Annotated in this window: 47 protein-coding genes (2 of these 47 cut by a window edge); 23 read left to right on the top strand and 24 right to left on the bottom strand. The window is 51.6% G+C overall.

Annotated elements, in window-relative coordinates; genetic code table 11:
* Both EKM83_RS05025 and EKM83_RS05020 read right to left on the bottom strand, forming a co-directional pair.
* Positions 1–1,390, bottom strand: partial view of an ABC transporter permease gene (locus EKM83_RS05025; RefSeq protein ID WP_125575536.1) — the 5' portion only. It extends 233 nt beyond the left edge of the window; only the first 1,390 of its 1,623 coding nucleotides appear in the window; its start codon is at positions 1,388–1,390; the stop codon falls past the left edge of the window.
* Between the two features lie 5 nt (positions 1,391–1,395).
* Positions 1,396–2,289 carry an ABC transporter ATP-binding protein gene (locus EKM83_RS05020; protein ID WP_125575535.1) on the bottom strand — a complete coding sequence of 298 codons (894 nt, stop codon included), beginning with the start codon at positions 2,287–2,289 and terminating at the stop codon, positions 1,396–1,398.
* 176 nt (positions 2,290–2,465) lie between these two features.
* Here EKM83_RS05020 and EKM83_RS05015 point away from each other — a divergent pair, with 176 nt between their 5' ends.
* The 3 genes from EKM83_RS05015 (at position 2,466) to EKM83_RS05005 (ending at position 5,276) form a co-directional block, all read left to right on the top strand.
* Complete coding sequence (locus tag EKM83_RS05015) at positions 2,466–3,101, top strand: TetR/AcrR family transcriptional regulator (protein ID WP_125575534.1); 636 nt, start codon at positions 2,466–2,468, stop codon at positions 3,099–3,101.
* Positions 3,098–3,757: an HD domain-containing protein gene (locus EKM83_RS05010; RefSeq protein ID WP_225418622.1), complete on the top strand. Its 660-nt coding sequence runs from the start codon at positions 3,098–3,100 to the stop codon at positions 3,755–3,757. Before EKM83_RS05015 ends, EKM83_RS05010 begins: the two co-directional genes overlap by 4 nt.
* A 115-nt stretch (positions 3,758–3,872) precedes the next feature.
* Positions 3,873–5,276 carry an MFS transporter gene (locus EKM83_RS05005; protein ID WP_125575533.1) on the top strand — a complete coding sequence of 468 codons (1,404 nt, stop codon included), beginning with the start codon at positions 3,873–3,875 and terminating at the stop codon, positions 5,274–5,276.
* Positions 5,277–5,361: 85 nt separating this feature from the next.
* Here the strand turns inward: EKM83_RS05005 and EKM83_RS05000 are convergent, their stop codons facing one another.
* Both EKM83_RS05000 and ybaK read right to left on the bottom strand, forming a co-directional pair.
* Positions 5,362–6,165 (bottom strand): hypothetical protein, encoded by an 804-nt coding sequence (locus EKM83_RS05000; protein ID WP_125575532.1) that lies wholly within the window; start codon positions 6,163–6,165, stop codon positions 5,362–5,364.
* A 3-nt stretch (positions 6,166–6,168) separates the two neighbouring features.
* Entirely contained in the window at positions 6,169–6,672 is a 504-nt protein-coding gene (gene ybaK / locus EKM83_RS04995; protein WP_125575531.1) for a Cys-tRNA(Pro) deacylase, read from the bottom strand.
* A 182-nt stretch (positions 6,673–6,854) separates the two neighbouring features.
* Here ybaK and EKM83_RS04990 point away from each other — a divergent pair, with 182 nt between their 5' ends.
* Positions 6,855–7,580, top strand: a complete 726-nt coding sequence (locus EKM83_RS04990; protein WP_125575530.1) for a GntR family transcriptional regulator — start codon at positions 6,855–6,857, stop codon at positions 7,578–7,580.
* Positions 7,581–8,067: 487 nt separating this feature from the next.
* Complete coding sequence (locus EKM83_RS04985) at positions 8,068–10,446, top strand: phosphoketolase family protein (protein ID WP_125575529.1); 2,379 nt, start codon at positions 8,068–8,070, stop codon at positions 10,444–10,446.
* A gap of 678 nt (positions 10,447–11,124) precedes the next feature.
* Here EKM83_RS04985 and EKM83_RS04980 read toward each other — a convergent pair.
* The gene (locus EKM83_RS04980; protein ID WP_125575528.1) at positions 11,125–12,504 is read right to left on the bottom strand and encodes an MDR family MFS transporter; all 1,380 of its coding nucleotides are present in this window, start codon (positions 12,502–12,504) and stop codon (positions 11,125–11,127) included.
* 95 nt (positions 12,505–12,599) lie between these two features.
* Here EKM83_RS04980 and EKM83_RS04975 point away from each other — a divergent pair, with 95 nt between their 5' ends.
* Complete coding sequence (locus tag EKM83_RS04975) at positions 12,600–13,190, top strand: TetR/AcrR family transcriptional regulator (RefSeq protein ID WP_164505595.1); 591 nt, start codon at positions 12,600–12,602, stop codon at positions 13,188–13,190.
* Positions 13,191–13,334: 144 nt separating this feature from the next.
* Here EKM83_RS04975 and greA read toward each other — a convergent pair whose 3' ends face one another.
* Positions 13,335–13,820 (bottom strand): transcription elongation factor GreA, encoded by a 486-nt coding sequence (gene greA, locus EKM83_RS04970; protein WP_125575526.1) that lies wholly within the window; start codon positions 13,818–13,820, stop codon positions 13,335–13,337.
* Between the two features lie 73 nt (positions 13,821–13,893).
* On the opposite strand from greA, the gene EKM83_RS04965 reads away from it, so the two are divergent.
* From EKM83_RS04965 to EKM83_RS04950, 4 genes are all read left to right on the top strand, one after another.
* Complete coding sequence (locus tag EKM83_RS04965; RefSeq protein WP_125575525.1) at positions 13,894–14,322, top strand: hypothetical protein; 429 nt, start codon at positions 13,894–13,896, stop codon at positions 14,320–14,322.
* 806 nt (positions 14,323–15,128) lie between these two features.
* On the top strand, positions 15,129–15,884 hold the full coding sequence (locus tag EKM83_RS04960) for a response regulator transcription factor (RefSeq protein WP_125575524.1): 756 nt from the start codon (positions 15,129–15,131) through the stop codon (positions 15,882–15,884).
* A 12-nt stretch (positions 15,885–15,896) separates the two neighbouring features.
* Entirely contained in the window at positions 15,897–17,219 is a 1,323-nt protein-coding gene (locus EKM83_RS04955; RefSeq protein WP_125575523.1) for a GHKL domain-containing protein, read from the top strand.
* Between the two features lie 4 nt (positions 17,220–17,223).
* A complete protein-coding gene (locus EKM83_RS04950; protein WP_125575522.1) occupies positions 17,224–18,558 on the top strand; it encodes a signal transduction protein in 1,335 nt (444 codons plus the stop codon).
* Positions 18,559–19,225: 667 nt separating this feature from the next.
* Here the strand turns inward: EKM83_RS04950 and EKM83_RS04945 are convergent.
* The gene (locus EKM83_RS04945) at positions 19,226–20,116 is read right to left on the bottom strand and encodes an RluA family pseudouridine synthase (RefSeq protein WP_125575521.1); all 891 of its coding nucleotides are present in this window, start codon (positions 20,114–20,116) and stop codon (positions 19,226–19,228) included.
* Positions 20,117–20,266: 150 nt separating this feature from the next.
* Complete coding sequence (locus tag EKM83_RS04940; RefSeq protein ID WP_125575520.1) at positions 20,267–20,722, bottom strand: universal stress protein; 456 nt, start codon at positions 20,720–20,722, stop codon at positions 20,267–20,269.
* A 569-nt stretch (positions 20,723–21,291) separates the two neighbouring features.
* Here EKM83_RS04940 and EKM83_RS04935 point away from each other — a divergent pair.
* Positions 21,292–21,957 carry a hypothetical protein gene (locus EKM83_RS04935; RefSeq protein WP_125575519.1) on the top strand — a complete coding sequence of 222 codons (666 nt, stop codon included), beginning with the start codon at positions 21,292–21,294 and terminating at the stop codon, positions 21,955–21,957.
* 15 nt (positions 21,958–21,972) lie between these two features.
* Here EKM83_RS04935 and EKM83_RS04930 read toward each other — a convergent pair whose 3' ends face one another.
* From EKM83_RS04930 to EKM83_RS04910, 5 genes are all read right to left on the bottom strand, one after another.
* Complete coding sequence (locus EKM83_RS04930; protein ID WP_125575518.1) at positions 21,973–23,781, bottom strand: oligopeptide ABC transporter substrate-binding protein; 1,809 nt, start codon at positions 23,779–23,781, stop codon at positions 21,973–21,975.
* A 139-nt stretch (positions 23,782–23,920) separates the two neighbouring features.
* Complete coding sequence (locus tag EKM83_RS04925; protein ID WP_125575517.1) at positions 23,921–24,871, bottom strand: ABC transporter permease; 951 nt, start codon at positions 24,869–24,871, stop codon at positions 23,921–23,923.
* A 14-nt stretch (positions 24,872–24,885) separates the two neighbouring features.
* Positions 24,886–25,845, bottom strand: a complete 960-nt coding sequence (locus tag EKM83_RS04920; protein ID WP_125575516.1) for an ABC transporter permease — start codon at positions 25,843–25,845, stop codon at positions 24,886–24,888.
* On the bottom strand, positions 25,845–26,819 hold the full coding sequence (locus EKM83_RS04915; RefSeq protein WP_125575515.1) for an ABC transporter ATP-binding protein: 975 nt from the start codon (positions 26,817–26,819) through the stop codon (positions 25,845–25,847). Before EKM83_RS04915 ends, EKM83_RS04920 begins: the two co-directional genes overlap by 1 nt.
* The gene (locus EKM83_RS04910) at positions 26,816–27,829 is read right to left on the bottom strand and encodes an ABC transporter ATP-binding protein (protein WP_125575514.1); all 1,014 of its coding nucleotides are present in this window, start codon (positions 27,827–27,829) and stop codon (positions 26,816–26,818) included. The genes EKM83_RS04915 and EKM83_RS04910 overlap by 4 nt, the downstream gene beginning before the upstream one ends.
* 438 nt (positions 27,830–28,267) lie before the next feature.
* Between EKM83_RS04910 and EKM83_RS04905 the strand changes: the two genes are divergently transcribed.
* The 5 genes from EKM83_RS04905 (at position 28,268) to EKM83_RS04885 (ending at position 33,399) form a co-directional block, all read left to right on the top strand.
* Entirely contained in the window at positions 28,268–28,732 is a 465-nt protein-coding gene (locus EKM83_RS04905) for an Rrf2 family transcriptional regulator (RefSeq protein ID WP_125575513.1), read from the top strand.
* A gap of 339 nt (positions 28,733–29,071) precedes the next feature.
* On the top strand, positions 29,072–30,085 hold the full coding sequence (locus EKM83_RS04900) for a lipoate--protein ligase (protein ID WP_125575512.1): 1,014 nt from the start codon (positions 29,072–29,074) through the stop codon (positions 30,083–30,085).
* Between the two features lie 132 nt (positions 30,086–30,217).
* The gene (locus EKM83_RS04895; RefSeq protein ID WP_125575511.1) at positions 30,218–30,640 is read left to right on the top strand and encodes a hypothetical protein; all 423 of its coding nucleotides are present in this window, start codon (positions 30,218–30,220) and stop codon (positions 30,638–30,640) included.
* 10 nt (positions 30,641–30,650) lie between these two features.
* Positions 30,651–31,253, top strand: a complete 603-nt coding sequence (locus tag EKM83_RS04890) for a hypothetical protein (protein WP_225418621.1) — start codon at positions 30,651–30,653, stop codon at positions 31,251–31,253.
* A gap of 1,078 nt (positions 31,254–32,331) precedes the next feature.
* Positions 32,332–33,399, top strand: coding sequence for a YdcF family protein (locus tag EKM83_RS04885; protein ID WP_125575510.1), 1,068 nt, complete (start codon positions 32,332–32,334; stop codon positions 33,397–33,399).
* Positions 33,400–34,034: 635 nt separating this feature from the next.
* On the opposite strand, the gene EKM83_RS04880 is transcribed toward EKM83_RS04885, so the two are convergent.
* The 3 genes from EKM83_RS04880 to EKM83_RS04870 form a co-directional block, all read right to left on the bottom strand.
* Positions 34,035–34,886 carry an SAM-dependent methyltransferase gene (locus tag EKM83_RS04880; RefSeq protein WP_125575509.1) on the bottom strand — a complete coding sequence of 284 codons (852 nt, stop codon included), beginning with the start codon at positions 34,884–34,886 and terminating at the stop codon, positions 34,035–34,037.
* Positions 34,887–35,036: 150 nt separating this feature from the next.
* Complete coding sequence (locus EKM83_RS04875) at positions 35,037–35,456, bottom strand: helix-turn-helix domain-containing protein (RefSeq protein WP_125575576.1); 420 nt, start codon at positions 35,454–35,456, stop codon at positions 35,037–35,039.
* Positions 35,457–35,628: 172 nt separating this feature from the next.
* Positions 35,629–37,437, bottom strand: a complete 1,809-nt coding sequence (locus EKM83_RS04870) for a M3 family oligoendopeptidase (protein WP_125575508.1) — start codon at positions 37,435–37,437, stop codon at positions 35,629–35,631.
* A 125-nt stretch (positions 37,438–37,562) separates the two neighbouring features.
* Here EKM83_RS04870 and EKM83_RS04865 point away from each other — a divergent pair, with 125 nt between their 5' ends.
* From EKM83_RS04865 to rny, 3 genes are all read left to right on the top strand, one after another.
* On the top strand, positions 37,563–38,507 hold the full coding sequence (locus EKM83_RS04865; protein WP_125575507.1) for an alpha/beta hydrolase: 945 nt from the start codon (positions 37,563–37,565) through the stop codon (positions 38,505–38,507).
* A 675-nt stretch (positions 38,508–39,182) separates the two neighbouring features.
* Entirely contained in the window at positions 39,183–39,875 is a 693-nt protein-coding gene (locus EKM83_RS04860; protein WP_125575506.1) for a YoaK family protein, read from the top strand.
* Between the two features lie 100 nt (positions 39,876–39,975).
* Complete coding sequence (gene rny / locus EKM83_RS04855; protein WP_125575505.1) at positions 39,976–41,586, top strand: ribonuclease Y; 1,611 nt, start codon at positions 39,976–39,978, stop codon at positions 41,584–41,586.
* Positions 41,587–41,727: 141 nt separating this feature from the next.
* Here rny and EKM83_RS04850 read toward each other — a convergent pair whose 3' ends face one another.
* Together EKM83_RS04850 and EKM83_RS04845 are read right to left on the bottom strand one after the other, a co-directional pair.
* Entirely contained in the window at positions 41,728–43,305 is a 1,578-nt protein-coding gene (locus tag EKM83_RS04850; RefSeq protein ID WP_125575504.1) for a bifunctional metallophosphatase/5'-nucleotidase, read from the bottom strand.
* 890 nt (positions 43,306–44,195) lie between these two features.
* Positions 44,196–46,271: a cation:proton antiporter gene (locus EKM83_RS04845; RefSeq protein ID WP_125575503.1), complete on the bottom strand. Its 2,076-nt coding sequence runs from the start codon at positions 46,269–46,271 to the stop codon at positions 44,196–44,198.
* 538 nt (positions 46,272–46,809) lie between these two features.
* Here EKM83_RS04845 and spx point away from each other — a divergent pair.
* Positions 46,810–47,208 (top strand): transcriptional regulator Spx, encoded by a 399-nt coding sequence (gene spx, locus EKM83_RS04840; protein WP_125575502.1) that lies wholly within the window; start codon positions 46,810–46,812, stop codon positions 47,206–47,208.
* A 156-nt stretch (positions 47,209–47,364) separates the two neighbouring features.
* Here spx and EKM83_RS04835 read toward each other — a convergent pair whose 3' ends face one another.
* Both EKM83_RS04835 and EKM83_RS04830 read right to left on the bottom strand, forming a co-directional pair.
* Positions 47,365–47,649: an ATP cone domain-containing protein gene (locus EKM83_RS04835; RefSeq protein ID WP_125575501.1), complete on the bottom strand. Its 285-nt coding sequence runs from the start codon at positions 47,647–47,649 to the stop codon at positions 47,365–47,367.
* A gap of 218 nt (positions 47,650–47,867) precedes the next feature.
* Positions 47,868–48,800, bottom strand: coding sequence for a ketopantoate reductase family protein (locus EKM83_RS04830; protein ID WP_125575500.1), 933 nt, complete (start codon positions 48,798–48,800; stop codon positions 47,868–47,870).
* Between the two features lie 167 nt (positions 48,801–48,967).
* Between EKM83_RS04830 and EKM83_RS04825 the strand changes: the two genes are divergently transcribed.
* Positions 48,968–50,941 (top strand): S9 family peptidase, encoded by a 1,974-nt coding sequence (locus EKM83_RS04825; RefSeq protein WP_125575499.1) that lies wholly within the window; start codon positions 48,968–48,970, stop codon positions 50,939–50,941.
* A gap of 485 nt (positions 50,942–51,426) precedes the next feature.
* The gene (locus EKM83_RS04820) at positions 51,427–53,037 is read left to right on the top strand and encodes a putative polysaccharide biosynthesis protein (protein WP_125575498.1); all 1,611 of its coding nucleotides are present in this window, start codon (positions 51,427–51,429) and stop codon (positions 53,035–53,037) included.
* An 843-nt stretch (positions 53,038–53,880) separates the two neighbouring features.
* Here the strand turns inward: EKM83_RS04820 and EKM83_RS04815 are convergent.
* Complete coding sequence (locus EKM83_RS04815) at positions 53,881–54,354, bottom strand: C40 family peptidase (protein ID WP_125575497.1); 474 nt, start codon at positions 54,352–54,354, stop codon at positions 53,881–53,883.
* Positions 54,355–54,508: 154 nt separating this feature from the next.
* Positions 54,509–55,465 carry a linear amide C-N hydrolase gene (locus tag EKM83_RS04810; RefSeq protein ID WP_125575496.1) on the bottom strand — a complete coding sequence of 319 codons (957 nt, stop codon included), beginning with the start codon at positions 55,463–55,465 and terminating at the stop codon, positions 54,509–54,511.
* Between the two features lie 160 nt (positions 55,466–55,625).
* Between EKM83_RS04810 and EKM83_RS04805 the strand changes: the two genes are divergently transcribed.
* The gene (locus EKM83_RS04805) at positions 55,626–56,252 is read left to right on the top strand and encodes an LVIS_2131 family protein (RefSeq protein WP_125575495.1); all 627 of its coding nucleotides are present in this window, start codon (positions 55,626–55,628) and stop codon (positions 56,250–56,252) included.
* A gap of 197 nt (positions 56,253–56,449) precedes the next feature.
* On the opposite strand, the gene EKM83_RS04800 is transcribed toward EKM83_RS04805, so the two are convergent.
* Together EKM83_RS04800 and EKM83_RS04795 are read right to left on the bottom strand one after the other, a co-directional pair.
* Positions 56,450–57,004: a M15 family metallopeptidase gene (locus EKM83_RS04800; RefSeq protein WP_125575494.1), complete on the bottom strand. Its 555-nt coding sequence runs from the start codon at positions 57,002–57,004 to the stop codon at positions 56,450–56,452.
* 258 nt (positions 57,005–57,262) lie between these two features.
* A protein-coding gene (locus EKM83_RS04795; protein ID WP_125575493.1) for an NAD(P)H-hydrate epimerase crosses the window boundary here: on the bottom strand, positions 57,263–57,671 show its 3' portion. Its footprint extends 239 nt past the window's final position; 409 of the gene's 648 nt are visible here — the last part of the coding sequence; its start codon lies beyond the right edge, outside the window; it ends in the stop codon at positions 57,263–57,265.

The following is a 57,671-nucleotide window of genomic DNA, read 5'->3' as shown; positions in this document are numbered from 1 at the left end:
GTGGCCAGCAGCCGACCAGCAAGACGCTTAGAGCGAGAAAGACCCAGATCTCAGGGAGTTGGGCCGCGACGCCGTGCCAAAATTCAGTTGCGCTAATCCCGTCCTTGACGTGAGTCAGGCTAGCATCGCCCATCACGACGATGCCGGCCAGGCCGCCGATAAATGCAAGCGTGCTGGTAACAAAGGCGATGCCCACGTAACTGAAGAGGACGTGGGTCCGACTGAGTGGTCGCGCATAAAGGGCCTCTAACCAGCCCCGCGTCTCGTCGGTGTGAAGTTTTAAAATCAACTGCATGCCGGGGATGATGGCGACGGCGGCCATGACGATGGCGAGCAGGGACGTGAAGCTCAATAGGACCTTGTGATTGGCCTCATGGACCATAGCCGCGCCGAAGACCTGTTGCATCGTCGGGTTCGTCTTGAGAATGTCGCCAATCGTGTTGAAGACCGTGCCGTAAGCCACCCCAAAGATGATGACTGCCACGATCCAAGCGATGATAACGTTGCGTTGTCGCCGCCAAATCAGCGTGGCGGGACCCCGCAACATCGCGGAAGCTTGCGCCCGGCCAGGACGGGTCGTGATGGCCCCGGCCCCGATATCACGGCGGCTATTGGCCAGTAACGCCAGTTGTAAGAGCACGAAGGCCAGTAGTAAGCTCAAGCCGACGGGCAACCAACGGGGATCGTTGTAGGGCGCGAGTTTTTCGACCCAGCCCAATGGCGACCACCAGGTTAACCGGGGATGTTGGACGTCCGTAATCATTCGGGCCAAATAGCTAATACCAAAGACCGCGTAGGCGAGGCCAGTCGCGCTTGGAGCGTGGTCGGCAACCTGGGCGGTGAGTAGCCCGAGTATCCCAAATAGTAGACCGGTCGTGGCCAAGCCTAGGCCGATGAGCCAGTTACCCTCAGTGGTGGCCCCCGGCATGTTAGCGGCCATCAGCCCGACGCTGTAGAGAATGCCCAAGAGACCGTTGACGATAACCAATTCAATCGTGGCGGCTAGCAGTGGCGCAGTGGTCCCCACAGCGTGCGCGCGGACCAGCTCGGTGATGCCGAGATCTTCCTCGGCCCGGGTCGCGTGAACGCTCAATGCCAGGTTCATGACGACTTGGATCAGAGCCATGAAGAGTAACATTTCGTTGGCAAAAATCTCGGCCGTGGTGACCTGTCCCTTAAAGGAAAAGGCACCAAACATGGCGACGATGCCGGGGCTAGCTAGCGTATCTTTAATGGCATTAATTTCCCGTGGTGTGCCGTAAATTCCCTCAAACTTCCAGGCCACACTGGCCATGAGAGCGGCGAGAATCAGAATCCACATGAGAATTCGGAAGCGGTCGCGACGGAAATTTAAGCGCACCAATTGTCCTGTACGTCCATAGCGCGTCATGGCACTCACTCCTTTCCCGTGTAGTAGTGCATGAAGAGGTCTTCCAGTGTCGGCGGGGTGCTTTGCAGCGCAGCGATGTGGTGTTGCCCTAGCGTGGCCATCACCGTACTGAGGTGTTCGGCCTCGACGGAAAATTGCCATTCGTGGGGGGCATGGCCAGCTTCGACACCGTGAACACCAGGAAGCGTCGCGACATCAAAGTCATCGCCTAGCGTGACGGTGACCATGGTTCGCGTCAGGTGGCGCATGTCCGCTAAGCTACCGGTCTCAATGATTTGGCCTTCGCGAATGATACCAATGCGGTCACACATACGCTCGACTTCAGAGAGAATATGGCTGGAAAGTAAGACGGCCTTGCCTTGCTGTTTCAGGGCCATGACGGCATCTTGGAAGATTCGTTCGTTTAACGGGTCCAAGCCAGAGGTCGGTTCGTCGAAGATGTAAAAGTCGGCGTCCTGCGAAAACGCAGCAATCAAAGCGACTTTTTGCCGGTTACCTTTGGAGTAGGTCCGTGCCTTCTTAGTGGGATCTAAGCCAAACTGCTGAATGAGGTCGTCAGTTTTGGCAGAGTGGGCCGTGCCGTTCATCTTGAGGAGGAGATCAATGATTTCTCCGCCAGTGAGGTTCGGCCACAGGTAGACATCGCCCGGAACGTAGGCCAAGCGTTGATGGATGGCGACACTGTCGGTCCAAACATTTTGACCAAAGATACTGGCCGTGCCCCCAGTCGCCCGGATCAGGCCGAGTAACACGCGAATCGTCGTAGATTTGCCCGCGCCATTGGGACCAATAAAGCCAAACACTTCGCCCGAGTGCACGTCAAACGTGATATCCTTGAGCGCTTGAAAATGACCAAACTTCTTTTGTAGATGATTAATTTGCAGTACAGGATCTGTCATAGAAAATCCCCTCCTCACAGTTTTAAAATCGATTACATCGTAAGCCCCCGGTCAGGTAAAGTCAATGAAAAAGTGAACTATTTTTACAAAAAAGTTCACTAAAATACCAACGACCGACGATTGGCGGTATGATAGAATAAAGACTAACAGGGCATTGGTGAGGAAGGTGAAAGTAGATGGCAACCAATCGGGAACGTAAGGCCCAGCAACGGCAGGGTATTTTGGACGCAGCAATCAAGCTGTTTAGCACGCAAGGGTTTAAACCCACGCACGTGAAGACCGTCGCGCAGGCAGCCGGCGTGTCGCAAGTCACGTTATATAAATACTTTGATAGCAAGCTGGAGTTGGGCCACCAGGTGGTCATTGAGATGATCACACAGGGGTATGCCAGCTTTCAAAAGCTGATCGACGATGACCAAGTCCCATTCCCCGATATCGTGAAGGCGATGATGGCCAATAAGGTCAAACTCAGCGATAAGATTCACCCGGACTTCTACCAGTTCGTGATTGATGAGATGAGCGGCAAGAATGGCAGTAATGTGGTCAAGGCAGCCTACGTGGCGGGCGAAAAGAAGTTCTGGGATGCCGTGGTGGCCCGCGGTCGGGCAGCGGGGATGATCAATCCTAATGTTTCTGACGAGGCATTACTGTTATACTTGGAAATGTACGTGTCGTACTTTACGACGGCCAATATTGCACCGGAAAAGTACCAGCGACTCATCGATCAATTAATGCATTTGTTTTTCTACGGGTTTGCGGGCGTGCCGGCGACTAGCGACCATCCGCAGCCGACCAAGGAGGAAAAATCTTGACAGAGACCACAGTTTTAGCAGCAGTCCGCCAATTCTCCCAAGCCAAAATGGGGGATGACGAGACGGGTCACGGCTTCGATCACATTCAACGGGTCGTGAGGTTGGCCGACCGCATCAGTCAGTCTTACCCAGAAGTCGACCATCTGGAGACGCTCACGGCAGCGTATTTGCACGATGTCATTGATGAAAAATTAGTGGCGGATACCGCTGCAGCGAGTGCCGAGGTGCGGCAATTCTTGGTGGCGCAGGGCTTTTCAGTAGCGCAGATTGACACGGTGTTTTTGATCATGGACAACATGTCCTACCACAAGACGCTCGACGGAACCGCCAAGCCACTGCCGTTAGAAGGTCAGATCGTACAAGACGCTGATCGCCTCGATGCCATCGGCGCCATCGGTATCGCCCGGGCAATCTACTTCGGTGGCCATTTTGGTGAAAAGATTTATGACCCGGCCGTTCAACCGCGCACGGCAATGACCCATGCCGAGTATCGCAATCTTGATAACGAGACAATCATCAATCATTTCTACGAAAAATTATTAACGTTAAAGGATCTGATGAATACAACGGCCGCTAAGCAAATCGCGGAGCACCGTCAACAGGTGATGTTGGACTACTTGGCCGAGTATAAGGCCGAATGGCATGCGGAAGCTTAAGGCGACCGCTTTTTTTCTACAATTGAAATCGTTTTAATCAAAATTGGCTGGTGCATTTCTCGCTAAAAATGCGTATCATGGATAGTAATGCTAAATTTAGAGAGAAGCGAATAACATGCAAACGACTGTCCAACCCGAGAAGGTGCCGCGGGGAAATCTGATTGCGATTTTTGCGATTGCCCTAATGGCGTTCTTGGGAATTCTAGTGGAAACATCCATGAACGTGGCGTTTCCCACGCTGATGACGCAAATGCACGTGTCTTTGAACACGGTGCAGTGGATCACGACAGGGTACCTGTTGACGGTGGCCCTGCTGATGATCACATCCGCCTTTTTGAAGCAGCGCTTTACCAACCGCCAGTTGTTTGTGGCGGCGGCCACGGCGTTTATTTTAGGCGACTTAATCTGTGCGCTCGCAACTAACTTTCCCATTTTATTGATTGGGCGACTGATTCAGGCCGGCTGTGCGGGGTTAGCGATTCCATTGATGTTTAACATTGTCGTGGAAAGCGTGCCGCGGTCCCGGTTAGGGTTCTACATGGGGATGGCTGGGCTGATTTTGATGATTGCGCCAGCGAGCGGCCCCACATTTGGGGGCATCATGGTCTACTTGGCGGATTGGCGAATGATTTTCTGGTCCACGCTACCCGTTGAAGCCCTGATTTTATTGCTAGGGTTCGGTGCTATCAAGCAATTTTCACCGGTCCAAAAGGTTAAATTCAACTGGGGACAATTTCTCTTGTTGGCGGTGGCCTTTATTAGTTTTACTTTGGGACTCAACAGCGTATCTACGGCCGGCGCATTGAGCTGGCAATTTCTCGGTGGCTTGGTGCTAGCCGTGGTGGCGCTTTTCGGCTACATTTGGTTAGCCAAACACAGTGAGCAACAATTATTGAAGTTGGAAATTTTTAAAAATCCGGTTTTCACTTACAGTTTCTTTGCCTACTTCGTCCTGCAGTTTTGCAATATTGGAATCAACTTTGCCTTGCCAAACTATGCGCAAATCGTGGTGGGGGCGACGTCGCTGTTCGGTGGCCTGATGCTCCTGCCAGGAAGTCTGATCACGGCGATCTTGCAGCCGTGGTTTGGGCATTTGTTAGACGAACACGGGGCGCGGTTGCCTATCTTACTGGGGAGCAGCCTGTTTTTGTTCTCTGCGCTGATTTTTACCGTGTTTGGCCAGCACCTCAGCATCGTCTTGATTTCAGTGATGTACATTGTTTTCAGTATTGGTCGGTCGATGGCCTTCAGTAATACGCTAACCAATGGGCTCAAGGAAGTCGACATGAGCCAACGGGCAGACGCCAATGCCATTTACAACACCGGTCAACAATTTGCTGGGTCGGTCAGGACGACGATTCTGGCCGCGCTGATGTCATCAGTCAAGGTGAGTGGCCTGTCCTATGCCCACGAAACGGCAATGGGGAGCCAGCTGGCATTTGGCCTGATCTTTGTGTTGAGTATCATTAATTTTGGCTTTTACTTTATTGTGTTCCGTTATCAGAAAAATGATAAGTAGTGATGAGAGGCGGGGGCGTTTGTCCTGGCCTTTTTTCTCGTGCATCAAAAAAGCCCGTGACCAAAACCAATCACGGGCTCAAAACTTAATGTTCTTTAATTTGTAAAGCCAAGCGCACCAACAAATTTGTCAGCAAAGAAATCAGTAGGGCGTACCCCAGCACGACCGCCAATAAAATAATGGCGGCGGTGAGGAACCGCAGGAAACCGCTGGCAATATTGAACAGCGTGAGACCCACCGTCAGGGCAACCACGATCGTGATAAAGCCGATTAGGCCGATCCGTGAATTGGCGAAGTCCGCAGCACTCAGGTCGAAGCCACCAATGCTGAGGTTGAGCGACAATAGAATCATAATGGGCCAGCGCACCCAGGGATGGGAATCACCGCCCAAAGCGGCAAAGAAGCCCGTCCAGTCGAGGGCAAAGGGGTTGGCGATCAAAGCCAGCATCCCGTGAAACCAGCTGGGAATCAACAGCGCCGTCAACCCCAGCAGAACGGCGGCACAGCCGAAAATCGGGGCCACACCAATGAATAAATTACCGGTCGTTTGGTACCAGTTACGCTGATTCCAGGTGTGATTGACGTAGCCTAGTGCCAGGTCTGGTTGACCATCACGCCCCCGCCGCTGGGGATGAGGCCGTTTCAGCAAGCGGACCTGTTCGATGCGGTGGCCAAAGAGCAGCGCCGCCAGCAGGTGACTGAGCTCGTGGCAAAAAATCCCGATGAACCCCAGATACAGCTCGCTGTTTACGCCAAAACCATTGGCCAAAAACCGTTTGGTATCGCGATTCAAGTAGGTCAACAGGGCCACAAACACGAAGGGAATCACGATCAGGTCTAGCCCCACGATGCCCAGGTTTTTAAAGATTATCCCCAGGTCGGTGTTCATCGGTTACTCCAGCAGGTCGGTGAAGGTGCCGTGGACCAGAGTAGCTAGGTCTTTGGCGTTGACTTCTACCGACCGGCCAATTTGGCCCGACGAAACGAGGATGTCGCCCTGTTCTTGTGCAGTGTTGTCAAAGTAAATTGGAAAATGGTTCTTTTCCCAAATACCAACGGGGGTGTTGGCGCCGTGCTCGTAGCCAGTCGTCTTCACCAGGTCCTTGAGGGGAACCATGTCGACCTTCTTGTTGCCGGAGACCTTAGCCAGCTTTTTTTCGTCGAGGTGCTCGTCGATGGGCAACACGCCGACGACTGGGCCGGTCGTGGGACCACTGAGGACCAGCGTTTTATAAATGTGGTGTTCATCCACGCTTTGGTGGTCAACCTCCAGCTGAGCGACGTCGCCCTTGGTGTGGGTGGCAAATTCAAATTGTTTATACGCGATTTTATTTTTATCCAAAATCTGTTCCACTAGGGTCTTGTGGAGTCGTTTCCCTTTTTTCTTTTTAGACATGAGAGTCACCTTTCAAATTAATAAATTGGACCGCACTTTAAAACCAACTGGTCCGGTTGTTTTTCGATAAAAGAAGACACCGCCGGTAAAACCTGTTATACTCTAACACAGAGAAGTATTGTTGGGTAGTAGTTAGTCCCAACACGTGGCGCAGTTTATTTGCAGAGTTATGAGGAGATATCATGGCAGATTTAGTCTATCGACAAGTGATGCGGGACTTAAAAAAACGAATCCATCAAAATGAATTTCCCAACAAACGGCTACCTGACGAGCGGAGCCTCAGCGAAGCTTACGGTGTCAGCCGTAGCTCGGTGAAACGAGCCCTCAGCATTTTAGCCAATCAGGGATTGATTTTTAAGAAGCGCGGTTCCGGTACGTTCATTAACCCATTATATATGAAAAACCAGACAATTTTTCAATATGAGGGCTCTAATTTAGGAATTACTGACAGTATGAAGTCGGCGGGCAACACTCCCGGCATTCGGTTGTTAAACTTTAACGTGGTCCCCGCCAGCAAGGAAATCCAGCAGGATCTCTTTTTGGACGACGGTGATTTTGTCTATGAAATCAAGCGGTTGCGGCTGTTTGACGACAAACCATTTATGATTGAGACTGGCTACATTCCCATCAAGATTGCCCCGAATCTGACGCAGGCGACCGTGTCCGATTCCATTTTCAACTATCTGGAAAGCCAAGACAAAGTCGTCACTAAATCCTTCATGTCGATTCAGGCACAGCCGTCGACGGCAGAGGATCAAGAGCTGTTGCACCTGAAGCCAGTCGAGCCAGTTGGCATCATGGAAGGCATCTTCTTCCTAGATGATGGCACGCCATTTGAGGTGTCTAACATGCGGCTCCACTATCAATATTTGAACTATAACACCTTTGTCTCATTAGATGAAGAGTAACGGCGAAGCACATGTGGGTCTGGGATAATTTATCTCAGGCTTTTTGTTTTGCAACTGAAAATTGAAAGATAGGAAATGGCTAGGTTAGGGCATGTTTTCCAGTCAACTGATTTATAGCCACCCCATTTTACTCGGTAGGTTCAGTGGCCGTCGTGGCCGACTGTCATCGCTGGTCAATCGGCAGGGCCACTGATACAGTAGAGATAGCCCGCCATGGGCACTGATTACCGGCGTCAGGCTGCGAGGATACCTGTTGACGCCAGGCCTAGAGTAGTGTGGTTAAGGGAATCGTTTCGCTGATTTACAAGCTGGTTCGCTAACTTGTAGAATTGATACGGTCCAATTGTCAAAAAGGTTGACTTTTATTTTAAACAGACTATCATAGGACTTGTAAAAAGCATCCCGGTAAAAATCAGGGATAAATTTTACTAAGTTATCTAGCAGTTAGGTAATGTCGTTACGAATTCAAAGAAGGAGTGTTATTTACATGGCAAATGCAGACTTCGACTCCAAGGCATACTTGGAAGGCGTTGACAAGTATTGGCGTGCAGCAAACTACTTGTCAGTTGGTCAATTATTTTTGCGTGACAACCCATTATTGAAGCGTGACTTAACCTCTGACGATGTAAAGATTAAGCCAATTGGTCACTGGGGAACGATTGTTTCTCAAAACTTTATTTACGCTCACTTAAACCGGGCAATTTTAAAGTATAATCTGAACATGTTTTATATTGAAGGCTCCGGTCACGGTGGCCAAGTCATGGTTTCTAACTCGTACCTGGATGGTAGCTACAGTGAAATTTATCCAAACATTTCCCAAGACGAAGCTGGTTTGAAGCGCTTATTCAAGCAATTCTCCTTCCCAGGTGGTGTGGCTTCTCACGCTGCCCCCGAAACGCCAGGTTCTATCCACGAAGGTGGGGAATTAGGCTACAGTCTGTCTCACGGTACTGGTGCTATCTTGGATAACCCAGACGTCATCGCCGCTGTTGAAATCGGTGATGGGGAATCTGAAACTGGCCCATTGGCTGCTTCATGGTTCTCAGACAAGTTCATCAACCCAATCAAAGATGGTGCGGTTCTGCCAATCATCAACATGAATGGGTTCAAGATTTCCAACCCAACCATCCTGTCACGGATGTCTGACGAAGACTTAACTAAGTACTTCCAAGGCATGGGCTGGGATCCACACTTCGTTGAAACCGATGGCTCTGACCATATGAAGGCTCACGAAGACATGGCCAAGACCATGGACGAAGTTATCCCTGAAATCAAGGCTATTCAAAAGAAAGCCCGCGACAACAATGATGACTCCTTGCCAGTATGGCCAATGATCATCGTGCGTTCGCCTAAGGGCTGGACTGGTCCTAAGGAAGACTTAGATGGCAATCCTATCGAAGGTTCCTTCCGTGCCCACCAAGTCCCAATTCCTGTTGCCGCTGGTGACATGGAACACGCCGACATGCTGGTCAACTGGTTGAAGTCTTACAAGCCAGAAGAACTCTTTAACGAAGACGGCTCAATCAAGCAAGAAGTCCGCGACATGGCCCCTAAGGGTGATCAACGGATGGCAATGAACCCAATCACCAATGGTGGGATCAAGCCAGAACCATTGAAGCTGCCTGACTACAAGAAGTATGCGGTCGACACGACTGAACATGGCAAGACGGTTGCGCAAGACATGATTGTTTGGGGCAAGTACTTAGCCGATGTTATGAAATTAAATCCAAACACGTTCCGGGGCTTCGGTCCTGATGAAACCAAGTCTAACCGGCTGTACGCAGCGTTGGACTACGGTAAGCGTCAATGGATGGAAGACATTCATGAACCAAATGATGAAAACATGGCGCACGAAGGCCGGATCATTGATTCACAATTGTCCGAACACCAAGCTGAAGGCTGGTTGGAAGGTTACGTTTTGACTGGTCGTCACGGCTACTTCGCCACTTACGAATCATTTGGCCGGGTCGTTGACTCCATGTTGACGCAACACATGAAGTGGTTGCGTAAAGCTTCCGAACAAGAATGGCGTCATGATTACCCATCCTTGAACTTCGTGGACACTTCGACTGTCTTCCAGCAAGACCACAACGGGTACACCCACCAAGATCCAGGTATGCTGACGCACTTGGCTGAAAAGAAGCCTGAATTTATCCGTGAATACCTGCCAGCCGATGCCAACACCTTGTTAGCTGTCGGTGACGTGGCCTTCCGGAGTCGGGAAAAGATCAACTTGATCGTAACGTCCAAGCACCCACGTCCACAATGGTTCTCCATTGATGAAGCCACTAACCTGGTTCACAATGGGTTGGGCTACATTGACTGGGCTTCAACGGACCAAGGTCAAGACCCAGATATCGTCTTCGCAGCTGCTGGGACTGAACCAACTTGGGAATCCTTAGCCGCAATTTCCTTATTGCATGACGAATTCCCAGAAATGAAGATTCGCTTCATTAACGTGGTTGACCTCTTGAAGTTGCGTTCACCTAAGCTGGATCCACGCGGGATTTCCGACGAAGAATTCGATCGGTTATTCACGACGGACAAGCCAGTGATCTTTGCCTTCCACGGTTTCGAAGGCCTGATCAAGGATCTCTTCTTCGATCGTCATAACCACAACGTTCACGTTCATGGTTACCGTGAAAACGGGGACATCACGACGCCATTTGACATGCGGGTTCTTAACCAATTGGATCGTTTCGATCTGGCTAAGGAAGCTGTTAGTGACATTCCAGCTTACGCAGTCAAGGGTGCTTACTTCATTCAACGGATGGACGACATGGTGGCAAAGCACACTGCCTACATTCGTGAAGTCGGGACTGACTTGCCAGAAGTTAACAACTGGCAATGGAAGCCACTGAAGTAACTTTAATTTAACAATTAACGCCTAAAAGGTGTTCAGCCGGTCTTAATTGACTGGTTGAACACCTTTTTTGCTGGAATCTGAAGGTTGAAAGATGGAAATTAGCTAGAAACATTGGCACCACGCGACTTATGTTGTAAAAATAGTCGTTTACAGTTTCGTAGTGAGGACTGGCCGCCTACCGTCCGCCAACTATGGGTTGGAACGCGGTGGGCGGACGGGTCGAGCCAAAGGGCGGTCTCGACGCCTCGCTTTGAGCCGCAGTTCACGTCTCAAAGACGCCAGTTGTCTAAGCGGCATGAAGTGCACCGCTAAGGCAACTCCCACGGCTGAACCCATATTTGGCAGACTCTCGGCTACAAGTGTGCGTGCTAGTAACGGTTGGTTTAGCCCCAGGTAGCAGTTGTTTTCGCCACTAGTCTTTGACTAACACAGTATTGCTGATAATCGCCACTCTTCGCCGGAGGCAGCCAAGGTGGAACCAGCTGTGTCGACGGTGTTGGCTGAGGTGCTTTCTCAGCCTACAGCGTGGGACGACTTTGGAGACTGGCGGTTTTGGCAAGGCTTCAAAGCGAACCGGAATCCCGTTCCTCAGGCTGGTCCCCATAGCAGGCGGAATCCTGGCTGACGTAGGCCCTGGTTTTACTAGTTCTGGTGGACAAAACGCTGTTGCACCAGGAGTCAGGGTGTAGACTGGTGGCTCAAAAACCAGGCGGGAATGGTGGTGATGGCAATGAAACCGACCGACCACAAAAATGCAGTTTGATAAGCGGCGGTCTGACCGACTTGGGGAAGTTCGTGTTGGATGATAGTGGCTAGAATTGCGGTTCCCATGGCACCGCCAATGTTTTGGAGCATGCGCGTCGCAGTAGTGGCTTCCGCAATCAGCAGTTGAGGGACCCCAGTGTAGCTATCAGCCATGACAGGAATCGTTAAGCCGCCTTGACCAATACCCCGGATAAAGAGGGCCAGGAGAATCCACCAGGTGCTGGTGTGGGCGGTAAAGAAGACGAATGGCAGCGTTCCAGCGATTGCAATGATAATAGCACCTAAAACGACCCAGCGAGCACCAATCTGGTCGGTAAGCTTGCCAATTTGACTACGTGAGACTAACAACCCCACGCCTTGGGCAATCAAATAGGTGCCAGACCAGATGACGCTTAGACCGCGGCTATTTTGCAAGTACAGGGGCAGGAGGAACATCGCGCCGTTGACCGCAATTCCGGATAGCATCAAGATCACCACGGCGGCGTCAAACGTAGGCGCTTGAAATAATTTGAGGCTGACCAGGGCGTGTTGTGGGCGCCAGTAGGCATAGGCGATATACCCGATCAATAGGACTAAGGCGATTAGCAAGGGGCCAGCCACCCGAGTTGAGGTGAAGCCAGCGCCGGTGCTAAAACGCGTGATACCGATAATGGCCGCCGTGAAGAGGCCGGTTAACAGGCCGAGACTGGGAAAGTCTAAGTGTTTTCCACGTTTCGGTGCAGGAAAGTGCGGCATCCGCCAGCTTAGCAAAATGAGGGAGACTAAGACCAAAGGGATGTTGATTAAAAAAATCCAGTGCCAATTGCCGGCCTCAATCAAATAGCCGCCAACTGTTGGTCCCAAGATGGGAATCAAGACAGCGGGCATCCCAACGACAGCCATCAGCTTACCGAGTCCCTGGCTACCGGCAACCTGGACAATCAGAGTCGTAATCAGAGGGACAACGATGCCGGCTGCGGCCCCCTGGATGATGCGGCCAACGATCAAGAGTGGCAAGGTCGTTGCCCAGCTAGAAATGAGTGATCCCAGTAGGAAAATGCCCAAGGCTCCCAGATACAAATGCTTCCCATCAAACCAGTTGGTCGCCCAACCGGCCACGGGGACAGCAATGCCTAAGGCTAGGACATAGCTGGTGGTGACCCATTGGACAGCGTTGACGGATACGTGGAGAGACTGCATAATGGTGTCTAAGGCCACGTTAGTCATGGTCGTGTCTAGCAATGGTGCGATAGCTCCGATAACCAGAAGTAGAGCAATCTGAATGAGTTTTTTCGTGGATGTTTGTGGAGACATGAGAATCACCTGATTTCTAAATTGGATACGGCCGTATCTTATATTCGAAGATGGTACACCTCAGTCCAGCAAAAAACAAGGGAGGTGATGGCTTTATGGCAAAAAAAAAGCGCCGGCGTGGCACAGAATTGGTAGATGCTATCTTGACGGCGGCTTGGGAACAGCTCCAAGCTAAAGGCTATCAAAACGTGACGATTGAAGGGATTGCGGCCGCCGCAGCGACGACCAAGACCGTGCTGTATCGGCGGTGGCCAGATAAGGCGCACCTGATTATTGCGGCGTTAAGTAAGTTTGGCAATTTACCGGATTATCAGGCGCCAGACACCGGTAGTCTTCGCGACGATCTGTTGAATTTATTTGGGCAAATGGCCGCTTTGCTGGACCGGTTACAAGAAGAAACCTTGCGAGGCTTGTTAGCAGACCGCATCCAACACTTGGAGTTCGGTGAGATCTTTAGTCACCTGAACACTGGCGAACAGCTCAAAGGACTTATTCAACCGTTGCTGGATCACGCCGCCGCTCGCGGTGAAATCAGCCACGCTGACTGGCCTGACCGAGTTGTGACTTTGCCAGGAGTTCTCTTATTGAACGAAATCTTAGGTCAACAGACCCTGACACCGGCAGCACAGACGGAAATGGTAGATGATATTTTACTCCCCATCTTTTTGGCTAGACCTGCTCAATGATAGTGTGGCGGTTCTTTAATTAGCCAGCGTCAGCAAGCTTCTAAGTCGATCAAAAAAGAGCTTGGACGCCGACAGTCCAAACTCTTGGTGTACATCAAATTAAGTTAACCGTTAAAGATTGAAAGATGCTGACCAGGATACCGACTAACTGGGCCGCGCCAGGCTAACCGCCACCACCTGTACATCGTAGCTGGCGTTGGGCGCTTGAATCGTCACGGTGTCGCCTGGATGGTGGCCCAACAAGGCCTTACCCAGAGGCGACACGCGCGTAATCTTGCCGGCATCGAGGTCGGCTTCTTGAGTTCCGACCAGCTGGTAGCAATCTTGGTCGGCGTCGTCCATGAATTGGACCGTGACCCATTTGCCCAGCTCAACCGTGTCGTTGGCGGCGGGGTTCACGACCTTGGCGTATTGCAGCTGCTTGTTGTAAAACCGCAATTGGCTTTCCAGGTGGCGCAGGTCCCGCTTGGCCGCCGAATATTCAGCGTTTTCCGAGAGGTCACCGTGTGCACGGGCCTCCGCTAGAATTGCAATTTTTTCTGGTCGGTCGGCTTCTAGCGCCGCAATTTTATCCTGTAGCTCTTGGTAGCCGGCCGCCGTAATGGGGTTAAAATCCCGTGAATTTGCCATTGAATCACCTCAACCTGTTCTCTCATACGTCCCATTCTAACTAAGGTTGCGGGAAAAGAAAAGGAGTTTTCCTATGAAATTATCAGTTACATATTGGCTTAAACAAACCGGCATTGGGTTGGTTTTCACCGTCATCTTTATGCTCCTCGGCCATCTGAACTATGCACAGTGGCGCTTGATGCCCGGTATCACCATCGCTGACTGGTATTTCTTGCTATGTCTGCTGTGTTTTGCACTGGCCAAATGGGTCATCTTAGAAGACAATCGTGATGTGAAAGCACCCACGATTCGCCGCCGGAAAAAGCGCGGTCACCGCCGCGCTGCGGACCAAACGGCTTCCGTTTACGAGAAAATGGACCGGCCAGCCCGGGTACCGCGCCTACAAGCAGCCCCCAAGACGGCGCTCAAATGGTACTGGCGGGTGCTCTTGGATGTTGTTTTAGCCTTCACAAGCCCCTTGATTTTAGGCGGGTTTTTAACTTATTCGCTACGACACAATTAAATTGTGCTGTTTAACTCCGCTTTATCGTGCATTTAATGACGTTTGCGCGGGTTCCCTATAACTAGGGGGATTTCATGGTAAAGTGGTAACAGTTGGAAGGGGTCAGTTTTACGGCAACTGATTTTGCCAGTCAATCGGTTAAAGTGTGCGTGAATCGTCACACGAATCGTGGCTGGGTAAACCCAATGATTATCTAATCAAATAGTCGGCTTGACAGTGTTTTAGTGAAAGTTATGGCTTAGGTTTGTTAGGAAATGGGTGTCACCAATGTGCTAAAGAGTAAGTTGTGGTTATTGGAGGCCTAGGGTTGTGACTGGTTAGAACTTGGGGGAGTGCTAATTGCCGACGCAGGAATTAAATAATCCACTTAGAAAGGAGCTACCAATGGGGGTAGTTCTTTTTTAGTCCTGACCTAAAGAGGGTGAAAGTAGCATTGACGCGATAATTCCCGGAACGATAGGGTTCTGTCCGCTAAAATTAGTAAAACCAGGAGCCTGCGTCAGCCAGGGTTTCGCCTGCTGTGAACGACTAATTTTTTCGTCATGAGTCGTGTGATGCCACGATGCCCAAACAAAAAATATTTTTGACCGGTCCCGCCAACTGGCCGTCTGACGGTGTCGATGGTGATTGCTGATTTATCAGGGGCGGTCAGGCGATAATTAGGGTGACTAACGTTTTGGTTTGAAACGAGTAATTCCACACCAAGTAAACGGCGTGCAACCGAAACGATTGCAAATCCGACAAAATCAGGGTACATTAGTGGGTAATAGGTACGGTGACAGTTTAGTTAAAAGGGTGTGGTATTAATGCTAGCTGTTTATCTTTGTGAAGATAATCCAGAACAGTTAAAACATTATACGGATGTGGTGCAACGCTACATCATGATTAATGATTATGATATGCAGATTCGGCTAGCGACGCCCAGCCCAGCAGCTTTGCTGGAAAGCTTGCAGACGGATCCGCCGGAGTATGCGTTATTTTTCTTGGACATTGAGTTCCCAGCCGAGAAAACGACGGGACTGGAGACGGCCATTACGATTCGCCAGAACTTGGCGTTTGCGGAAATCGTGTTCGTCACCACGCATTCCGAAATGGCGCTGCTCACATTTGAACGGAAGGTCGAGCCCATGGACTTCGTGGTCAAGGACCTTGGTCGCGAGCAGATCGACCAGAAGCTGCGGGAGAACATTGACTACGGGTACCAACGCTACACGAGCTACTTAGGTAATACTGAAAATTTATTTACTTATACGATTGGCGGGCGAACTTTCAATCTCCCCATGGGCGATGTCTACTTCGTGGCGACCGCCGACACGCCGCATAAGGTCACGGTTCATGCGGCCACCCAGTTGATGGAATTTCCGGGGTTCTTGAAGGATATTGCTGACCAGTATCCGGAGCTGTACCGCACGGATAAGAGTTTTCTGGTCAACCTCGATAACGTGAGTGGCATTGATGAGGCCAATCGGCGACTGATTTTTCCGAATGGGGACCAGACCGACGTGGCCACGCGCCGCTTTCATGAGGTCAAAACGCTGGTCCAGAAGCATTTGAAGTCATAAGAAGGTGAGTTGATGGCGTTACATCTGTTTGATACCCATTTCTGGATAAACTTTGTGTTGGCCATCACGATGCAGTGGTTCATTACGTTGTGGATCGGGGTCATTCGGCCACAGAACTGGAAGTTACCCTTGAAATGGATGGGCTGGGCCTTGATTCCAGCTTTTTTGGGTCGCTCCTGGGCGCTCATGTTGCCGCCAATCAGTGCCTTAATCTACCTGATTCATCACCGTCCCAAGATGGCACTGATCTTTGTCAACGCGACGATTGTGATCTACTTAGTCGTGGTGTTGGTCAACGATGTGGTCCGGGCCGTGACGATTGAAGTTTTTGGGATGGTCGCCACTCAGAATGCCTGGTTGATTACGGGACGGCTGATTTTTCAGATTTTCATCTACACGCTGTGTTCACTGGCCGTATCCGGCATGCGCGTTCAGCCTGGGAATTTGGAGCGGCTGGCGTTCAGTCACAAGGAGCAGTGGACCGTGATGTCGATGCTGGCCAGCCTGGCCGTGTTGGCACAGTTGTCTTCATTGATCATTCACCGCATGGCCATCAGTCACGCGATGATGACGTTTGCGTTGAGCATTGAACTATTGATGATTTTAGTGATTAGTACCAGCTTATTTTTCTTCCTGCAGAGCTTCTTTCACCGTCAACGCGTGCAGGCCGAATACCAGGCCACGCTGATTCGATCGCGCTATGACCGCCGCATCTCCAATCAGGTTCAGGCCATCCGCCAGTTCAAGCAGACCTACCAAAAGCAGATGCTACGCTTGGGGGACTACCTGGATGCCAATGATTATGCCGGGTTGACCCGTTATTACCAAACGCTGAATTCTCGCTGGCAAGCGACTAGTCGGTTGGTCGGCCTGGAAGAAGTTGGCCTGCAAAAGCTGCAAGACCCGCCATTGAAGAGCCTACTATTTCAGAAAATATTGGCGGCACAAAATCAGGGCTTGGTCCTGCGGCTAGAGATTCCGACAGCGATTCAGACGATTCCATTGGCCAACGTGAAGCTGCAACGCATCGTGGGTATCCTGCTCGACAATGCGATTGAGGCTGGGGCTGTGGGAAAGCGGAACACCATTCACTGCGCGATTTTGGACTACCCCGATGCCATTGAAATTGCGGTGGCCAATCCCGTTTCAACGACTCATCCGCCGAAGATCAATCAATTCATGAATGCCGGGTACACCACCAAGGGCAATGGCCACGGTCAAGGGCTGAGCACGGTCCAAGAGATCGTCACGGCGACGGCGAATGCGGCCTTGCAGATTGAAATCAAACAGGCACGACTGTACTTTACACTGATTTTGACGAAATCGAGGGGGTGAGTCAATGATTACGGTCGATGCGCTGAGTTTTTCACTCGCAGATTATTCCATCGTCTATTGGTTTGTTTTCTTTCAATACTATTGGTTCTCGCAATTGGTCATGATGAAACACATTTCCTTATTTTGCGCCATTGTGGCAGGTGTCTACGTGGCCGTTGACTTGCTTAATCCCTTCACAGCCGACAGCCGGCTGCTGGGGGCATTGCCCGTCATTTTACTGCTGGGCTTTGAGTGGGGCGTATTGGCCCTGCGCCACCAGCTACAATTTTTGCCAGCCTTTATTGACGTCACGATTCTAGCGTACCTCATGATTGAATTCATTGATATGATCGTGATTGCCGCGACGATTCAACTGACCAGCCTGGCATTTGCGACCAGCTTGTGGGGGACCCTCAGCGAACTGGTCATCGACAACATGCTCTTTGCGCTGGTCGCGTCGGGGTTGTGGTTCACCCGTGCGCCGATGGAAAATATGATTCATGACATGCTGGGACGGTCGATGGAGTATTTGTTCTTAACCTTCATGGCGGTCCTGGCCGTCGTCTACATTTTGTTTGAATACTCCTTACAATCGCTGCAAGACTCCGCGCAGTACCTGTTTTTCTTAGGCGGGATTGCCGGTACGTTGGTGGTGGGCCTGTCGTTGAGCACGTACATGCTGATACAAACGCATTTGCAGGCCACTCACAGCCGCATCCAAGCGCAGAGTCAAGAGTTTCGGGAGCAATATACCACTGAATTGAACCGGCAAATGGCTGCCGTGAAGAAGTTCAATCATGACTATCAAAATATGCTGCTGGGATTGGGCGGCTACCTGGCGGATCACGATTACGCCGGTTTTCGCCAATTCTATATCGACATTCGTTCCGGTTGGGAAACCAGCAACGCCGCAGAATTAACGATTGAGGACTTGGCTAACGTGCCGAGCACCGAATTGCGGTTTCGGCTATACCATAATTATTTGCTCGCCCGGCAACAGGAGGTCCAACTCTTCGTTCAGGTCCCAGAACCCCTGACGGCGACGGTAGCGGTGCTCAAACAGATGAGTCAGATCATTGATGAGACGCTACCTCGTAATCTGGCCGTACTAGGGAAAGCCCAACCAGCGGCAGTGACCTTTGAGCTCCAAGAAACGCCTCAGGAGCTACACTGGCTGCTGACTTTTCCGGTACCCAACAACGCTCAGTTAGACGGCCACAGTCGGGTGCTCTCAGATGCTGGTGTATTAGATTTTTCTAATATACACGAAATGTTACCCCCGAAAGCAACTAGTACGTTGCAGGTCAAATTCCATTGGGGACAATTAATTGTGGCGTTGCCGAAGTTATCGACGGGATAGCCCGCCCCTTGGAGCTTTCACAAAGTCAGCAGGCAAAACCGTTTACTGAATGCAGACGTTCGAATAAACTAATTCGCTGAAAACGCTTGCATTTCTACAGCCATCTGATATACTAGGTTCTGTAATACCAATCAATCTTTCAGGGAGCCTGGAAAATAAAGTGATTTTGCAGGTTCTTGACATTGTGAAGTTTCTCTCAATCGGTGTGATTAGGAAAAACTTCACGGCACAATTAGTTTTAACTAACTAAAAGTGATTTGAATTGCTCAATACTACATATTGAGATTATGGCTGATTTGAGTGACAGCGTTTTCCTGACTACAAACTGTGATTATGTTGAATGCTCTAATGATGCTAGTGGGAGTCGGAGAGTGGTTACTCCGGCTTTTTTTGTGTCTCCAGCTAAGTCGACTTCAACGGGTAAAAATAAGTCACGGGCGCTACCAGTTTCCGCATGCTGGTCGCGCCCGTGACTTATTGGTTCTATGATAAATTTAGAATTCCCCAGATTAATAAAATGGCTAATAGCAAAAGTAAAAGAATTAGAGAAACCCGCGATTGCCAGCGCATCAAATCCCCCCTAAGCCTACTTACTGAATTTAGTGTATCAGGTGAAAATGGTTAACGGTTGTAATCGTCTAAATCGACATTTTTTTGACGATAATGCTCAATCTAAACGAAATTGGTCGAAATCAGGGGGTAGCGGTGCCGTCACGGTCGTTTCTACCGAATCCAAGGTAAATGGTTGTGGAAACCGTAATTGCCAGCAGTGGAGCCGTAAACGGCTGTGACTGGAGGCGGCGTACAGTGGGTCACCGACAAGCGGGTGCCCCGCATGGGCGAGGTGGACCCGCAGTTGATGGGTGCGGCCAGTCTCTAGCCACAACTTGACCAGTGTGGCCTGCGGTTGGTGGTCGAGGACTTCGTAGTGCGTGATGGCCGACTGGGCGTGGTCACCGTTGACCAGGCGTTTGCGCTTATCGTGCGGGTCACGACCGATGGGGGCGGTAAAGGTCCCCTGACCGGTGAGCGTCCCCTGGACCCAAGCCAGGTAAGTTCGCTGAACGCGTTTTTGAGCAATGTAGCGGACCATGATGGGCACGACGGCCGGCGTCTTGGTCATCAGGAGCGCGCCTGTCGTTTCCTGGTCCAAGCGGCTTAAAATGTACGGTCCAGGCTGCTCAGACCCCAGGTAAGCGGCCACGTGGTTCAAGGTCGTGCCGCGTTCCCAGGGCAGATTCGGGTGGGTCTTGCTACCGCGCGTCTTGTTGATGACGAGTAGGTCGGCCGTTTCGTAGAGCACGCTGACGGTGGCGGCACTGTCGGGTTCGACGGCGGGAAAGGGTTCCTTGAAGTCGCTGGGCAAGAACTGCAGCTGAACCGTTTCACCACCGCGCACCAGCTGATTCATGGAGCGGTACTGGCCGTTAACTAAGACACGCCGGTGGCTGCGCAGGTCATGAATCAGGTGGCTGGGCAGGACCCACGCGGACAACAAAGCACGCAGCGGCATGGCTGGTTGATTTTGAGGAAGCGAGATGGTGTAAGACCACTGCATAGTAAAGCTCCTTTTTGAGCCGGAAATGGCCGTAGGGGCAGATGCAACGGGATGCCCTGGCGGCGACCCTTTCGGCTAGCTAAATTTTGTGCGCAAAAGAAGAGAGCTTGGGAGATTGTCCCAGGCTCTCGTTAAATTTCTAAACGGGTGTTACTTCGTTGGTTCTGGCTTGACGATCAAGACGTCACAAATGGCAGAACGGCTAACGTAATTGGTAACGGAGCCGACCATTAAACGTTCAACGGCAGTTAAACCAGTTGAGCCGATCACAATCAATTCAGACTTGTGGTCCGCTGGGAATTCCCGGGCAATGACTGGCTTGGGATTCCCGAACCGCACGTGAATGCTGACATCGGGAACACCGGCGTCGATAGCCTGTTGCTTCAAGGCATCGAGTCGATCTTGGACGTCTTGGGAGAGTTTGTAGATGACGTCGCCACTAACGGCACCACCATAGGTATCGCTGAACTGGTTAACTTCAAGCACGTTTAAAATATCCAAGTGGGTCTTGTTGCGCTTAGCGACTTCGATTGCTTTTTCTAAGACTGGCTGGGTTGCCTTGGAACCGTCAACGGGAACCAGAATGTTCTTGTATTGTTGTAACATATGGAATGCCACCCCTTCACGAGTCATGTTAAAACTTTACCTTTACTATATCATTTATTGCCCAGGGTGTAAGCACTTTATTCTCAAAAGTCGCGATGAAAAACACTGAAAAGGCCGTGAAATTGGGAATTTCAAGAAAGAAAAAAATCTCTTTTCATGTGTGCTGGTCGAGTCGGCAAGGCGGGATGATTTTCAGGAACAGTCAGAGCTACGGTTAGTCCTAGTTAGCCGGGTGTGAAGGGCGTTACAAATTTAAAAATTTTTCGGTTGGTTTGAGTTACGAGGAAATAGTGACCTGAGGGTTGATTGGCTGGGAGATAACTCGTTATTAAAATGATTATAAACGCTGATACAACGGCGATTTGGCACTTGGCATCAACGGCTAATTCCGGTATAGTGATGGATACCAAAATAAATCGAAGTGGGGATAGGAAAAATGTCGGATGGTGCGGGTCTCGAATGGGTCAATGTCATTTGGTTGGCGGTCAAGATCGGCTTGGTACTGATTTTTGTGAGTGGATTTTGGTGGCAGTGGCGACATCGCGGGCGAAAGTAAGGGGACAGAGAAGATGAGACAGTTACGAGATTTTTGGGTACAGCATAGTCAACGGTTTGGGTTGTTACTGACACTGTTACTATTGACGCTAGTAATGACGAGCCTGCAGCTGAGAGGTCAGGTGGATACCAAGGGGACTTTGGACTTGATTACGGTAATGCTCCCCAGTCTGGTACTGGGTGGGGCTTTAGGCCAGACGATGCAGACGCCTGGCCAACGCCTGGCAATGTTAAGTGTCATCAATCTGTTGTACTTAGCGGTCTTGAGTAGTGGCCTCTTTTTACTGACACAAGCGACCTTTCAAGGGCCCTTACAGATAGATTCCGTCCTATTGGCGGGATTGGTTTATGGTGGCTGGGCCGGTGTTCAGGTGGGCGTTGAATGGTGGCTACTCTTAATGCTCTTGGGCACGTTGCAATTGATCGGTGAGCTGTATCATCATCGCTGGTCGCTCTTAGCCCCGTGGTTAGTCCCGCTCGGCTGGTTGGGATATCGAGGCCTGTTGCTGTTGACGGCAGTGCCGTGGAGCTATCCGGGGGTCTTTGCGGCGGAGGCGTTGGCCTTTTTGCCAGTCATCGTGCCAGTCGCTACCGGTGTCAGCGTTGCGGAGTACCTGTATTTAACGGCACACAAAAACCGCCGCATCCCGAAAGATACGACGGTTCATCTGAGCGATTAGAACAACTAAACTAGATTATTCCAAGCTTGAAGAAGTCAAACTCAAACTGCTCCAGAATTCGTTGTTGTCAGGACCAACATCGAAGCCCTTGACCCGCTTGTTGACTGGCCCCCAGTTGTAACTGAAGGAACCAGGAGCAACGGCGGCTTGATCGTTCATGTATTCTTGCCATTCCTTGAAAGCCTTAGTCCGGTAAGATTCGTTCCAAGCCTTGTCGTTGTTCATGTTGTTGATCAATTGCGTGTTCTTCTTAGAAACAAAGTGACCCATGTTGTAGGTGGCGTCTTCACCGTAGAGTTGCGTAGGGGTTGGTTCTGAAGATAAGCCCCAAGCAGCGGCGTAAACGTCAATCTTGCTTTGCTTTGGTTGTTGTAACGTGGAGTAGAAGCTGTTCATTTCCATCGTCTTACCACCAGTGAATTGCACATTCAAACCGATCTTGTGCCATTGTTGCAGGTAGTCTTGGTATTCTGCGGCTTGAGCAGAGGTCCCAGTCATGGCACCGAAGTAGATGGTTAACTTCTTGCCATTAGGATCAGAACGCCACTTGCTACCATTACGCTTCTTGTAGCCGGCGTCAGTCAGTAACTTGTTGGCTTTCTTGATGTTCAGTGGGAAGCCTTTGGCGCTGGCATCGTAGTACTTGGTGAAGATTGGTGGAATCAAGGTGTTAGCCCGCCAAGTAATCCCGTTACCAAACTTCTTGGTAACAGCATCCAAGTTCAAAGCGTACATCATGGCTTGACGTAAGCTCTTGTTGGCCATCTTACTGTTCTTGTCCATGACGTTCTTTTGGGTCTTAGTGTCGTAGTGACCAACATTGAAGCCAAAGTAGTCGTAAGAAAGGGCAGGTTGGCCAATCATCTTGTAGTTCTTCAGGTTCTTTAATTGCTTGTAATCAGTGCCGTGCATGACACTGGCTGGAACCGTGAAGTCGTACTTCTTGGATTGGATAGCCTTGTCGATGTTGTTTGAGGAAACAACATTGATGGAGATGTGCTTGATTTGAGCCTTCTTGCCGTAGTAGTACTTGTTAGGTGACCAAGTCGTGGATTCACCTTCAACAACTTTATCCAACTTGTAAGGACCCGTGAAGATTGGGTTCTTCCGCACTTGACTAGAGGAAGCCAGTTTGGCGATTGGGACGTTCTTGATGTACTCGTAAGGTTCAACGGTACTCCAGATAAAGGAGTTGCCAGAGTATTGCATGGCTGGGGTGACCTTATCTAAGTGAAGGACTGCCGTCCGGCCCTTTTCGCCATCGGGGAAGGTAATCCCGGAAATGGTCTTGGCCTTACCAGCGTGGTAAGCGGCCATCCCCTTGATGTGGTTGAAGTCAGCTGAGTATTGTTGGGAAGTAGTCTTCGGGTTAGCGATAACTTCGTAAGGGTATTCGATATCCTTAGCGGTAACCTTAGAACCGTTAGACCACTTGGCGTCACTGCGCAAAGTGATCGTCACAGTCTTAGCTTTCCGGTTGATCTTTTGGTTGGCTAAACCACCATCAATAATCTTGTAGTTCTTGTCGACCTTCCAGAGACTATCTGAACCGCTGGGAGAGAAGACATCGGCGTCTTCAGAGTTAGTCGATAAAACGGGATCAGAAATCCCTTGGAATGGCGAGTCGTTAGGTTCGGCGACCTTCAATGTACTATTGTTCGTAGCAGACTTGTCAGTAGGCTTCGTGTTGTTGTAAGCCGATGCTAACTTGACAGAAGCGTTAGTGCCACTGCTGCTGGATGAACTCTTGTTGCTGGAACATGCCGCGAGACTGACAGTCGCTAAGACTGCCATCGCTGACAATGCGAGTTTTTTCTTATCCATGCTATGTTTCCCCCTTGTTTTTTAAAATCCTCATGATCAACGCAAATCGGTTCCCCTCAGAATCGATTGGTAAAGCAGTAACGCAGCTAACACATACGGACGTTGAGTGGCACCATCTCCTCAAATGGATTCAAGCGTGTTAATCGGCAGCACCTTGCCGTTGTGAAGCATCAGCGGCACGCCGGAGTACTTGTCCGATATAACTAATTGATAAACAAAGAATGATGATTTCCAATGCGGCTGGTAACCAAGTCCACCAGTATTGGGTGATATTGTTAGGGTCGTTGGCGTTGGCAATCATGGTCCCTAGTGAAGGCGTTTGGGCCGGTAACCCAAAGCCCAGGTAGGAAAGTCCGGTTTCAACCCCGATGTTTTCCGCGAAGGATAGGGTACAGTCGACGATAATCAACGAAGAAATATTGGGCATGATTTCACGGAAGATGATTTTCCAGTTGCTGGTTCCGGAAGTCTTGGAAGCCGCGACGTAATCTTTTTCCGATTCGGCTAAGGTCCGCGAACGGATCAGCCGCGACGTACCTTCCCAGTAGAAGATCGAGAAGATTAGGGTCAATGTTACTGAGTTGTAGTGCGGAATGATGGTAACCAAAACGATGATCATCATGGTCATGGGTAGCATCATCATGAAGTCGTAGACCCGTTGCATGCCCCAGTCGATGTAGCCGTTGAAGTAACCGGAAATCAGTCCCCAGCAAATCCCGAAGGTGGAAGAGATAATGGTCAGGCCAATGGCAATCCCGATAGAATTACGGGAGCCCACAATCAGTTGTTTGGCGACGGAACGCCCCCCAGAGTCAGCCCCTAACCAAAAGTCCGCGGTGAACGGTTGGTTAAAGTAAGCCATGATGTTAGTTTCCATCATCTTGGGGGTATTAATGAATAAGGCCCCAATCATGACGAAGAGGATAAAGCCGACGATGATGAATAAAGCGGCCATAGCTGGTTTGTCAGCCTTGAATTCGCTCCAAATAATCTTAGCCGTAGAAGGCGTTGCTTCTGCCTGCGCCTCTTGCGTCAGACGGGCCAAATCAGTTGCGGAAACGTCTGAGTGTTGTTCAAAATTTTCTGCCATTCTGTTTAGCCTCCTTATTCGATTCGAATTCGTGGATCAACGATACTTAAGATAATGTCAGATAATAATGTGCCAAGTAAGTTCAGAATCCCGTAAATCAGGACCAGTGCGGTGATGACCGTGTAATCCCGGTAGCTAATGGAGTTCACGAAGAGGAGTCCCATCCCGGGGTAAGAGAAGACGGTTTCGGTAAAGATGGACCCGTTCAGTAACCCGGTGATGGAGTAGCCGGCAAATGCGGCAATTGGCAGCAGCGAGTTTCTGAAAATGTGGTGCCGGTAAATGTCTTTGCTAGGCACCCCTTTGGACCGGGCTGTCCGCACGTAATCGGAACTTTTGGCATCGATGACTTCGGAACGGAGGTATTGGACGATATTGACGGTCCCAAACAATGCCCCGAGAATCCCCGGCAAGAGGATGTGGTAGAAACGACTACCGATAGTGCTTAGCCAGCCACTTGCCGACGAGGATATTGACCCGGTCGTGGGGAACCACCCGAAGACGTAACCGAAGATCCAGATACCTAAGACTAAGATAACGAAGAAGGGGATGCAGTAGGTCACGTAGGTGTAGAACCGGATGATGGTGTCAGGTAATTTACCTTCGTGCCGCCCGGCGTAAACACCCATGGGGAGGGCAAACGCGTAAGTCAGAATCATGGTGAACAGCGCCAGCCATAAGGTGTTGGCTGCCCGGCCACTAATCAAGCGCGTCACGGGTTCTTGGTACTGATAACTGTTCCCTAAGTTACCGTGGAACAAGTGGACGACCCAGTGCCAGTATTGTTGGTACCACGGGTCATACAACCCGTTGATCTTCATCAAATGATGGATCTGTTGCGGGTCAGCCTTGGGATTGATGGAACCGGTAAATGGGTCACCGGGCATCGCTTTGGCCAAGAGGAAGACCAGAATACTGAGAATAATGACTTCGGGAATCATGATTAAGATACGACGGAGAATCGTTTTCCACATTAGGCCTGCACCTCCCCTTCCTGGCTGGCAAGTTGTTTGGCAATCGTTTCAGGGAGAGCCACCGAGTGGGTGGGGCTGACCTGAATCAACGGAAATGCCTCGCCGTTTTCATCGTAGTATTTACTCTGTTGTTCTTGATAAATCTTTTCAACGGCTAGTCGTGAAGCTCGGTGAGCCATCCGCTGGTTCACGTTGGTTTCCGGAATGGCAGCCAGTAGGCGTTTCGTATAGATGTGGAGCGGGTGATTGTAAATGTCATCACGCGTCCCAATCTCGACTAAACGGCCCCGGTTCATGATGGCAATGTTGTTACACATGTGCCGGACGACCCCTAAGTCATGGGAGATGAAGAGGTACGAAATGCCAAATTCCCGTTGAATCTTTTTCATGAAGTTCAGCACCTGAGCTTGAACGGACAAGTCCAGTGCGGAAACGGGTTCGTCGGCAATGATGAGCTTGGGGTTGGTCGCCACCGCACGGGCAACGCCAATCCGTTGCCGTTGCCCACCAGAGAATTGGTGGGGATATTTGTAAAGGGCATCGGCATCCAGACCAACGATATCTAGTAGTTGTAAGACCCGCAGCTTTTCTTCATCTTTACTGAGGTGTTCAAAGTTACGGAGCGGTTCGGCGATGATGTCTTCGATTCGCTTACGCGGGTTCAAACTCGAGAGGGAATCTTGGAAAATCATCTGAACGTCGCGGTTGTAGTCGAGCCGCGAACGATTGGCCTTCTTGGTAATGTCGACACCTTTGTAGAGAATCGATCCACTGGTGACCTTTTCCAAACCCACCACAGATTTACCAGTGGTTGACTTACCAGAACCAGATTCGCCGACCAGCCCGTAAGTTTCGCCGGCTTCGATATTAAAGGTAATGCCATCTACGGCCCGGACGGAATCAGTGATGCGGTTCCAGAAGCCTGTCCGAATGGGGTAGTGGACTTTTAAATCTTTGATTTCAACTAAGCTCATGCGGTCACGCTCCCCTTCTCATCTGGAAATTTGAAGTGCTTGTAGCAGGTGCAACGGACCTCGTGTCCCGGAGTCACTTCATGCATGGTTGGATTGGCTTCATGGGCATCGGCGGGCACCCACGGAATTCGGGGAGCGAACCGGTCACCGGTGCTTGGCATCTTCTGAAGTGAAGGAACATTGCCCTTGATAACATAGAGGTCATCGTTTTCGTTATCCCGTTGTGGCATGGACCGGAGTAACGAACGGGTGTAAGGATGTTCCGGCGTATTGAAGATCTGCTCTGCCGTTCCTTGTTCGACGATTTGCCCCGCGTACATGACGGCCACCCGGTCAGCTGTTTCGGCGACGACTCCCAAATCATGAGTGATCAGGATGATGCCGGCGTGGTTTTCCTTTTGGATTGCCCGTAAGACATCCAAAATCTGTGCTTGAATCGTGACGTCCAGGGCCGTGGTCGGTTCGTCGGCGATGATGAGGTCCGGCTTGCAGGCAATGGCGATGGCGATGATGACCCGTTGACGCATCCCGCCGGACAGCTCGTGAGGAAATTGATGAGCCGTTCGTTTAGGATTGACGATGCCAACTTCGTCGAGTAATTGTAAGACGCGGTCATGTTTTTCTTCCTTAGTCAGGTCGGTGTGGTAATCCATGACCTCGCTGATCTGGTCTTCAACGCGCTTAAGCGGGTTTAAAGCAGATAGGGGATCTTGGAAGATCATGCCAATCTTGGCACCGCGGAATTGATTGTAGCCAGCGTCATCCAGCTGCAAGAGGTCGGTACCTTCAAAATCAATTTCACCAGAAATCTTGGTTTCGTGGGGGTCATGCAACCCCATGATCGTAGTGGCTAGCGTACTCTTACCACAACCTGATTCACCGACAATGGCGAGAATTTCGTCACGTTGGACTTGGAGATCAATGTGAGAAATGGCGTCGTAGAATTGGCCATCAATCTTGAAAGCCGTACTGACGTCTTTAATACTTAAAAAGTTTGATGTGGTCGTCACGGAAATCCCTCCCCAATGTTAATTCTAATATATCTCTCATTTTTGCATAAAGCCCGGTGAATAAACATCTTTCCGTATTCAGTTCGGTGCTTAACAATAATTGTGTTTGATTATAGTTAATCAAATTCTCATTTACAACCCCAAATTTGAATTATTTTGCCATTAAGTCTTCATAGAATCTTCACGAACTTTGTTATATCAATCATCGCAGACAATTGACAAAATGATAAAAAATTTAACTTGAAAGTAAATAGTTGGACAATCTGGTTATCAAACTAGTGATTTACAGGGTTAAGCTATACATTTCCTTGAAACAATATGCATGTATATTCTGAATGAGAAAATACTTAGGTGATGGCGGGGAACGTCGTCTGATTTCACAAGATGTGGTATGATACCAGTAATAACTACAGAATTTTTGAAAGCGATGGCTGAACGATGAGATTAGACTTTTCTGTTGCGGTCCACAGCTTGCTCTACCTGGACGAGAATCGTCCCCGCAAGATTGCGAGCCGGGAGTTGGCAACATCCTTACAACTGAATGCGGTCATGATTCGCAACATTCTCTCCGTCCTACATAAACAGGGATATATTGAAGGCTCTGTTGGGAAGAACGGGGGGTATCAGTTGGTCCGTGACCTGACAGATATTAATGTGGGCGAACTGTATGACCTGACCATCCCGCCCACAATCAGTTACGCGCGGTTCATTACTGGGGATTCCAAGGGAACCAAAGCGAGTGACAACACGGATATCTCCGCCAACATTTCGCAAACGTTGACGGATCTCTTCACGTTGGCTGATGAAGATTATCGCAAATTCTATCACCAGTTCACGATGACGGACCTCAAAAAGGATCTCCATCAACACGGATTCTTCCGCCGCTTAATTAACCATGATTAAATGCTGCGTTGGTGAGCAATTTGCTGCCCTTCTGAAAATGAAGCGGGTATAATAGAGGTATAGATAAGGGATGGTGGTTACGGCCACCATTAATGTCGTTGGAAATCGCCCGGGGTGAACCTGGACGATTTTTTTCGGTGCTTAACCTGAAAAATGCCACCGGAATTGGCGCAAATGACTGGGGAAATGCCGGTGAGTTACCGGATTTTTTCACGGTATGGCAGCGGTTTGTAAGCTGAATTGTAATCGATTACAACTCGTGCTATGATTTAAAGTAACCGGGAAAGTTACCGTATGGGACGGCCCCGGGTTGGTTAATTTGAAAGGGGTTTTTGGGTTATGTATTGGTATGCCATGAAATCACACGATATTCGCCACAATTTAGCAACGGAACAATACTTAATGAACAACAAGAAATTTGATGAACCATTAGTGTTGTTCTACTATGAAGGACCTTGCATCATCGTTGGTCGCAACCAAAATACGTTGGAAGAGATCAACCAAAAATACGTTGAGGAAAACAATATTACGGTCACTCGTCGGTTATCGGGTGGCGGTGCTGTTTATCAAGACCTCGGGAACCTTTGCTTCAGCTTCGTGGTTGATAGCGATAGCGAAGAGTTCGGGGACTTCAAGTCCTTCGTCCAACCCATCGTCGATGCCTTACACCAAATGGGTGCCACGACTGCTGAAGTCTCTGGCCGAAACGACATCTTAGTTGACGGCAAGAAGTTCTCCGGTAACGCGATGTACTCGCACAGCGGCAAGACCTTCTCTCACGGAACTTTGATGCTCGACGTGGACCAAGACGTGATCGCACATGCCTTGAACGTGCCAGAAGACAAGATGAAGTCTAAGGGAATCAAGTCAGTCCGTTCACGGGTCACGAACTTGAAGCCTTACTTAGCACCGGAATATCAAAACTTAACGGTGCCAGAATTCCGAGACACCTTGCTGAAGGAATTGTTCCACGTGGACAGTCTGGATGCCATCAAGGACAAGGAAGTCGTTATCGAAGACGACGAAAAGGCTGCCATTGACAAGATCTACAATGATTACTACAGCAACTGGGATTGGGTCTACGGCAACTCACCAGAATTCACGGTCAAGAAGCGTCAGCACTTTACGGCTGGGACCATTGATGCCCGTTTGTTAGTTGAAAACGGCAAGATCAAGAACATCAAGTTCTACGGTGACTTCTTCGGACCATCTGACGCAACGGAACTGGCAGACAAGCTGGCTGGTGTGCGTTATGACCGCGAAAATGTCGGCAAGGTCCTGGACAGCGTGAACACCCAGTTGTACTTCAACGGGATCGACAAGCAAGACGTTTTGGACTTGTTAGTTGATTAGATTCCCGTTAGTTTTCGGCGATTAGCTGATTTTCTAGCAGGAATAAGTTAGAATAGAATGGAATTGACTAAGACGTGGTCGGTTTGACTGCGTCTTTTATTTTTTGAATTTATTTGAGGAGTTTATTTTAAAATGAAAGATCGTAACGTAATTGCCTGGGCCATCATTTCCATGGTCGGCTTTGTGATTCTGAATTTCTTAATGTCGCGGCCCTTTGTTGACTCGACTAACGTCCAAATGACCATGAGTGAATTTTTGCGGACCACGCTGATTGCGCTCGTGCTGTACGTGATTCCCATCGTGTTGGCAGCGTTGGATTGGCACCCGTCGTTTTACTTGATGGGGCTGGTCATTGCGCTGTACACGTTGTCGCCCATCAGCGTGCTCTTCAACATGTGGATGGACAGTGGCGCTAGCGTCATGATTAAAATGTTAATGTCAGCGTACAGCCTGGCGCTGATTGTGGGCAATGCCTACTGGTTGGTCCTGGCATTACGGTTACGGCAACGGCAACAAAAGATCGCCGACCGCAAGCGATTTGCTGCTAAAAAATGAGGTGTAGAGAATGAAACGTGAAATTCAAACTTTTATTGACGCGGTCGAAGCTGATGAAATCCAACATTTCACGGTGGACACCACTGAAAAGGACTTTGAGAAAGATCCAGACGGGGCGATGGCACCACTGGCTGCATTTATCCGCGAACAGATTGGCAAGGACCGGCTTGCCCAAGCGGAACTGAAATTGACCGATACGGCGGTGTCAGTGCGGTTGGAAATGAGCGTCATCAACCTGCCGCTACAGGATAGTAAGACGATTGGCAAGATTTTAGAAACGGATGACGAAGCAGATATCAACGTCTACGCCGTCATTGAAACGCCAGACATCAACGTTTCTGGTCTGCGCATCGATGCCTTGGCACCGGCAACGACCTACGTGGACCAAGCCGCAGTGGCGGATGAAAGTCTCCATGACTGGTTGAAGCTCCAGATTGAAAAGCTGCAGACGGCCGCTGCTAATCAGGCAGAAATGGACGTAAAAAAGCCCGCTGAAGACACCACGGCCACCAAGAAACCGGCCGCTAAGAAAACAACGCGCAAGACGACAGCTAAGAAGGCGCCGGCCAAGAAGCCAGCGGCTAAGCGGACCACGACTAAGAAAACCAAATAAGCTTGAACTCACCGCAGTCATGTGGTAGTATTGTTCCTATGCGATGAGTCGAGAAATCACGCGTCCCTTGCTTGCAAGGAGCGTCCGCGCAAGCGGCTAGGTGAATTTGTCAGCAGGGCACAGATGTCACCGGATTTGTGACGTGTCTGATCTTGAGGGAATGTGGATTCCGAGATAGATCCATTCGAGCAATCGAATGCTGTGTAAAAGCGTCCAATCAGTCTTTGACTGGTTGGGCGTTTTTTTTTGTTTGGGGCAAACGCCTTTTGGGGTACCAGCTGAAGGTTGAAAGCCGGAAATCAGCTAGAACCATTGTCACCGTGCGACTGATGATGAAAAAATTAGTCGGTTACAGCTTCGTAGCGAGAACTGACCGCCTACCGTCCGCCAACTATGGGTTGGAACGCGGTGGGCGGACTGGACCGAGCCTGAGGGACGGTCTCGGCCTCGCTTTGAGCCGAAGGTCGCGTCTCAAAGACGCCAGTTGTCTAAGCGGCATGAACCGCGCCGCTAAAACAACTCCCACGGCTGAACCCATATTTGGCGGACTCCCGGCTACTAAGGTATGTGCTAGTAACGTTTGGTTTAGCCACAGGTAGCGGCTGATTTGACAATTAGTCTTTAACTAAGACAAGGTTGCTGGTCATCGCTAACCCGCCGGAGGCAGCCAGAGGTGGAGTCAGCTGTGTCGACGGTGTTGGCTGAGGTCCTTTCTCAGCCTACAGCGTGGGACGACTTGAGAGACTGGCGGTCTTGGCCAGGCTTTCAAGCGAGCCGGAAGCCCGCCCCTCAGGCTGGAGGTGTCCCCCATAGCAGGCGGAATCTCTGGCTGACGCAGGCTCCTGGTTTCACTAATTTTAGTGGATAAAACACTGTCGTTCCGGGAATTGCCGCGTTAGTGATACTTTCAACCTTCAGGCACCAGCTTTAAATGGCCGAAACCCGCTAACCACCTTTTGTCCCACTCTCGTTTTTTAGGCCAAATTTACCGGTGGTTAGTGGCAAACTATGCTATTCTAGGGTTACGTTGTGGCGTGAATCACGCGATGACATCCTGGATTAGAGGGGTTTGGAAACAATGCAAAATGAATTATTTGATATTCCCGGAGTCGTGTACCTGGGGTGGGTGGTGCCGTTGAGCTTTGGCCTGATTTTTGCCATCAGTTATGGCATTGAGAAACGGCGGCTAGGCAATGGCATTTGGTTTTCGCTATTTTTCTATTCGTTTTTGACCATGCTGGCCGTGACCATCCTGGGGACCAATAACCAATGGCTTATCGTCATCAGCCTCGCGTTGTTCGTGCTGTTACTGCTGCTGATTGGGGTGGTCTTTGCCCTGCAGGCCTTCTTGTTGCTGTGGAATGCGTGGATCGTCTGGAAGCGGGAGAGCCATACGCTGGCCAACATGTTGACGCTGATTTTAGGTATCGCCATTTTACTAGCGCCGTTTGTGACGCGGTTGTCCACGCTATATTTGCCCGTGCCGGTGGCGACCGTGTTAAATTTATTCCCGGCGATGGTCATCTTCTACGTGTTATTTTGGTTTTACAATTACCTGACTATGCTATTCATTTATCAATTTAATCATCCCCGCTATAAGCAGGATTATTTAATTGTGCTGGGAGCGGGCTTGCTAAATGGCGACGAGGTCTCACCACTGTTGGGCCAACGGATTGACCGCGGCCTGAAGTTTTACCGTAAGCAACTGGCCAAGACCGGTCGGCCGCCAATGATGATTTTCTCCGGTGGCCAGGGTGGCGACGAGACCGTGGCCGAAGGGGTGGCCATGCGTCGTTATGCCTTGGCTAAGGGCCTGCCCGCTGACCATGCAATTGCTGAGGACCAGTCCAAGACGACCTACGAGAACATGGTCTTTTCACAACGAATCATTGCCCAACACGGACCCGCCAAGCCACGGGTGACCTTTGTGACCAACGGCTACCACACGTTTCGGGCGGGGATGATTGCGCGTAAGGCCGGGTTAAAGGCCAACGGTATCGGCGCGCACACGGCCAAATTCTTCTTGCCTAACGCTATCTTGCGCGAATACATTGCCATCTTTGTGGGCAACAAGCGCTGGCATGCCGTGGCCGTCGGGCTGATGCTGTTGTTAACGCTGGTACTGACTTGGGCGGAATATCAGTAGCTGAAACGTAGTCTATGCTGGCCACCTCCCGTCCACCAACTATGGGTTGGAACGCGGTGGGCGGACCGGACCGAGCCTGAGAAGCGGTCTCGGCCTCGCTTTGAGCCGAAGGTCACGTCTCAAAGACGCCAGTTGTCTAAGCAGCATGAACCGCGCCGCTAAGGCAACTCCCACGGCTGAACCCATATTTGGCGGACTCCTGGCTACAAGAATGTGCGGCAATAACAACCGATTTAGACCTTGACGAAAATTAAATTGTCGGCTAACTTCTGCCCAACGCAAGCTCCCGTTTTCACTAATTTTAAGTGGATAGAACGCTGTTGCTCCAAGAACTGGCACATCAATGCCACTTTCAATCTTTAGCTACGCAACGAAAAATGAGGTTAGAATCACTGCCAGCCGGCAGGTTCTAACCTCATTTTTAATTTTCTTCATCATTGCGATGAGCTTGGTAGCTGGCGACCGCTGCGTAACCTAACGCGAGCAGGAGCAAGGTGCCCAAGCCGTAAAATAAAATATTCCCCAGTGCGACCATCAATGGTTCCTCCCTGTATGCCTATTACTTGTCATATCATAGCAAAACACCCAACAGGGGTAAATAGATGAATGGTGAATGTAATATTACATTTCTGGGGTTATTTGACCAAGAAGACGTGGTCTTGGATCAGGTCGATCGGCGTATAATGCCGGTTCAAATCGCGAGTGGCCTTATTTTCTAGCAAGTCGGCGTGGTCCCAGAAGTCAGCTGAGCCGGTGGCACCATGGGGTTCACCCAGTACCACGAAGTCGACGGCCTTTCCTGATTGGCGAATCGCCTGCAGTAGTTCCCAGTCCAGCGGCAAGCCATCCGGCGACCACGACATGACGACCACGCCCACCTGGTCTTGGTACTTGGCCCAAGCGTCCAATGCGGAGAGGGGTTCGATAGTGGTCAGGGGATGACGGCCAGTCTCATTTTCCGCCGTCCACGCCTGACTATCCGTGGCGAAGACCGTCTTGTGCTTGTCACGCAGGCCTTTGGAAATGTAGCCGTTGCCCGCCATGACTTCCAGCACGGATCGGTCGCCAACGAACTTGGCCAAGTCACTGATAAAGGGTGCCGACGTGTAGGCCCACATCCCATAATGATTTTCTAAATAATCACGGAAAGAGCGCAGGTCATGGTCTAAGCGCGGCAGTGCGTCGGTCAGTTCATTCCAGAGCCGGTCGCCGGTCGCGTCGCCCGCGGGGTAGCTTTCGTTGAGCTTGCGGTAGACCTGGTCTTGGCTGTCGTCGGGCAATTGTAAGAGCGGCAACTGTTGGGGCAAGTCACCCGCCGCCAGCATCCGATCAGCTAACAGAACGTTGCTAATTAAAATTTTGATGGCCGGGTAATCATTAAATTGGTGGTAGTAGGCCGTCATGCGCTCGATGTAGGTCGTTTTGCGCTGACTCAACGGGGCGTGGCGGACTTTTTTCTTGAGTTTTTGCAGCTTCTTCGGATTCACAGTAAAGGTCCTTTCTGATAGAAATACTAAGAAAAGTTTAAATCGACCGCAAACGGGTCACAAATCGCGCGGGGATTTCGTTAGTAAGAGTAGGGCGACCCACAAGAAAAGCCGGCTGGTTAGCAGGTTCGCTGACCAGCCGACCCCTGATTAATGGTCGTCTAAATGTAGATCCAGTTCCTCTTGTTGGTTCGGTGACGACGTGGTGGTCCGGTTTTCCCGGCCATGCAGGTAGCCATCGATCAATTGGTAAATTTCATAACGGTCTTGGCCGCTCAACAGTTCCCGGTTAAAGCTCAGTTGCTTGCCGGACAAGAAGAGGCGTCCCAAATCGTATTCGTCACGTTCGGCCTTCCCCGTGAGGTAGTCCATCGTGACGTCAAAGTATTCGGCAAGCTTGCGCACTTCCATGAAGGACGGGGTCCGAATGCCGCGTTCCCAGTTACCCAGTTGTGAGGCGGTATTCTTGCGTGTATGCGCCTCGGTTGGGAGGGCGTTTAGCGCCGCGGCCAGCTCACCCAAAGTAATATGTTGGCCTCGCCGTAAGGCCCGAAGTCGTTCTGGAAACATTTCACTCACCCGTTTCTTTCCTAGTCTTGATTAAGACTATTATACCACTCTCTGTGGTTTTTAAGGGAAAGTTTACTGGTCGTCTGACCGTGGCGCCAAATACGGGCCGGAACGCGGTGGGCGGACGGGTCGAGCCAAAGGTCGGTCTGTTGGAAACGTGGTGCCAGGAGCGTTACTTCACCAGCGGGTCAGTAAGGCGCATGAAGTCGGCGACGTCGCGCTTGATCAGTTTGACACCGGCTAGCCAGAAGTCGGGCTGGGTCAAATCAACGCCCAGGTGTTTTTGCGCCAATTCTTCCGTCGTCATGTTGGCCGTATCGCGTAAGAGGGCGATGTAGCTGTCCTCGAAATCGCCGGATTGTTGCGCCTTGGCGTAGATGCCCAGACTAAACAGGTAGCCGAAGACGTACGGGAAGTTGTAAAAGGCGGGTTCGTCGATGTAGAAATGCAGCTTGCTAGCCCACAGATGGGGTGAGTACGTCGACAGGTCATGGCCAAAGGCTTCTTTTTGCGCATTGAGCATGAGTTCGTTTAATTCGGCTGGCGTGACCAGCTTCTTTTGGCGCAGTTGGTAAAAGCGCGTTTCAAAGAGGTAGCGGGCCCGAATATTGAGGAACATGGCCAGTGGATTGTCCATCTTAGCGTTCAGCAGGGAAATTTTTTCCGCGTCGGTCTGGGCTGCCTTGACGTTGGCGTCGGCGACAATCAGTTCGCCAAAGGTCGAGGCCGTTTCCGCGACGTTCATGGCGTAATCTTGCCGCAATTGGGGCAGGTCGCTGATGACGCTGGAGTGAAAGGCGTGCCCCAGTTCGTGAGCCAACGTGGCGACGTCATTGGGCGAGCCAGTGAAGGTCATGAAAATCCGTGACTCATTGGTTTCCGGCGCGCTTTCCATCCAGCCACCAGGTGCTTTCCCCGCGCGGTCCTCGGCTTCGATCCAGCGGTGTTCAAAGGCGTGTTTGGCCAGGGCCGCCATTTTTGGTGAGAATTCGCCGTAGTGTTTGATGATGAAGTCTGCGGCCTCGTCATAGGTGAACTGATGGGGCGTGCTACCTGGCAGATTCAAAGGCGCCTCCACGTCCTGCCAACCGGCGTGCTTCTTCCCCAGCAACGCCGCCTTGCGGTCGAGGTAGTCGAGCAAGAATTGCTTGTTATCGTCGACGACTTGCCAAATGGTGTTGAGCGTGGCGGCGCTCATCCGGTTATCCCGCAGCGGTTCCCGGAGAAAATCGGTGGTGCCGTGGGCGGCGTATTCCGTTAACCGGAAGCCGGCCAAATGGTTCAACGTGTCGGCGAAGAGCTGTTCCTTATCCGTCCACGCCTGTTCCCAGGCTGGCAGTAAGGCGGCGCGGTAGTCGGGGTCGGCGTTGCCCAACAGATTGTTGTCGGCTTGCCCAGCGGACAACGTTACCGCGTTACCGGCCGCGTCGTGGAAGGGCACGGTCACGGTGGCGACTAGCGAATCGTAGTGACTACTCCAGGCAGCCTTGCCGTCGAGATTGAGGCGACTGATCAAAGCTTCCGTCTTGTCGTCCAGCAGTTCCTTGCCGTCGTCGCGCATTTCTTTTAAGTTAAACGCAATCGGTTGGAGGGCTGGCGTGGCCAACATGGCGGTGAAATTAGCGTCGGGCACTTGGACCAACACCTTTTTCAGTTTGCCACTGACGTTATCGGCCTGAGTGCCTAAGTTGCGCAGTTCGGCTTCCATCGGGGCAACGTCGGGATTGTTCACGTCCGCTGAACCGACGGCGGTAATGAAGATGCCCATTTGCCCGAGGGCAGCGGCGATCTTTTGCAGTTGCGTCATTAATTTAACAAATTGGTGATATGCCGGTGCGTCACTCGCAGCGTCCCAGCGGTCTAACAGGTCTCCCAATGACGCAATGGCACTTTGCGTCTGGGTAAGCTTGGTTTTCAATTGCGCGGAGTTGATCCCGCCCGGAAATAGTGAATCGAGATCCCAAGTTAAAGCGTAAGTCATCAGCGACCCCTCCTACAAATTAAGTTGAAACCATTATAGCAAACTTCATAGGCGTTGCGCTGGCTTAAAGAACTTCGTATACTTACCAGTGAGAGAGAATTGAGAAATTTAGGAGGACAGGGACTGTGAGTAAACGACGAAAACGGTGGCTGATTGCCGGCGGAATTTTGGTAATTCTAATTCTGGGCGGCCTGATCGGTGCCAGCTTTTATTTTTATAACATGACAGTAGCGAGTGGCAAGAAGGACTTCATCGCGGCGGCCAAACCGTTGAAGAAATCCAATCCGTTGTACGCCCAAAAGAAGTGGTACCAAGACGTTCACAAGTATCGTTGGACGGAAAAGGCGGCGGGTACGAATTTGAAATTGGTGGCCGACTACATTCCAGCCGCTAAGGCGACCAAGAAGACCGTGGTGCTGGTCCACGGCTTCGCTTCTAATAAGGAAGCCATGGGCGGTTACGCCGGCATGTTCCATGACCTGGGCTACAACACGTTGATTCCGGACACCCGCGGTCAGGGGCAAAGTCAGGGGAAGGTCATCAGTTACGGCCACTATGAGAGCCGAGATTATTTGAAATGGGTCAACCAGGTCATCGCCAAACAGGGGCCGCAGTCGCAAGTGGTCTTGTTCGGCGTGTCGATGGGGGGCGCCACGACCATGATGACCAGTGGCTTAAAGACGCCGCGACAACTCAAGGCCTACATTGAAGACTGCGGTTACACCAATGCCGACGCAGAAATCACGTATCAAGCCAAGCAAATGTACAATTTGCCCCACTGGCCACTGGTACCCTTGACCAGTCTGGTCACGAAGTTGCGGGCAGGATTTTACTTCAAGGACGCCAACAGTGTCGCCGCGGTCAAACGCAATCACAAGCCGATGCTGTTCATTCACGGGGGCGCAGATACCTTCGTGCCCACGAAGATGGTGTACCAGGTTTATCGCGCCGACGCCGGGCCTAAGCAATTGCTGGTGGTCCCCGGCGCTGCGCACGCCGCATCCCTGTCGCATTCACCTAAGCGCTACACGCAAAAGGTCCGCGAATTCTTGGCGAAGTATATTCAATAAATGGTCATTCGTGCTGGCCGCCTTACCGCTCCACGACTAGGCGCTGGAACGCTAGTCGAAACCAGTTGCCTGCGGCTGCCAGGGGTTCCGCCTGCTATGGGGACCACCTCCAGCCTGAGAAGCGGGCTTCCGGCTCGCTTCAAAGCCTCGCAAAAGCCGCGAGTCTTCGAAGTCGCCCCACGCTGTAGGCTGAGAAGGGACCTCAGCCAACACCGTCGACACAGCTGGCTCCACCCCTGGCCTCCTCCGGCAAGATTGATTTCGCCCGAGCTTTGGCGTAGGCCAGGCAGACTAACCAATTTTGGGCTGATAAGATGCCACAACTAAGCGGCCACGTTTCAACGATGCGACGGCCGGGTATCACTGTCAACTACAGTGGTGTCTGCGTTAACACCTGCCCACTGACGACCGCTATCGTAGCCGAGAGTGGAGCGAATAGGTGCTCAGCCGTGGGAGTTCCCTTAGCGACGGGCTTTGTCGGTTAGGGAACTGGCGTCTTTGAGACGCGGTCTTCGGCTCAAAGCGAGGCGGCGAGACCGACCTTTGGCTCGCCCCGTCCGCCCACCGCGTTCCAGCACCTATTCGCGGAGCGGCAGGCGGCAGGCGACCAGTTTCGTCGTTATCACCAAGGGGCAACCGAATTGCAATAACGTTGAAGACAAAGGAGATGATTGGATGGGACCGACAGTTTCGCGGCAATTTCGGCCCGTGACCGAGACCATCCTGACGCTAGGCGCCACGCTGGTCATGGGGATGGTCGATGCTGATACGTTTCTGAATCACGGGGCAGTCTTCGTGAGTGCCCAAACGGGGAACCTGGTGGTCTTCGTGGTGAAACTGGTCGAACACGGCTGGCGAGCCGCGTGGGTCAACGTGCCCGTTTGGATCGGTTATTTTCTGGGCTGCTTTTTGGCGCAAGGCTTGAGTGAACATCTGGGTCAGGGCAATAAGCGCCGGCAAATGCGGTGGCTGATGCTACTGGACGTGGTCGCTTACACGGTGTTGGCGAGCCTGCAGACGGCGATACCGACCCTGTGGTTGATTTTTTGCTTGGGTATCGTGGCTGGCTATGAGCTGACGGTCTTTCGTCAGGTCGGCGGCATCGGTATCAACAACGGCATCATGACCGGCAATACCAAGAATTTGGCGACGGCTACCTATCGCGCTTGGTTCGACGGCGACCGCGCGGCCCGCGACAAGCAACGGCGCATCGCCATCGTCTTAGTCACGTTTATTCTCGGTTGTGCCATTGGCGCGCGGCTGGCGGTGTTAACGGCACTGGGTGTGTTGTGGATTGCGACCGCATTAAAATTAATTTTGCTGGCCTGGCTATTCGTCCCAGCAGCCATGGAAAATCCAGATAGATGATTGGTTGGGTTGTGGCCGTAAATAGCGTATAATTAACGAGATAAGTGACCAATCCACCCGGCGAATCGTCGGGATTGACAAACTAAGGAGCACGACCAATTTGCTAAATACAGGACTCATCATCGGTCTCCTATTGATCGGATTGCTGGTCGGCTATCTGGTGCGCCGTCACAAGCATCGTCAGGAGCTCCTGGCGGTTCAGGAACAGGCTCGTGGCATCATTGCCCAGGCCAAGACGAAAACGCAGCAGCGTGTGGCAAAATTAAACGCTGAAGCCAAGCGTGACACGTTAGCCTATCAACAGTCAGTTAAAGATGAATTGACCGAACAAAAAAATGATATTGCTGTCAGAGAACAACGGCGACAACAACGCGAACAGTTACTGGGCCAAATGAGTGTCCGGTTAGACGACCAAACGGCGATGTTAGACGAGCGGAGTCAAAGTAACCGCGACCAACGGCAGGCCATTCACGGCTTGCGAGATGACGCGGCAGTCTTACGGACGACGCGCGACGAGACGCTGGCTGACCGGGCCGGGATGGACGACGCGGCGGCTAAGGACCACGTGTTACAAGACACTGAGTTGGCCTTGAAACGGGACCGCGACATTGAGATCAAAGCCCTCAATGATAACGCCGTAGCCAACGCTGAAAAATGGGCCAAAGACGTGGTATTATCTGCCACGGAAAGCGGTCCGCAAGACTTACCCAAGGAACACATGGAGCACACCGTGACCGTGCCCAACGGTGAGATTCGCAGTAAGATCATCGGCCGCGATGGCCAGCACATTCGTTTGTTAGAAACGCTGACCGGGACTGACCTGATCTTCGTGCCGGATGACAACACCACGTTATTTATTAGCACGCACGATCCGATTCGCCGCGAAGTTGCCCGACTGGCGTTGACCAATTTGGTCGCCAGTCGCCGCATTTCGGCTAACCAGATTGAAACGCAGGTGGAAAACGCCCAACGCGACGTCAACCACAGCCTCTGGGAAACCGGGGAACAAACCGTCAGTCTCTTACACGTGGGGTGGATGCATCCCGATTTGATGAAGCTGATCGGTCGTCTCAAGTACCGGACCAGTTACGGGCAAAACGTTCTCCTGCACTCGATTGAAGTGGCCCAACTGACCGGGGCCATGGCGGCTCGTTTGGGGTACAACACCCGTTTGGCCCGCCGTGCCGGTCTCTTACACGACATTGGGAAAGCCATCGACCACGAAGTCGAGGGAACCCACGTGGAAATCGGGACGGAATTTGCTCAGAAGTATGGCGAGGACGACGTGGTCATCAATGCCATTGCGGCCCACCATGGGGATGTCGAAAAGACGTCACCGCTGGCTGATTTGGTGGCGGCTGCTGATGCCGTTTCCGGTGCGCGGCCAGGGGCTCGAAGCGAATCCGTTGAAGATTACATCAATCGGTTGCGCGCTTTGGAAAAAATCGCTAACGACCAAGAGGGTGTCGCGGAAAGCTACGCCATTCAAGCCGGCCGGGAACTGCGGATTATCGTCAAGCCCAAGGAATTGGATGACCATGCCGCGGCCAGCCTGACCCAAGAAGTGGCCAAGCAGATTGAAAACACGCTGACCTATCCCGGGAAAATCAAGGTCACTACGATTCGCCAGTCGACGGCGGTCGAGTATGTCGGCGATGAAAAGAAAAAGACCAAAAAGAAGAAAAAGAAAAAGGCGGCTAGTGCGAGCTAGTCGGCCTGTGAAGGAATCCGCTTCAACACGCTGTCTGATAGACACCGTGTTGAAGCGGATTTTTTGTCTAATTCGACGAAAAAAGGCTATTCTCAGTCAGCCACACAAAGTGGTGAAACCAGGATAACCTTTTTTAAAGTCTCAGTGACGCGGTTCATTGATAATCGTGAAGTTGGCGTTGGCCGTGGCGTCAATCACCGGATGTTCCTGGAGATAGTCGGCGATGATTTCACTCATGGCCCCTTGGCTTTCAGCGATGATCTTGTCAGCACTGTACATGCTGTAGTGACCGCCACCGACCGCGCGATACTGGTTTAACACGATGCGTAAGGGCTGGTCAGGCGTGACGGGCTGGCCGTGGTAGGTCAGGTGCTCCACACGTTGACCGACGGGATTGGCGATGTTTAAGGTATAATCGATACCCTCATACATGTCGTAATTGTACTGGCGATGTTTGGGATGAATGAAGGCGGGGTTCACGATGATCTTGCCGTCTTCATTACTGAAGTAGCGGGCACTGACCTCCAGCGCCGCGCGCAAGTCTGCCCCAGTGATGTTGAGCAGGGACAGCCCGTTGGGATAGACGTAGTTGGTCATGATATTGCGCATGGTGATTGGATTCTCAAAGCCGCGCGCTTCATTGTTGAAGAGGGCCGTGGCGGAAATGTCCGCGCCCATCGTGGCCATTTGGACCTTTTGAATGAATTCGATGTACGGCGTCTCGTGGATGCGGGCATCAAAGGGATCATCAAAGGTCATGTCGCCCTTGATGTGGCCGAGTGGTTGGTCGAGCCAGTGGCCCACCGCCGCATTCAAGTCGCTAGCCGCATTGAGAACTTTCTGATCTAGCGGTGCCTCTTGCGCGGAGACCAGTTCGGAATGATGCTGCGTCACGGTCACCTGACCGTGGGCATCGCGGTCGAGGTCCAGCGTGATTTTACCCACGGCTTGGCCCCGGAACCCAGGTTGGGTCGTGGGGATGTCAAAGACGTCCGTGGCCAGTTGGCGATGCTGATGGCCGGTCACCAAAGCATCGATGCCCGGAATGGCCTCTAAAATGTGGTAGGCTTCGTTTTCGCCAACGTGAATGTCATTAGGCTGCCCCGTGGTCAAATCGCGCTCAAAGCCGCCGTGGTAGCACACAATGACCACGTCTGCCTGTTCACGGATGATCGGGACGTATTTTTTGGCCGCAATGAAGGCCGATTCAAATTGCAGGCCGCTGATATTCGTCGCCTTTTCCCATTTATAGACGGCTTGAGTCGTTAACCCCAGCACGCCAATCTTGAGCCCATCTTTTTCAATAATTTTGTACGGCTGCCCATATTCAGGGTCACCGTTTTTGTCTAAAATATTGGCACATAAAATCGTGCGCTTAGCATCACGAATCGCGGCCTGAAGGTATTCCTGGCCGTAGTTAAACTCATGATTGCCCAAAATGCCACAATCATAATCGATTTGATTGTAAATGTTGATCAGTGGCTGTGGGTCGCGTTTAGGCTGGACTCGCGCCACGTAGTAAGCCAGCGGTGAGCCTTCCAGAAAATCCCCGTTCTCAATGGTCACGACGGGGCCTTGTTCCTTGGCAGCGGCTTGCTCGCGGGCGATGACCGTGGCCGCACGGGCCAGGCCAAACCCTTGGTGGCTTCCCTTCTTCACGTAGTTCGTGGGGAAGACGTACCCGTGGGTATCACTTGTCGATAAAATTGTCAGCTTCATTGTAATGTCACCCTCCAATAGGAAGTCTGGCTGGCCACGGGTCACGTAGACCAGTTGCTGGCAGACCGTTCGCGAAAAGACGCCGAATCTTTAACGTGTTAAAGAAATTATAAGCTAGTTTGGGTTGCGTGTAAATTTTAGCTGGCTAAAATCGTAAAAAATTGTGAATTTTCTTCCTGAAAACGATTCCGGGTGGTAAAAAATCGCTGCTGGCATCATGACTGCTGGCCGCCTTACCGGTCGCTAACGAATTCTCGGTTTGCCGGTACAATTGACCAAACTAGGGGCCTGCGTCGGCTGATTGCAACGGCAGACGGGCAGCAATCTCAGTTCCAGGGTAACAAAAAACGGCGGCCAGGCCTTGATTACCTGCGTCGTCGCTTAGAGGATAATGTATCTTACGTTTGGAGTGGGCTGGTTGCAGTAGCAGTGCCGCCCTTTTTTTACTTGGAGGAGTAAAATTGGTAACTTATTCGTTTGTTTTAGTCGTAAGTTATGAATTTACTATACCAACAAATTGTGAAGAAAATGTGACGCGAATATTACAATCACACCGACTTTGCACGAACTCGTTTAGGGGGAGAACTATCGAAACCAATCGGCTCGACACGTTTGATAGTACGCTGAAGCCGCCTAAACGTGGTCGGCGTGAGATGGACTTAAAGTTGAAAGCTGAATTGATACGTTGACTCCTGGAGCAGCATTTTATCCACCAAGATTAGTGAAACCAGGGCCTGCTCTGAGGAACACCTCCAGTTTATAGCGTCGCCACAGCTAGCGCCATTCTGGCTACCTCTGGCAGGGTGGGACTTATCAGCAATATCAAAGACTAGTTGTTAAATCAACTGCTGACTGGGGCTAACCCAACCGCTACTAGCACCCCTTAGGTCTTAATCCGTACCTGCATTTTCCTGCATGTACAGCATTTGGTCGGTCGAAATCTGTTGGTACAACTCATCGGCCAGTGCGGGGGACAGGAGATCAGCGCTGCGTTGCTGGCGAATATAAGTGTATTCATACTGGAAGGCCTGAATGAACAATTCGCTCTCTAAATCGGTGGTCTCCTTGGAGACGAAGCGGCGGTGCCGGGCGTTGTAGTAGTTCCGCACCGCATTGACTTCCGTTTGATTGTCCACGCTGGAAACATTATTTAGGAAGCTAGCCACATTGTTGTAAATGTCCGCTTCGATGGTCAAAAAGTTTTCCCGGCGTTTGGCATCAGCTTGCGGGTTACGCGCCGGTCGTTGGCGCGGTGTTTGCTGTTCTTGGTGGATGCGTTGTTCTTGCAACCGTTCTTGTTCAGCCGTGTGTGGCGTTTGCGCTAACCGTTGACGTTGCTGGGCAATGCGTTGGTCGCGGTGTTGTCGGCGACTGACCATGTGTGTCAGGCGGTGGCCCACAAACCGGAACCACAGCGTGAGGTTGACGAAAGGATTGTTACTGCTCATCTGGGTCTTGAGGACCAGCATCCGCACGTAGCGGTTCGCATAGCCAGCGGGAATGACGCCTTGGTCAGCCAGCTCCTGGACCGTTTGTACTTCGATCTCAGTCGCTTGATTCAACAGGTCTCGGACCTTGCGTTTGTCCGGTCGGTCGGCGGTCGCTTGGCTATTCAAAATTTCAATGACGGCTTGCGTTGCACTGGGATTGTCCGGGTTTTCTTGGACCAACCGTTCACTGGCATAGGCCACCAGGGCTTTACGCTGCTGTAGCGCTTCAGCGGGATCCACGGGCTGTTCCTTGCTAGGCAAGATGTGGGGCATGATAATGGTGGGCACCAACAAACTTAAAATGATGACCACGGCGGCCACGAAAATCAGTGAATTCCGGAACGGAAAGGCGTGGCCGTTTAGCGTCAGTGGCAGTGAAAAGGCCATGGCCAGCGTGATGGTTCCGTGAACGCCGGAAAGGGCCCCGACTAGCGCATTGGTCCGCCGTTCATGGGCTTGCGAACGAATCAAGGCCCAGTCGAAGCGAATCCATAAATACCGGAGACCTAACATGACCAGGTACAAGACGACGGCCAGGAAAATCAGGATTGGTAGCGTCTTGGAGGTGTCTTGTTGAATATTTACCCAGACTGTCGGGAGTGAAACGCCCAGTAAAACGAAGACGAACCCGTTTAAAATGCTGGTCAGGAAATGCCAAGTCGAGCGGGTGACCAGTTGTAATTGCGTACTGGACAGTCGCAATTGCGTCGTGGAAAGGCTGTACATCAACCCCGCCGCCACGACCGCTAAGATACCAGAGAGGCCAACATGTTCAGCGGCCAAATAAATTAGGAAGGGGACCAAAACGTCGTAGGGAATAATCACACTGGCGGAATCTTTGCCGCTGCGGACCAGGAAGACCCGAGCCCAAACGGCTAGTACCCCCAGGATGAGGCCAATCAGCAGGCCACCGAAGAAGACGACCAGGAAGTGTTTGATCCCGCCGCCCACGGAAAATTTACCCGTGGTGAAGGCGGTCAGAGCCAGACTGAAGGCAACCAAACCGGAAGCGTCGTTGAAGAGTGATTCACGCTCCAGCATCCCCATGACGCGCTCGGGAACTGCCATATTGGTGGTAATGGAACTGACGGCCACGGCATCAGTCGGCGTAACGATGGCGGCCAGCGCGAAGGCCAGCGCCAATGGCAGGGTGGTCAGGATGGCGTGACTGAGATACCCCATCAAGATGACGGTGAGGATGGCCAAAATCACGGCCATTGACATGACGGACCCCACGTTACGCCGGAGTTCCTGGGCGTTGGCGTTGCGGCCGTCGTAAAACATTAACGGTGCAATGATCAGGAGCATGAATACCTCAGGTTCCAGGACAAAGTGGTGATATAGGGGAACCAGCGACAGCATCGCTCCGGCAAAAATCTGATAGAAAGCTTGGGGAATCACCGGGAAATACGGATAGACCGTATTGGCCACGATGGTTGCCAGCACAAGCAAGAGGACGGCATAGAAGACTTCCAAATTAATCCCTCCAGATGAGTTTATTCGTTACGTTTTATTCTACGCCAGTCGCTTTAAAAATGGCGGAAAAGTTCTCGAGAAATTCTGGGTAACTGGGGTTTGACCAATTTAAGGAAAGTGGCTAGAGGATAATGGGGAGTTGGGGAAAGAACAATGAATATTAATACTGCTTAAATGAATATCCATACATTTGGATGAAAAAGAGACGCCCGGCGAGATAGTTTGTAAAAGTTCAAAACTTATCAGCAGATAATTGGTCAATGGGTGAAACCTTGTAGCGGCGTGGCAAGCCGATGTTATGGCTATTTTATAGTTTCCTCACAAAGTTATTTTATGGTCAGACAATGGTTGGGAACCACAACCAACCCACTAAGAAATGTGGCGAATTATTTAGAAAGTTTCCAAAAAAGGTTGATTATTCATTCAATTGTGGTAACATATAAGTTGGTTCTACTAGATGGTTCAATGAATTGTTTAGGCGAGCTTAGTTACGTTGTCTGTTATCGTTACTCAATCCAACGATAAGGAAGTGCTGAATATGATCAATTTGTACATTGCACCAAGTAGCGCATCCAGCCGGAAAGCACGCGCTTGGCTGAAGGAACATGACATTGCGTTTAGAGAACGGAATATCAAGTCCAAGCCATTGAATGCAGCTGAGGTTAAACAGATCTTACGCTTAACCGAAAACGGTAGTGAAGACATTATTTCTACCCGTTCCAATGTATTCAAGGAACTGCACGTAGATCTCGATAGTCTGTCTGTCAGTCAACTCGTTGATTTGGTTGTGAAGTACCCTGACCTCATCAAGCGGCCGATCATCTTTGATGACAAGCGCCTGGAAGTTGGCTACAACGAAGAAGAAATTCGCCGGTTCTTACCACGTGAAGTGCGGACGGCAGAATTGCACCATTTGGAATCACAATTAAGCTCATAGATCGGATCGATCAGTTCTCGGGGGAGTGCTGGTCGGTTTTTTATTGAAAAATTTATAAAATGGCGGAAAAATAGTGCTCATGACTTGTGGCGAACCACAGGTGATGAGCACTATTTGTTTACAGTCAGCTTGAGTGTTGCAACCACAGAGTGTGGCTTAGTGACTGGCCTTTAAATAACTTTTGGCCATGTGTGCGTAGCCTAATTGCTCCAGCGTGTCGACAATCGTGGCCTGAATCGTACCGGTCGCGACGACGTCAAATCCCGCTAATTGCGCCACAATGAGGCTTTCTACCCGGTGCACGACAGTTGGGTCGTTAGTGAGGGCCGCCAGCGCCGCGTGGATTTTACGCGAATTAAACGGTATGTGTTTTCCGTTAGGGGTTTCCACGGTCAGACCGGTAGGGTCCACCGTCGCCTGAGATCTTCTAATAACGTCCATCGTCTTTAACCCTCCTAGGTTTTACGACTTCTTGGGGGAGCTAAATTTGCTGACCGAAAAAAGCCTGTACAACTATAGTACGATGAATTCAGAAAAAATACAACTAGATATAGGGGTGATTTTTGAAGAAATCCTACATATAGTAGCAAAACCACAGAGCGTGGTTCACTAAATTTTCTGTTAGTTATCACAGGTGGCTATTGACCCGCTACAATCAGTTAAGAAATTCCCTTGAGGGCCTCTTGCGCATGAATTTCTTGGGCCAAAATCGCGTTCGTGGGGGCTGGGACCCCGAGTTGATCCCCGAGCTTGGCGACGTAGCCGTTGAGAAAGTCAATTTCGGTTGGCCGGAGGTGCGCCATGTCCTGGTGCATCGACGGGTAATGGCCGCCGTTGGTTTCCGGTGAGAACTGAGCAGCAATCAGGTCGGTGACAGCCTTGGCGCTAAAGGAGATGTCCGCAGCGGTCGCCACAACTTCAAATTCGTTTAAGACCGCGTCATTGAGTGCCCGCCAGTTTGGCAGTGCGCCGAACTCGCCGATATTGCAGTCGAAGAGCGTGCAGTAGGTATTGAGCACACTGTTGAGCCCGGCTTTTTTCCAAATGGCGGCCATAACGTTGTCCGCCTCGCTGGCGTTGAGGCCAGCATCATTCAGCGTGGTCAATAGGCCAGGCAAGTCCGCGAACTCGTCTGGAACCACGGCCTGTAGTGAAATGCTCCCGGTCCCCGTCACCTTGATATGGCCGGGTCCTGGCATACCGGAGGACCAAACCGTCGTCCCGACGACGATTTGGCGCTTAGGCACGTGGCGTTCAATGGTCTCGACGTTACCAATCCCGTTGGCCAGCGTTAAGACCATGGGGTGGTTGCCTAAGATACCACTGATGTCTTGCAACATCTGGTCCATCTGCATGGCTTTGGTAAAGAGGATGACCAGGTCAAATTCCCCGGTCACGGCTTGTGGCGCCACCGCCGTTAGATGATAGACGTGGTCGGTCCCATCGTCAGTCGTTACCGTCAGACCATGCTGATTGATTGCCGCGACGTGAGCCGCCCAGTTGTCGATCAACGTGACTTGGTTACCAGCTGCTTGGAGTTTAACGCCAAATCGGCTACCCATGGCGCCAGCTCCTGCAATCGCAATTTTCATGTTCAATTCACTCCTTTAATCGTGTTAAGTTCAGTGTAGCAGGTTTTGTTGCGGTCGTGGGCGAAAAGCGTGTAATCATGATTGACATTGGCAAACCACTGGGCTAAGATGAAAAACAATTATTTGATGAGAAAATAATGAGAAAATACATAATAGGAGTGATGCGTATGGCAAAGGGTGTTAGTGCTCAGGATCTGTTTAAGTTAAAATCGGTGACCCAACCGCTAGCGACAGGAAATCAGGTTGTCTTCGTGGAAAACGGTATTGACGAAGCCGCCAATGACTATCGCGCGCAACTCAAGCGCCTCGATGCGGCCGGCTATCCGCAAACAGTGGCGGTCAACGGTCGGCTGAACGTTCAACCAGCCGTGGCGGGCGACCAGCTCTTTTACGCGGCCAACGTGGGTGACGCCAAGGCGCAACTCTTTCAGGTCAACGTCACGGGTGGTGAGCCCAAGTTAGTGACCACGACCGGTCAAAACGAAGCCGTGAACACGGTGATTGCCGCCGCGGACGGTCGGAGCGTGTTTTTCAAGACGACCGAAACGGCTGAGCAACCCAAGCTGCCGAGTCCGCAAAAATTTCCGCAGACCCGTCACGTGGAACGGCTGATCAATAAGGCCGATGGCTACGGCTGGTTGCCTCTGAACGTGACCTATCGCTTACGCCGGTATCAGCCGGCGACGGGTGTGGTAGAGGAGCTCTTCCAGCAGGGTGCTGACTTTAGTTTGACCTCAGTCAGCGACGATGGCCAGGCAGTCACCATTTTACAAGATGACCAGCCGGACAACGACCGCGACTTTGCCCACGGCGCTTACCGCTTTGACGTGGTGACCCGTGAGTTGACCGACTTGACGGCTAGTTTTGCGCAGGGGCATTTTGACGACGCCACGCTTTCACCGGATGGCCAACAGGTCGCGCTGATTGGTGACGATGGCGCGTTTGGCCGCCATACCGTAGCCAACCTGTATCTGGTCGACCAGGCGGGCCAACACGTGACCAACTTGACGGCTGAGCTGCAGGCCGACCTGGCCCCAGAATTTGCGGGCGATTTCGTTCAGCAGGCGGGGGGAAAATTGGTGCGGTGGCTGAGCGCCGACCAAGTCGTCTTTGCGGCGTGCTTCCATGCCCACAGCCAACTCTACGTGGGTGATGCGCAGGGCGTAAAATTGGTGGACGACACGGCGCGGCAAATCGTGGACTTCACCGTTGTCGATGCCCAGACGGTGGTCTTGGCAGTTTCCTATCAGGACCAGCCGAGCGCCTTGGTCAAATTGGATTTGACGACGGGTCAAGAGACCGCGTTGTATGACCCCAACGCCGCCTACGAAGACACGCATGAATTTGCCCATCCGCAGCGCTTTGACTTTCAAGCCGAAGACGGTCAAGCGCTAGAAGGCTGGTATTTACCGGCCCAAACGACGGCTGCTAAACAACCCGTTTTGCTCTACGTGCATGGCGGTCCGCACGCTAACTATGGGGAAACGTTCTTCTATGAATTCCAGGTCCACGCGAGCCGCGGCTTTGGGGTGGTCTTCTTCAATCCCCGCGGGTCGACCAGTTACGGCCAGGCCTTCGAAGACCACGTCAACGGCCACTATGGTGAGGACGATTATACGGACGTGATGACGGGCTTAGATGAAGCCTTGACGCGCTTCCCGCAACTGGATGCTGACCGACAATACATCGCTGGGGGGTCCTACGGTGGGTTCATGACGACTTGGGCCGTGGGGCATACGCAGCGGTTTGCGGCGGCTGTGGCCCAACGTGCGGTGACCAACTGGATCAGCCTGTTTGGGACCAGCGACATTGGCTTTTACTTCAATCCAGAAGAATTGGCGACGGACTTGTTTGCGGAAGGGGGTGCCGCGGCGTATTGGCGGCAATCTCCGCTGGCGTATGCTCCGGACGTGACCACGCCGATTCGCCTGCTACACGGCGAGTGGGACATGCGTTGTCCCATCAGTCAATCGGAAGAGTACTTCACTGCGGTCAAACGGGCCGGTGTCGATGCGGATCTCGTCCGCTACCCGCAAAGCTTCCACGGCATCTCACGGGGCGGCTTGCCGAGCCTGCGTATCCAGCGACTGGACGACATGACGGACTGGTTCACGGCGCATCCATCTGTTGTTAACGATTAGGTACCAGTGACAGGCTAGTCAATCAGTAGTGTGTAAAAATTTCATTTAAAATTCTGGAGTTCGGGACGCGACTGTCCGGACTCCTTTTTCTTGTGTAAAGGTTGAAAGCTGAATTAGTATATTGACTCCCAGAGCGACAGCAGTTTGTCCACCAAAACTAGTGAAACCAGGGCCTGCGTCAGCCAAGGTGCCGCTTGCTCTGGGGAATACCGCCAGCCTGAGACGTGGGCCATCGGCTCAAAGCGAGGCCGAGACCGCACTTCAGGCTCGGCCCGGTCCGCCCACCGCGTTCCAGCGTCTACTCGCGCAACGGCAGGCGGCCAGTTAACACGCCTTAAGGTTGCCCGCAGCAACCGCCAATCGTTTGCCAAGTATCCTAAAATTTCACCGCTGCTTTGGCATTGGTTATGTACAGTGGTGGGTGAGAAGTGTATCCTGACTAGTGGTGCTTGACGCATTAGACTAGAAGAGTGAGAGCAAGTTTTATGGATAAAAAAATTATTTCTGGATCGTTTTGGCTCTCATTTGGGAGCATTTTTTCGCGGGTCTTAGGGGTGGTTTACCTGATTCCGTGGTTGGCGATGATTGGATCGCCGCAGCATCAAACCGTGGCGCAGGCGCTGTTCAACACGGCGTACACGCCCTATGCCTTATTCATCGCGCTGGGGACGGCGGGCTTTCCGTCCGCGATTGCTCGGCGGGTGGCGTTTTTTAATGGGGAAGATAGTTTTCAAAATTCTAAACACATTGCCGTAGCGGGTTTTGGCTTCATGGTGGCGTCCGGCGTCATCTGTGGCGCGCTACTGTACGGCTTGGCCCCGCTTTTGGCGGCCAACAGTCCTGTCAGTTCGGTGGCCAACGCGACGACGGCGATTCGCTGCTTGGTACCGGCCATTATCATCTTACCGTCTATGAGCATTTTGCGGGGATGGTTCCAGGGAAATGGGGACTTAAAGCCCTTTGGTATCTCACAACTGTGGGAACAGTTCATTCGCATCTTAGTGATTCTGGGCGGCACTTATTTGCTGATCGAGGTCTGGCATCAAAGTTATGTGCAGGCGGTCTTTATCAGTGTGGCGGCAGCCTTCGTCGGGGCAATCGGTAGTTATCTGTACCTGTTGGGCCATCTGTGGCGACAACGCGGGACGTACCGTCAGCTGGCGGCTAAGAGCCAGGATAAGAAGCAGCACGCGGCCGGCCAACTGCTGAAGATGATTGGCTATGAATCGATTCCCTTCGTGATTGTGGGGTCGGGAATTACCCTGAGTCAATTAGTGGATCAGTTGTTTTTCAAGCAAATCATGCAGGGGATGTTACATCAAACGGCGGCTATGACACAGTACGTCTTCACGATTTTTTCCGCTAATCCTAACAAGATTACCACGGTCATCGTGTCACTGGCCATGGCGGTGGCGGAAACGTCGCTACCGTTGCTGGCTAGTAAGTTAGGGGATATTAAACGGAATCGGCCGCAGATCAGTGCGTTATTAACGAATAATTTTCAGCTGTTAACGTTTGTCCTTTTGCCACTGGTCATCTTGGTCAGCGTATTTGCCTACCCAACGTACGGCATCTTCTTTAACTTTGACGGGGCGGGAGCGACCTACCTGGTGGCTAACGTCTGGCAAAGCCTGGTGCTGGGATTAGCGCTGGACCTATTGACGGTGTTACAAGCGCTGCGGATGAGTAAGAAGGCCACGACCTATCTCTTAACGGGGTTGGGCATTAAAATCGTGCTACAGTTGCCGTTCGTGTACGCATTTCAAGGTTACGGGGCCCTGCTGACGACGGGCATCGCCTTTGGCTGGATCACGTTGGTGAGTTGGCGGTTGATTCGCCGAAGCTATGCGGTTCAGGTGCGTGCCATCGGACCGATTGCCCGGCTAAACCTGATTTTTGCCGTGGTAGCCACGGTCTTGGTCGACGGTTGTCAATGGGCATTCGGCCACCTGTTTTTCACCAGCAAGCTCCTCGCCATGGGTTACGTTGGCGTGCTGGGCTTGGTGACGCTGGGCATTTACATCGTCTTGGCCAATCGGTTGGGCGTGGCCCAGTTGATTTTCAAACGGCCGATTAAATTGGCTTTGCGCCGGTAGATCAGTCGTCGTACCTATCAGAAAAAATCTGGACTTACCTGGTGGCTTAGACCAGCGCCAGTCCAACAAAAGGGACCACTAGCGAAAAGTGCTGGTGGTCCTTTTGTGTTAGGTAATTAAAGGTTGAAAGATGGAAATCAGCTAGAACCATTGTCACCGTGCGACTGATGGCGTAAAAATTAGTCGTTTACAGCTTCGTAGTGTGTACTGGTCGCCTACCGTCCGCCAACTATGGGTTGGAACGCAGTGGGCGGACCGGACCGAGCCTGAGAGACGGTCTCGGCCTCGCTTTGAGCCGGAAATCGCGTCTCAAAGACGCCAGTTGCCTAAGCGGCATGAAACCGCGCCGCTAAGGCAACTCCCACGGCTGAACCCATATTTGGCGGACTCTCGGCTACAGGAGTGCTTGCCAGTAAAAGTCGGCTTAGCCCCAGGTGGCGGCTGATCTAGCGACTAGTCTCTAACACAGTGTTGCTGATAATCACCGATCTGCCGGAGACAGACAGAGATGGAGCCAGCTGTGTCGACGGTGTTGGCTGAGGTCTTTTCTCAGCCTACAGCGTGGGGCGACTTTGGAGACTGACTGGTTTTGTCAGGCTTCAAAGCGAACTGGAAGCCCGCTCTTTGGCTGGAGGTGTCCCCCATAGCAGGCGGAATCTCTGGCTGACGCAGGCTCCTGGTTTCACTAATTTTAACGGACAGAACACTGTCGTTCCAGGGACTATCGCGTTAATGCTAATTTCAACCTTCAGTTAGGTAACCAAAAATCCCCCGTCGCGACCAACGACGGGGGATACAGTTTATTTCATTTATGAAGTTTGGAACTGTTAGTGGTGCTTAACTTTATTCGACATTACCAACGCGGGCGTAACCAACAGCGTGCCACCATGGGGCATGAACGGCTTCAGTCACAACGCCACGGTTTTGGGAATCGATCATCCGACCGTTACCGACGTATAACCCAACGTGAGAAATAGAACGCTTGGAACCACCGAAGAAGACCAAATCACCCTTCTTGATGTTCTTGTAGCTCACGTGCTTGTACTTGTTGTATTGTGCTTGAGCGGTCCGCGGAATCTTCTTGGAAGCGCCCTTCTTATAAACGTAGCTAGTAAAACCAGAGCAGTCAAAGCGGGAAGGACCAGTAGCGCCCCAGCCGTAAGGTTTCCCTAATTGGGCTTTGGCAACCTTGTGGATCTTGTCGTATGACATCGTAGCGGCACTAGCGTCAGTGGGTTGGGTAATTGCAAACCCGGCAATCGCAAAGGCTACAGTAGCCATCAAAGTTAAAATAATATCAGTCAACGTCTTCTTCATAAATGTAAACAAACTCCCTTTTCAATTAATTTTCGTATTTTGAATGTCGTGCTTCGTTTCAACAAGACTAATACTATCAGGGAGTTGTTACAGAATTGTCTCAAAGAAATATCAATCGGATTAAAGCTAACGTTAAGGTTTGCAACATTTAACGTTAATTAGCAGGGTAAGCGTGCGGAAAATGCTGATGTACCACCATTTCGGGGGTTAATTTGATTTGTTGCAAACGATGGGTCGTGCGGGGAATAAAGTTGTAAGTTAACCGGTCCAAGTCAATGACGCCCCGGTAATGGGTATAGTTATGGTTACCCTCGTGACGACGTAATGGGTCGTAAGGCAACTGGACCTCGGCTAACCAGCGAAAAAGTTGGGTGGTCGCGGCTGTAGTGGTCGTGGCTGGCGGGGTGCCCCATCGGCGCAACGCCATGTGGATGAAGCGCCGCGTTGGCACCGGGCCAGCAGGGAGGGGCTGGCCGCTGGCAAGGTAGGTCTGTGCGGCTTGCCGGGTCGCTGCGGTAAAGGTGGCGCCGGGAACCTGCAGGAAGTCGTTGAGATTTTGCAAGTGGGTGGCTAAGACCGGCGTGTTGGTCAAGACGCCCGCCGCATTGGATTGTGCCGTCAAGGGTCCGCCGGTGGGTTCGATCACCAGCGTTTGTCCCTGGCGGTCGCTCAAGATCCAGTGGAAGGGGTAGACGTAGCGGTCAGCGCCCCATTTGCGGCCGACTAAGGTGACTTGTGGCAGGTCGGCTACGACTTCGGCGAGGGTGGCATGTTCGCCCAACACCCAGTTGATAAAGTCCTGGGGCGTCAAATTGATTTGGCCAGCGACGGGGTCGTCCGCATAGTCGACGGCACCGGGCAGGTAAAGTTCGGCACACGTGATACCGGTTTCATTTACGCCGTCAGCCATGAGGTAGGCGCTGAAATCACTGGCGATGCGACCGCCACCCAGTAGCGCATAGCGGGTCGTTCGTGAGTCCCCCAACGCCGTGTGCCAGTGGTAGTTGCGCGGCAAAAAGACCGGCCGCCAGGGGGTCGTCGTTGGAAAATCCATCGTTCGGGCAAAAAAGTGGTGGCCTGTTGCGGCCGTATAGGTTAGACTAGTACACACGAGGGTTTCCTCCTTAATTGAAAATTAAAACTTGGGTGGTTAACGTTGCAGAATATCCATTTAAGTATACCATTATGGAGGAGACTGATTCGGTGAGCAAAACCATTAGCGAGAAAAGTACCATCAGTAAGAGACTTATTTTTGGAAGGGAACTGGGAAAATGAAATCGACATGGAACTTGGTCGGGATGGCACTGTGGTTGCTGGTCCTGGTAACGCTGGTCTGGATGGTCCACGACATGCGCGTGCGGCGTATCCGGCTGATTGTGAAGGAACACCACAGTTTTTCGTGGCGGAACTTTACCATTTCAACGATTGAGCTAGTGGTCTGGCTACTATTCTTCGGGGGAATGAGCTACACGACTTTCTTCCAAAACGTCAATCAGCTGGGCGACCGGGTCAGCCAAACCACCCGTTACGAGCCACTGGTCATCAACACGGGCAATGGCAACGGGTCGGCGTACTACGTGACGGTCAACAACAGTACCGGTAAAAAGCCAGTGCAGACCTATACATACCTGACCGAAGGGGAAAAATACCAGGTCAGCAGTACGGACGCCACGGTGTCGGCTGGCAAAAAAGCGATCAATTTACCAGCGTCGGCCTACACCTGGGATACCAAGAAGGTCGCCAAATACGACCAACGCCACCAACGCGCTTGGGTCGGGGTCATTGAGACGACTTACAAGAAGTCCTTTGTCAACGGCATCGGCTTGCACGCCGGCCGCTTGGCCAACCGCTTCACGCTGATTCGGATTCCGGATCATTCATTTATGCAAAGTGAATAGAAAAAATCGCCTGGCATTCTCAATCAATTTGAGAATGTCAGGCGATTTTGTTGTCCTAACTAAAGGTTGAAAGTTGAATTAATGTCTTGACTCCCGGAGCGACAGCGTTTTGTCCACCAGAACTAGTGAAACCAGAAGCCTGCGTCAGCCAGTTCTGCCTGCTCTGGGGAACGGTAAGGCGTCAGGTAAAAGAATTGTCAGAAGTCGTTGGGGTCCGCGGCGGCTGGTTCGTAGTCGTCCATTTCCGTGTCGCGGTAGTCCCACCATTCGTTTTCGTAGCCGAAGAAGCCGGCTGCTTCCATGGCTTGGTTGAGGATTTGGTAGTGTTTTTCTTGAGTAGCGGTGCGGGGATGGTCTCGGTGCGCCGCTGAAGTGAAGTCGTCAAAGGGCGTTTGCATTTCTAACTCGTTGCCGTCGCTATCACACAGCGTTAGGTCAAAGGTCACGCCCTTTTGGTGAGAAAAATTCGGGTTCGGCTTGGCCACGAAGGACGGGTCAGGATAAACCTCATACAATTTTTCTTGAGCAGGAACGGGACGATAGGCGTCCCACACCTTGAGTCGGTAGCCTTGTTCCCGTAATAACGCGCTGGCACGGGCGAGCTTCTTAGCCGTCCCGGTCCGCGCGATGGCGGTCGTGAAATCATAAATCACGTGATGAGTAAAATTGTCAGTGGTGGCATAGCGCAGGTCGACCAGGATGCTGGGGTCCAGCGCTTGAACGTTGGTAAAGCCAGTTTCGAGTTGTGACATGGGGCACCTCCGAAATGTATTCTGCGGCTAGCTAAATTAAGCTGAACGCCGCTACTTATCCCTAGTATACTGGGTTTTCGTGGGGAAAGCTTGTGAAGTGCCTCGGAGGAATTTTGCCACGAAAAAACGACTGACCTGATTAGCAAGTCAGTCGTTAGTCGGGAAACACGAAAGTCACTCAGCTCTCGCACATCCCATTTTACTCGTATTCAAGGGCTTTCTGAATAAATATCGGTGGTTGGTTAGGCGAGCGTCCAATCAGCGGGCGTGTTCCAGCCGGTCTTGGGCATAAATGCCGATGTCAGCGACGTGGATGGTACCGGCGTGGTGCTTGCCAATCGTGGTCAGGAGGCCAATCTTGTTGTAGGCCATGGTCGTGGTGGTGTCGGCCACCACGGCGACGCCCAGGACATCCCCGGTATCGGCATTGATACCCGAAGGCACGTCGATTGAAACGGTCTTGGCGTCCGCCGCGTTAATCGCGTTGATGGCGTCCGCAAATTTGCCAGTGACTTCGCGCGACAGACCGACGCCGAAGATGGCATCGACGATCACGGTCGCGTTGACCACGTGGTTGAGGTCTTCGGTGATGGGAATGTTGTAGTAGTTGGCAATCTTAAGCTGTTGCGTCGTTTGTGGGGTGGCCTTGGCCGGATCGCCCAGCAGG

The organism is Levilactobacillus angrenensis (genome assembly GCF_003946085.1).
In the GTDB taxonomy this organism is placed as follows: Bacteria; Bacillota; Bacilli; order Lactobacillales; family Lactobacillaceae; genus Levilactobacillus; species Levilactobacillus angrenensis.
Note: the sequence above shows the minus strand (reverse complement) of the source record. Positions and strands in the feature narration are given on the sequence as shown.

Excerpts from the sequence above, each read along its gene's own strand:
- EKM83_RS04965 (WP_125575525.1), top strand. The coding sequence starts at position 13,894 with ATGAAATTATCAGTTACATATTGGCTTAAACAAACCGGCATTGGGTTG.
- EKM83_RS04945 (WP_125575521.1), bottom strand. The coding sequence starts at position 20,116 with ATGCAGTGGTCTTACACCATCTCGCTTCCTCAAAATCAACCAGCCATG.
- EKM83_RS04800 (WP_125575494.1), bottom strand. The coding sequence starts at position 57,004 with ATGTCACAACTCGAAACTGGCTTTACCAACGTTCAAGCGCTGGACCCC.
- EKM83_RS04940 (WP_125575520.1), bottom strand. The coding sequence starts at position 20,722 with ATGTTACAACAATACAAGAACATTCTGGTTCCCGTTGACGGTTCCAAG.
- EKM83_RS05005 (WP_125575533.1), top strand. The coding sequence starts at position 3,873 with ATGCAAACGACTGTCCAACCCGAGAAGGTGCCGCGGGGAAATCTGATT.
- spx (WP_125575502.1), top strand. The coding sequence starts at position 46,810 with ATGATCAATTTGTACATTGCACCAAGTAGCGCATCCAGCCGGAAAGCA.
- EKM83_RS04900 (WP_125575512.1), top strand. The coding sequence starts at position 29,072 with ATGTATTGGTATGCCATGAAATCACACGATATTCGCCACAATTTAGCA.
- EKM83_RS04835 (WP_125575501.1), bottom strand. The coding sequence starts at position 47,649 with ATGGACGTTATTAGAAGATCTCAGGCGACGGTGGACCCTACCGGTCTG.
- EKM83_RS04915 (WP_125575515.1), bottom strand. The coding sequence starts at position 26,819 with ATGAGCTTAGTTGAAATCAAAGATTTAAAAGTCCACTACCCCATTCGG.
- EKM83_RS04905 (WP_125575513.1), top strand. The coding sequence starts at position 28,268 with ATGAGATTAGACTTTTCTGTTGCGGTCCACAGCTTGCTCTACCTGGAC.
- EKM83_RS04830 (WP_125575500.1), bottom strand. The coding sequence starts at position 48,800 with ATGAAAATTGCGATTGCAGGAGCTGGCGCCATGGGTAGCCGATTTGGC.
- EKM83_RS05020 (WP_125575535.1), bottom strand. The coding sequence starts at position 2,289 with ATGACAGATCCTGTACTGCAAATTAATCATCTACAAAAGAAGTTTGGT.
- ybaK (WP_125575531.1), bottom strand. The coding sequence starts at position 6,672 with ATGTCTAAAAAGAAAAAAGGGAAACGACTCCACAAGACCCTAGTGGAA.
- EKM83_RS04975 (WP_164505595.1), top strand. The coding sequence starts at position 12,600 with ATGGCAAAAAAAAAGCGCCGGCGTGGCACAGAATTGGTAGATGCTATC.
- EKM83_RS04825 (WP_125575499.1), top strand. The coding sequence starts at position 48,968 with ATGGCAAAGGGTGTTAGTGCTCAGGATCTGTTTAAGTTAAAATCGGTG.
- EKM83_RS04925 (WP_125575517.1), bottom strand. The coding sequence starts at position 24,871 with ATGGCAGAAAATTTTGAACAACACTCAGACGTTTCCGCAACTGATTTG.
- EKM83_RS04990 (WP_125575530.1), top strand. The coding sequence starts at position 6,855 with ATGGCAGATTTAGTCTATCGACAAGTGATGCGGGACTTAAAAAAACGA.
- EKM83_RS04885 (WP_125575510.1), top strand. The coding sequence starts at position 32,332 with ATGCAAAATGAATTATTTGATATTCCCGGAGTCGTGTACCTGGGGTGG.
- EKM83_RS04870 (WP_125575508.1), bottom strand. The coding sequence starts at position 37,437 with ATGACTTACGCTTTAACTTGGGATCTCGATTCACTATTTCCGGGCGGG.
- EKM83_RS04950 (WP_125575522.1), top strand. The coding sequence starts at position 17,224 with ATGATTACGGTCGATGCGCTGAGTTTTTCACTCGCAGATTATTCCATC.
- EKM83_RS04815 (WP_125575497.1), bottom strand. The coding sequence starts at position 54,354 with ATGAAGAAGACGTTGACTGATATTATTTTAACTTTGATGGCTACTGTA.
- EKM83_RS04895 (WP_125575511.1), top strand. The coding sequence starts at position 30,218 with ATGAAAGATCGTAACGTAATTGCCTGGGCCATCATTTCCATGGTCGGC.
- EKM83_RS04920 (WP_125575516.1), bottom strand. The coding sequence starts at position 25,845 with ATGTGGAAAACGATTCTCCGTCGTATCTTAATCATGATTCCCGAAGTC.
- EKM83_RS04930 (WP_125575518.1), bottom strand. The coding sequence starts at position 23,781 with ATGGATAAGAAAAAACTCGCATTGTCAGCGATGGCAGTCTTAGCGACT.
- EKM83_RS05015 (WP_125575534.1), top strand. The coding sequence starts at position 2,466 with ATGGCAACCAATCGGGAACGTAAGGCCCAGCAACGGCAGGGTATTTTG.
- EKM83_RS04850 (WP_125575504.1), bottom strand. The coding sequence starts at position 43,305 with ATGAAGCTGACAATTTTATCGACAAGTGATACCCACGGGTACGTCTTC.
- EKM83_RS04820 (WP_125575498.1), top strand. The coding sequence starts at position 51,427 with ATGGATAAAAAAATTATTTCTGGATCGTTTTGGCTCTCATTTGGGAGC.
- EKM83_RS04890 (WP_225418621.1), top strand. The coding sequence starts at position 30,651 with ATGAAACGTGAAATTCAAACTTTTATTGACGCGGTCGAAGCTGATGAA.
- greA (WP_125575526.1), bottom strand. The coding sequence starts at position 13,820 with ATGGCAAATTCACGGGATTTTAACCCCATTACGGCGGCCGGCTACCAA.
- EKM83_RS04960 (WP_125575524.1), top strand. The coding sequence starts at position 15,129 with ATGCTAGCTGTTTATCTTTGTGAAGATAATCCAGAACAGTTAAAACAT.
- EKM83_RS05000 (WP_125575532.1), bottom strand. The coding sequence starts at position 6,165 with ATGAACACCGACCTGGGGATAATCTTTAAAAACCTGGGCATCGTGGGG.
- EKM83_RS04875 (WP_125575576.1), bottom strand. The coding sequence starts at position 35,456 with ATGTTTCCAGAACGACTTCGGGCCTTACGGCGAGGCCAACATATTACT.
- EKM83_RS04860 (WP_125575506.1), top strand. The coding sequence starts at position 39,183 with ATGGGACCGACAGTTTCGCGGCAATTTCGGCCCGTGACCGAGACCATC.
- EKM83_RS04805 (WP_125575495.1), top strand. The coding sequence starts at position 55,626 with ATGAAATCGACATGGAACTTGGTCGGGATGGCACTGTGGTTGCTGGTC.
- EKM83_RS04955 (WP_125575523.1), top strand. The coding sequence starts at position 15,897 with ATGGCGTTACATCTGTTTGATACCCATTTCTGGATAAACTTTGTGTTG.
- EKM83_RS04980 (WP_125575528.1), bottom strand. The coding sequence starts at position 12,504 with ATGTCTCCACAAACATCCACGAAAAAACTCATTCAGATTGCTCTACTT.
- EKM83_RS04935 (WP_125575519.1), top strand. The coding sequence starts at position 21,292 with ATGAGACAGTTACGAGATTTTTGGGTACAGCATAGTCAACGGTTTGGG.
- EKM83_RS04985 (WP_125575529.1), top strand. The coding sequence starts at position 8,068 with ATGGCAAATGCAGACTTCGACTCCAAGGCATACTTGGAAGGCGTTGAC.